The organism is Burkholderia sp. 9779_493, assembly GCF_015712215.1.
In the GTDB taxonomy this organism is placed as follows: Bacteria; Pseudomonadota; Gammaproteobacteria; order Burkholderiales; family Burkholderiaceae; genus Burkholderia; species Burkholderia cenocepacia.
Genome location: NZ_JACCQA010000021.1, coordinates 1 through 57285, shown reverse-complemented (window position 1 = coordinate 57285; position 57285 = coordinate 1). Strand labels below are relative to the sequence as shown.

The 57285-nt window shown below is 66.4% G+C and carries 50 protein-coding genes, 1 pseudogene and 1 riboswitch (1 of these 52 only partly in view); of the genes and pseudogenes, 19 read left to right on the top strand and 32 right to left on the bottom strand.

Going from position 1 to position 57285, the window contains the following annotated elements:
- A protein-coding gene (locus H0X95_RS21980) for an OsmC family protein (RefSeq protein WP_058902850.1) crosses the window boundary here: on the top strand, window positions 1-139 show its end. 263 nt of this gene lie to the left of the window's left edge; only the last 139 of its 402 coding nucleotides appear in the window; the start codon falls outside the window, past its left edge; it ends in the stop codon at window positions 137-139.
- A gap of 97 nt (window positions 140-236) precedes the next feature.
- Here the strand turns inward: H0X95_RS21980 and H0X95_RS21975 are convergent, their stop codons facing one another.
- A complete protein-coding gene (locus H0X95_RS21975) occupies window positions 237-1118 on the bottom strand; it encodes a Dyp-type peroxidase (RefSeq protein ID WP_012493176.1) in 882 nt (293 codons plus the stop codon).
- Window positions 1119-1600: 482 nt separating this feature from the next.
- Here H0X95_RS21975 and H0X95_RS21970 point away from each other — a divergent pair, with 482 nt between their 5' ends.
- The 3 genes from H0X95_RS21970 (at window position 1601) to H0X95_RS21960 (ending at window position 4969) form a co-directional block, all read left to right on the top strand.
- Window positions 1601-3463: an ABC transporter ATP-binding protein gene (locus tag H0X95_RS21970; protein WP_059722555.1), complete on the top strand. Its 1863-nt coding sequence runs from the start codon at window positions 1601-1603 to the stop codon at window positions 3461-3463.
- Window positions 3464-3558: 95 nt separating this feature from the next.
- Window positions 3559-4104 carry a GNAT family N-acetyltransferase gene (locus H0X95_RS21965; RefSeq protein ID WP_080403573.1) on the top strand — a complete coding sequence of 182 codons (546 nt, stop codon included), beginning with the start codon at window positions 3559-3561 and terminating at the stop codon, window positions 4102-4104.
- Window positions 4105-4255: 151 nt separating this feature from the next.
- Window positions 4256-4969 (top strand): riboflavin synthase, encoded by a 714-nt coding sequence (locus H0X95_RS21960; protein WP_006497322.1) that lies wholly within the window; start codon window positions 4256-4258, stop codon window positions 4967-4969.
- Window positions 4970-4987: 18 nt separating this feature from the next.
- Here H0X95_RS21960 and H0X95_RS21955 read toward each other — a convergent pair whose 3' ends face one another.
- The 12 genes from H0X95_RS21955 to H0X95_RS21900 form a co-directional block, all read right to left on the bottom strand.
- Window positions 4988-5572, bottom strand: coding sequence for a hypothetical protein (locus H0X95_RS21955; protein ID WP_006497323.1), 585 nt, complete (start codon window positions 5570-5572; stop codon window positions 4988-4990).
- An 88-nt stretch (window positions 5573-5660) separates the two neighbouring features.
- Entirely contained in the window at window positions 5661-6902 is a 1242-nt protein-coding gene (locus tag H0X95_RS21950) for a voltage-gated chloride channel family protein (protein ID WP_059722551.1), read from the bottom strand.
- 79 nt (window positions 6903-6981) lie between these two features.
- Window positions 6982-7085, bottom strand: a riboswitch (Fluoride riboswitch).
- Window positions 7086-7164: 79 nt separating this feature from the next.
- On the bottom strand, window positions 7165-8184 hold the full coding sequence (locus H0X95_RS21945) for a chemotaxis response regulator protein-glutamate methylesterase (protein ID WP_006497325.1): 1020 nt from the start codon (window positions 8182-8184) through the stop codon (window positions 7165-7167).
- A complete protein-coding gene (locus H0X95_RS21940) occupies window positions 8181-10490 on the bottom strand; it encodes a hybrid sensor histidine kinase/response regulator (RefSeq protein ID WP_006497326.1) in 2310 nt (769 codons plus the stop codon). The genes H0X95_RS21945 and H0X95_RS21940 overlap by 4 nt, the downstream gene beginning before the upstream one ends.
- Window positions 10487-11191, bottom strand: a complete 705-nt coding sequence (locus H0X95_RS21935; RefSeq protein WP_059722549.1) for a chemotaxis protein CheW — start codon at window positions 11189-11191, stop codon at window positions 10487-10489. Before H0X95_RS21935 ends, H0X95_RS21940 begins: the two co-directional genes overlap by 4 nt.
- Window positions 11192-11237: 46 nt before the next feature.
- A complete protein-coding gene (locus H0X95_RS21930) occupies window positions 11238-12659 on the bottom strand; it encodes a CheR family methyltransferase (RefSeq protein ID WP_012493174.1) in 1422 nt (473 codons plus the stop codon).
- Complete coding sequence (locus H0X95_RS21925) at window positions 12656-13177, bottom strand: chemotaxis protein CheW (protein WP_006490979.1); 522 nt, start codon at window positions 13175-13177, stop codon at window positions 12656-12658. The genes H0X95_RS21930 and H0X95_RS21925 overlap by 4 nt, the downstream gene beginning before the upstream one ends.
- Entirely contained in the window at window positions 13174-14850 is a 1677-nt protein-coding gene (locus H0X95_RS21920; RefSeq protein WP_012493173.1) for a methyl-accepting chemotaxis protein, read from the bottom strand. Before H0X95_RS21920 ends, H0X95_RS21925 begins: the two co-directional genes overlap by 4 nt.
- A gap of 124 nt (window positions 14851-14974) precedes the next feature.
- Entirely contained in the window at window positions 14975-16108 is a 1134-nt protein-coding gene (locus tag H0X95_RS21915; RefSeq protein ID WP_059722547.1) for a hybrid sensor histidine kinase/response regulator, read from the bottom strand.
- A gap of 475 nt (window positions 16109-16583) precedes the next feature.
- On the bottom strand, window positions 16584-18167 hold the full coding sequence (locus H0X95_RS21910) for a Na+/H+ antiporter (RefSeq protein WP_058902848.1): 1584 nt from the start codon (window positions 18165-18167) through the stop codon (window positions 16584-16586).
- Window positions 18168-18409: 242 nt separating this feature from the next.
- Window positions 18410-19843: an aldehyde dehydrogenase family protein gene (locus H0X95_RS21905; RefSeq protein WP_006490987.1), complete on the bottom strand. Its 1434-nt coding sequence runs from the start codon at window positions 19841-19843 to the stop codon at window positions 18410-18412.
- A 28-nt stretch (window positions 19844-19871) separates the two neighbouring features.
- Window positions 19872-21512 (bottom strand): acetolactate synthase large subunit, encoded by a 1641-nt coding sequence (locus tag H0X95_RS21900; protein WP_006490980.1) that lies wholly within the window; start codon window positions 21510-21512, stop codon window positions 19872-19874.
- A 388-nt stretch (window positions 21513-21900) separates the two neighbouring features.
- On the opposite strand from H0X95_RS21900, the gene H0X95_RS21895 reads away from it, so the two are divergent.
- Together H0X95_RS21895 and H0X95_RS21890 are read left to right on the top strand one after the other, a co-directional pair.
- Window positions 21901-22218: a type II toxin-antitoxin system RelE/ParE family toxin gene (locus tag H0X95_RS21895; protein ID WP_059722545.1), complete on the top strand. Its 318-nt coding sequence runs from the start codon at window positions 21901-21903 to the stop codon at window positions 22216-22218.
- Window positions 22219-22221: 3 nt separating this feature from the next.
- Window positions 22222-22521 (top strand): addiction module antidote protein, encoded by a 300-nt coding sequence (locus H0X95_RS21890; protein WP_006490972.1) that lies wholly within the window; start codon window positions 22222-22224, stop codon window positions 22519-22521.
- A gap of 48 nt (window positions 22522-22569) precedes the next feature.
- Here the strand turns inward: H0X95_RS21890 and H0X95_RS21885 are convergent, their stop codons facing one another.
- From H0X95_RS21885 to andAc, 5 genes are all read right to left on the bottom strand, one after another.
- Complete coding sequence (locus H0X95_RS21885; protein WP_006490986.1) at window positions 22570-23856, bottom strand: DUF445 domain-containing protein; 1287 nt, start codon at window positions 23854-23856, stop codon at window positions 22570-22572.
- A 96-nt stretch (window positions 23857-23952) separates the two neighbouring features.
- Complete coding sequence (gene andAa, locus H0X95_RS21880) at window positions 23953-25173, bottom strand: anthranilate 1,2-dioxygenase system ferredoxin--NAD(+) reductase (RefSeq protein ID WP_058902845.1); 1221 nt, start codon at window positions 25171-25173, stop codon at window positions 23953-23955.
- A complete protein-coding gene (andAb, locus tag H0X95_RS21875; protein ID WP_006496019.1) occupies window positions 25163-25489 on the bottom strand; it encodes an anthranilate 1,2-dioxygenase ferredoxin subunit AndAb in 327 nt (108 codons plus the stop codon). The genes andAa and andAb overlap by 11 nt, the downstream gene beginning before the upstream one ends.
- A gap of 35 nt (window positions 25490-25524) precedes the next feature.
- Window positions 25525-26001: an anthranilate 1,2-dioxygenase small subunit AndAd gene (gene andAd / locus H0X95_RS21870; RefSeq protein ID WP_006490977.1), complete on the bottom strand. Its 477-nt coding sequence runs from the start codon at window positions 25999-26001 to the stop codon at window positions 25525-25527.
- A gap of 15 nt (window positions 26002-26016) precedes the next feature.
- Entirely contained in the window at window positions 26017-27288 is a 1272-nt protein-coding gene (gene andAc, locus H0X95_RS21865) for an anthranilate 1,2-dioxygenase large subunit AndAc (RefSeq protein WP_058902844.1), read from the bottom strand.
- 212 nt (window positions 27289-27500) lie between these two features.
- Here andAc and andR point away from each other — a divergent pair, with 212 nt between their 5' ends.
- Entirely contained in the window at window positions 27501-28460 is a 960-nt protein-coding gene (andR, locus tag H0X95_RS21860; RefSeq protein ID WP_034202656.1) for an anthranilate 1,2-dioxygenase regulatory protein AndR, read from the top strand.
- A 156-nt stretch (window positions 28461-28616) separates the two neighbouring features.
- Here andR and H0X95_RS21855 read toward each other — a convergent pair whose 3' ends face one another.
- The 3 genes from H0X95_RS21855 to H0X95_RS21845 all read right to left on the bottom strand — a co-directional run bounded on the left by H0X95_RS21855 (window position 28617) and on the right by H0X95_RS21845 (window position 31705).
- Window positions 28617-28901 carry a hypothetical protein gene (locus H0X95_RS21855; RefSeq protein WP_006490982.1) on the bottom strand — a complete coding sequence of 95 codons (285 nt, stop codon included), beginning with the start codon at window positions 28899-28901 and terminating at the stop codon, window positions 28617-28619.
- A gap of 71 nt (window positions 28902-28972) precedes the next feature.
- Window positions 28973-30649: a methyl-accepting chemotaxis protein gene (locus H0X95_RS21850; RefSeq protein WP_059722725.1), complete on the bottom strand. Its 1677-nt coding sequence runs from the start codon at window positions 30647-30649 to the stop codon at window positions 28973-28975.
- A gap of 165 nt (window positions 30650-30814) precedes the next feature.
- Window positions 30815-31705, bottom strand: a complete 891-nt coding sequence (locus H0X95_RS21845) for a LysR family transcriptional regulator (protein WP_059722543.1) — start codon at window positions 31703-31705, stop codon at window positions 30815-30817.
- A gap of 91 nt (window positions 31706-31796) precedes the next feature.
- Here H0X95_RS21845 and H0X95_RS21840 point away from each other — a divergent pair, with 91 nt between their 5' ends.
- Genes H0X95_RS21840 through catC form a run of 3 tightly spaced genes read left to right on the top strand, consistent with a single transcriptional unit; the run spans window position 31797 to window position 34199 of the window.
- The gene (locus tag H0X95_RS21840; RefSeq protein ID WP_058902842.1) at window positions 31797-32930 is read left to right on the top strand and encodes a muconate/chloromuconate family cycloisomerase; all 1134 of its coding nucleotides are present in this window, start codon (window positions 31797-31799) and stop codon (window positions 32928-32930) included.
- A gap of 32 nt (window positions 32931-32962) precedes the next feature.
- Complete coding sequence (gene catA, locus H0X95_RS21835; protein WP_006496024.1) at window positions 32963-33865, top strand: catechol 1,2-dioxygenase; 903 nt, start codon at window positions 32963-32965, stop codon at window positions 33863-33865.
- A 43-nt stretch (window positions 33866-33908) separates the two neighbouring features.
- Window positions 33909-34199 carry a muconolactone Delta-isomerase gene (gene catC, locus H0X95_RS21830; RefSeq protein ID WP_006484359.1) on the top strand — a complete coding sequence of 97 codons (291 nt, stop codon included), beginning with the start codon at window positions 33909-33911 and terminating at the stop codon, window positions 34197-34199.
- A 182-nt stretch (window positions 34200-34381) separates the two neighbouring features.
- On the opposite strand, the gene H0X95_RS21825 is transcribed toward catC, so the two are convergent.
- On the bottom strand, window positions 34382-35161 hold the full coding sequence (locus H0X95_RS21825) for an NAD(P)H-dependent oxidoreductase (RefSeq protein ID WP_006484350.1): 780 nt from the start codon (window positions 35159-35161) through the stop codon (window positions 34382-34384).
- Window positions 35162-35247: 86 nt separating this feature from the next.
- Here H0X95_RS21825 and H0X95_RS21820 point away from each other — a divergent pair, with 86 nt between their 5' ends.
- On the top strand, window positions 35248-36141 hold the full coding sequence (locus H0X95_RS21820; protein ID WP_006484342.1) for a LysR family transcriptional regulator: 894 nt from the start codon (window positions 35248-35250) through the stop codon (window positions 36139-36141).
- 164 nt (window positions 36142-36305) lie between these two features.
- Window positions 36306-36710: a DUF2471 family protein gene (locus H0X95_RS21815; RefSeq protein WP_006484347.1), complete on the top strand. Its 405-nt coding sequence runs from the start codon at window positions 36306-36308 to the stop codon at window positions 36708-36710.
- 187 nt (window positions 36711-36897) lie between these two features.
- On the opposite strand, the gene H0X95_RS21810 is transcribed toward H0X95_RS21815, so the two are convergent.
- Entirely contained in the window at window positions 36898-38931 is a 2034-nt protein-coding gene (locus H0X95_RS21810) for an NADPH-dependent 2,4-dienoyl-CoA reductase (RefSeq protein ID WP_006484351.1), read from the bottom strand.
- A 75-nt stretch (window positions 38932-39006) separates the two neighbouring features.
- On the opposite strand from H0X95_RS21810, the gene H0X95_RS21805 reads away from it, so the two are divergent.
- Entirely contained in the window at window positions 39007-40089 is a 1083-nt protein-coding gene (locus tag H0X95_RS21805) for an AraC family transcriptional regulator (RefSeq protein WP_059722539.1), read from the top strand.
- Window positions 40090-40102: 13 nt separating this feature from the next.
- On the opposite strand, the gene H0X95_RS21800 is transcribed toward H0X95_RS21805, so the two are convergent.
- The 3 genes from H0X95_RS21800 to H0X95_RS21790 form a co-directional block, all read right to left on the bottom strand.
- Window positions 40103-40552 carry an aconitase X swivel domain-containing protein gene (locus H0X95_RS21800; RefSeq protein WP_059722537.1) on the bottom strand — a complete coding sequence of 150 codons (450 nt, stop codon included), beginning with the start codon at window positions 40550-40552 and terminating at the stop codon, window positions 40103-40105.
- Window positions 40545-41792, bottom strand: coding sequence for an aconitase X (locus H0X95_RS21795; RefSeq protein WP_059722535.1), 1248 nt, complete (start codon window positions 41790-41792; stop codon window positions 40545-40547). Before H0X95_RS21795 ends, H0X95_RS21800 begins: the two co-directional genes overlap by 8 nt.
- A 202-nt stretch (window positions 41793-41994) precedes the next feature.
- Window positions 41995-42423, bottom strand: a complete 429-nt coding sequence (locus H0X95_RS21790; RefSeq protein ID WP_059722534.1) for a MarR family winged helix-turn-helix transcriptional regulator — start codon at window positions 42421-42423, stop codon at window positions 41995-41997.
- Window positions 42424-42519: 96 nt separating this feature from the next.
- Here H0X95_RS21790 and H0X95_RS21785 point away from each other — a divergent pair, with 96 nt between their 5' ends.
- From H0X95_RS21785 to H0X95_RS21760, 6 genes and pseudogenes are all read left to right on the top strand, one after another.
- Entirely contained in the window at window positions 42520-43440 is a 921-nt protein-coding gene (locus H0X95_RS21785) for a LysR family transcriptional regulator (protein ID WP_059722532.1), read from the top strand.
- A gap of 109 nt (window positions 43441-43549) precedes the next feature.
- A complete protein-coding gene (locus H0X95_RS21780) occupies window positions 43550-43981 on the top strand; it encodes a MarR family winged helix-turn-helix transcriptional regulator (protein WP_006491751.1) in 432 nt (143 codons plus the stop codon).
- Between the two features lie 64 nt (window positions 43982-44045).
- Window positions 44046-45140 carry an HlyD family secretion protein gene (locus tag H0X95_RS21775; protein WP_059722530.1) on the top strand — a complete coding sequence of 365 codons (1095 nt, stop codon included), beginning with the start codon at window positions 44046-44048 and terminating at the stop codon, window positions 45138-45140.
- Between the two features lie 13 nt (window positions 45141-45153).
- Window positions 45154-46728, top strand: coding sequence for a DHA2 family efflux MFS transporter permease subunit (locus H0X95_RS21770; RefSeq protein ID WP_006484370.1), 1575 nt, complete (start codon window positions 45154-45156; stop codon window positions 46726-46728).
- Window positions 46729-46746: 18 nt separating this feature from the next.
- Window positions 46747-48189, top strand: a complete 1443-nt coding sequence (locus tag H0X95_RS21765) for an efflux transporter outer membrane subunit (protein WP_059722528.1) — start codon at window positions 46747-46749, stop codon at window positions 48187-48189.
- 75 nt (window positions 48190-48264) lie between these two features.
- Window positions 48265-48699, top strand: a pseudogene (locus tag H0X95_RS21760) (transposase); the annotation flags it as partial.
- Window positions 48700-49061: 362 nt separating this feature from the next.
- Here H0X95_RS21760 and H0X95_RS21755 read toward each other — a convergent pair.
- The 6 genes from H0X95_RS21755 to H0X95_RS21730 form a co-directional block, all read right to left on the bottom strand.
- Window positions 49062-49346 carry a PAAR domain-containing protein gene (locus H0X95_RS21755; protein ID WP_080403566.1) on the bottom strand — a complete coding sequence of 95 codons (285 nt, stop codon included), beginning with the start codon at window positions 49344-49346 and terminating at the stop codon, window positions 49062-49064.
- A complete protein-coding gene (locus H0X95_RS35990) occupies window positions 49343-50311 on the bottom strand; it encodes a DUF6708 domain-containing protein (RefSeq protein ID WP_011694664.1) in 969 nt (322 codons plus the stop codon). The genes H0X95_RS21755 and H0X95_RS35990 overlap by 4 nt, the downstream gene beginning before the upstream one ends.
- A 12-nt stretch (window positions 50312-50323) precedes the next feature.
- Window positions 50324-52900, bottom strand: coding sequence for a T6SS effector BTH_I2691 family protein (locus tag H0X95_RS21745; protein WP_196446221.1), 2577 nt, complete (start codon window positions 52898-52900; stop codon window positions 50324-50326).
- Between the two features lie 32 nt (window positions 52901-52932).
- Complete coding sequence (locus H0X95_RS21740; RefSeq protein WP_048988734.1) at window positions 52933-53736, bottom strand: DUF4123 domain-containing protein; 804 nt, start codon at window positions 53734-53736, stop codon at window positions 52933-52935.
- Window positions 53737-53746: 10 nt separating this feature from the next.
- A complete protein-coding gene (locus tag H0X95_RS21735) occupies window positions 53747-56299 on the bottom strand; it encodes a type VI secretion system Vgr family protein (protein WP_011548261.1) in 2553 nt (850 codons plus the stop codon).
- Between the two features lie 539 nt (window positions 56300-56838).
- Entirely contained in the window at window positions 56839-57249 is a 411-nt protein-coding gene (locus tag H0X95_RS21730) for a TIGR02594 family protein (protein WP_059722525.1), read from the bottom strand.
- Between the last annotated feature and the right edge of the window lie 36 nt (window positions 57250-57285).

Below are 57285 nucleotides of genomic sequence, written 5' to 3'. Positions count from 1 at the left end.
GCAATACGTGCGCCGCGTCGTCACGCTCGACGGCCCGCTCGACGATGCGCAACGCCAGCGTCTCGCGGAAATCTGCGAGAAAACCCCGGTGACGCAGTTCATCAAGCGCGGCACGCGGATCGAAACGACGCTGAACTGACGCACGCGGCGGGCCGTCCGGTCTGCCGCCTGACAAACGAAACGGGCGGGGCGCGCATCCGTGCGCGCCCCGCCCGTTCATCGATCCCGCCCGGCGCTTACAGTCCGAGCGCGGACAGGTCCAGCTTGCCGTCCTTCATCGGCGGGCACCAGAAATACGCGCCCGTCAGCGGCCGCGTGAAGCGGAACAGGCCGTCGACGATCCCGTCTTCCGCGCCGCTCATCCGGCGCATCTGCACGTCGAACGCGCGGAACGAGCAGCCGAACGCGACGAAGTAGAGGCCCGCGCGACGCGCGTCCGACCACGGCGACGAACGGCGCAGCATGAACGCCTCGGGCTCGAAGCTTTCCTGCGCGGTGCGCTTCACGTGCGCGAATTCGGGTGCGTCGTCGAGTTCCTCGTTGTCCGACCGGCGGCGCCCGATGATGTGGTCCATGTCGCCCGACGCAATGCGCTCCATCTGGTCGAAGTCGTGCAGCCACTGCTGCACCGCGACGAAGCTCGCGCCGTCGAGCCCCGCGCCCTGCCCCGTCACGATCGCCGCGGCCACCGCGTCGTCGCCTTCCGGGTTCTCGGTACCGTCCTCGTAGCCGGACAGGTCGCGATCGTTCGAATAGCGGAAGCCGTCGACGGCCTCCTGCAGCACGAACGCCGGCGCCAATGCGCGCTCGATCGCCCGCGCGCGCAGCACGATCTCGCCGCGATCGTCCGAGCGCAGCCAGACCCATACGTCGGCCGGCGTCATCGGCAGCGTGCGGTCGTTCACCGCGAACGCCGGGTAGTCGGTCAGGCCCGGCACCGGATGGCCGAGGTATGCAGCCAGCGCGTGCCCGAAACCGACGACCGTGTCGCGTCCGTCGACGATCTCGCGCAGCGCGGCCAGCGCCGCCGCGACATTGCCGTCGTTCGACATCGTGAAAGTGAGGTATCGCGCTGCCGTATCGATCGGAGCCAGGATGCCTTGCTGAACGTCGCTCATCGTTTCCTCGGGAATGGTTCGAAGTGAATCTGTACGGGCCGCCTCGTCGCGCGCCGCGGACGCGCAAGTGTAATCGATGCGCGCGCCGGCCCCGGTCTGCCAGCGCACAACGTCCGCGAAAAGGGGCCAAAACCCCGAATACTAACCGTATCGACGCTGCAACGCCGCATTCGTCAGACGTTGCAGCGTGCGCGGCTGTCCTGATAGAATCCTTGCACGTCTTTTCGGCGTCCTTTCAACCGTTCACTTCAGGGAGGTGCAGATGTTCCGAATGCCAGCCACCTTCCCGAACGTGGTCCCACGGCGCAGCTGATCCAGCCCGCCGTCCGCGCCGGCTCCCGAGTTTTCCGCTGACCCGTCAGCCGCGCTTTTCCCGACAGCCCGTTTCGTTCCGCCCGCGTGTTTCGCGCGGCCCGGCTGTTGCGTTTTCGACGTTCTCCGAACCGGAAAGCCCCGTCGCGCGATGCGCCGGGCAACGATACATGACCAGAAAAACCTCCCATCTGGGCGGCCATGCATTCCAGGCCGTCTTCGGCTTCACCATTCGTTATTGGCGCAAGCAGCCGGCGCGCATCGCCGCGGTCGCGGGCCTCGCGCTGCTCGCCGCGCTCGCCGACGTCCTGACGCCGTTGTTCGCCGGCCGCCTCGTCGACGCGCTGTCGACCGGCCTGACCGACCGCGCCGCCGCGTGGCATTCGGCCCTCGCCGCGTTCGGCACGCTCGCCGCGCTCGGCATCGGCGCGACCGTGCTGCGCCAGGGCGTCTACCTGAACATCATCACGCTCACGCTGAAGATGATGAGCGAGATCGCCGCCGCGTCGTTCCACCGCGTGCAGCGCTTCTCGACCGACTGGCACGCGAACAGCTTCGCGGGCTCGACCGTGCGCAAGATCACCCGCGGGATCTGGGCGCTCGACCTGCTCAACGACACCGTGCTGATCGCGCTGCTGCCGTCGGTCACGATGCTGGTCGGCGCGACCGTGCTGCTTGGCACGCACTGGCCCGTGATGGGGCTCGTCGTCGGCGCCGGTTCGCTGCTGTACATCGCGGTGACGGTCGCGGTGTCGCTCGGCATCGTCGCGCCGGCCGCGCGGCTCGGCAACCTGTGGGATACGCGGATGGGCGGCGCGCTCGCCGACGCGGTGAGCTGCAACGCGGTCGTCAAGGCGTTCGGCGCGGAAACGCGCGAGGAAGCGCGGCTCGCGCGCGTGATCGGCAAGTGGCGGCAGCGCACGCGCCGCACGTGGGTGCGCGGCACGTTCAACGGCGGGCTGCAGGGTGCGATGCTCGTCGCGATGCAGGCCGCGATGATCGGCGTCGCGCTGCGGCTGTGGGTGAACAACGAAGCGAGCGTCGGCGACATTGCATTCGCGCTGACGATGTTCTTCATGCTGCAGGGCTATTTGCGCGACGTCGGCATGCACATCCGCAACCTGCAGCGCTCGGTAAACGACATGGAAGAACTCGTCGCGCTCGAACGCCAGCCGCTCGGCATCGACGATCGCCCCGGCGCGCCGGCGATCCGGATCGGCCAAGGCGAGATCCGCTTCGAGCACGTGACGTTCCGCTACGGCAACCATCCGGTGCCGCTGTACGACGATTTCTCGATGCGGATCGCGCCCGGCGAACGCGTGGGCCTCGTCGGCCATTCGGGGTCGGGCAAGACGACGTTCATCAAGCTGATCCAGCGCCTGTACGACGTGTCGGGCGGCCGCATCACGATCGACGGCCAGGACATCGCGCAGGTGCGGCAGGATTCGCTGCGCAGCCAGATCGCGATCGTCCAGCAGGAGCCCGTGCTGTTTCACCGCACGCTCGCGGAGAACATCGCGTATGCACGCCCCGATGCGAGCCGCGCGGACATCGAGCGCGCCGCGCGCCTGGCCAGCGCGCACGACTTCATCGTCGCACTGCCGGACGGCTATGACACGCTGGTCGGCGAACGCGGGATCAAGCTGTCGGGCGGCGAACGCCAGCGCGTCGCGATCGCGCGTGCGTTCCTCGCCGATGCGCCGATCCTGATCCTCGATGAAGCGACGTCGAGCCTCGACAGCGAAAGCGAGCTGCTGATCCAGCAGGCGATGGAGCGGCTGATGGTCGGCCGCACGACGCTCGTCGTCGCGCACCGGCTGTCGACGGTGCGCTCGCTCGACCGGCTGCTGGTGCTCGATCGCGGCAAGGTGATCGAGGAAGGCAATCACGACGCGCTGATCCGCATCGACGGCGGCATCTACCGCCGGCTGTTCGAGCGGCAGGCGCTGGAGCTGGCGAAAGGGCTCGCCGATTCGCCGCGGCGCGTGGCCGATCGCGATGCCGGGCCGTTGGGAGAGCCGGCGGAGGTTTGATGCAGGCAGGTCGTCACATGACCCGGCGACATGGCTTCAATCGCCGGGCCATGCCGGCGATCCGATTGGCGTGATCGACGCACGACGAGGAAATGATGTTTCAACCGGACGAAACCCGTATCGAATCGAATCGCCTTTCGCTCGCACCGTTTTCGGCGAACGACGCGGATGCGACGCTTGCATGCATTACGCCGTCGCTGACTCGCTATATGGGCTGGGACCCTCCGGCGAACAGGGAAAGTTTCGATCGCGTCTGGCAGACGTGGCTGCATGCACAAACCGACGGCACAGACTACGTGTTCGTGATTCGACAACGCGACGGTGGAACCTTCCTCGGCCTGGTGGGGATTCATCACGTCAAGCAGGCCATCCCGGAACTGGGCGTCTGGATCCGCGAAGATCGGCATCGCGAAGGGATCGGACGAGAGGCGGTCAGGCTCGTCGTGGAATGGGCGTGCGTGACGCTCAACGTCCGGCGCTTCAACTATCCCGTTGCCGAGGAGAACCATCCGAGCCGACGTATCGCCGAGTCCCTCGGCGGCACTGTAACGGGCCGTGGCGAGACCCCGAAATTCGTGTCGGTCGTTTATCAGATACCGGCACCGGTGACCTGCGAAAGCCCGGGCAGGCATAGGCGGTAAACTCGCGACGATCGACCTTGTTCGTAGTGATCCGGCCCATGGCGGGGACTTCCATGAAAGCGGCCTGCCGCCGTCAGACCGCCGCGGACACGCGCCCCTCCCGTGGATCACTTATCATGTCGGCCAGGCAATTCGCGACGAAAGGCAGACCATGTTTACAGGCATTGTTCAGGGTGTTGGCACCATCAACGCCATCAAGGATCACGGCGAGCTGAGGACGTTCAGCATCGCATTCCCCGAGCGGTTCACCGACGATATCGAGATCGGTGCGAGCGTGTCGGTCGACGGCGTGTGCCTGACGGTGACGACCATCCATTCGCCGGTGCTGATCGACTTCGACGTGATGCTGCCGAGCCTGCGGATCACCACGCTGGCCGACCTCACGACCGGCGCGCGCGTCAACGTCGAGCGGGCCGCGAAGGACGGCGCGGAGATCGGCGGGCATCCGCTGTCCGGTCACGTCGATTTCACGGGGACCATCGTGCACATCGCATCGTCCGAACACAACCGGATGATCCGCATCGGCGTGCCGGCCGAGTTCAAGCGCTATGTGTTCGCGAAGGGCTACATCGCGATCAACGGCTGCAGCCTCACCGTGTCGGACGTCAATCGCGACGAAGGCTGGTTCGAGGTCTGGCTGATTCCCGAAACGCGCCGCGCGACCACGTTCGATGCGAAGGGCGTCAACGACAAGGTCAACATCGAGATCGAACGCAGCACCCAGGTCGTCGTGGATACGATCCGGGAATCGGTCAAGGAGACGCTCGGCGAATTGAACGGCGTCGTCACCGCGCTGCTGGCGGAAAAAGGCATCGATATCGAGGAATTGCTGGCGCGCAACGTCGCGCGGCTGCCGAAGCAGTAACGGCGAATTTCCACCGTGCTAGGTGATCCGCTGGATCACCGAGAACCGGGTGCCGTCGGAAAACACCTCGATCCACGGCTCCGACTCCTCGAATGTCCAGAGGACGAGGTCGAGGTCCGTCAGTTCATGCCAGTCGTCGTCGGGCCACGGCATGTTCCATCCGCCCGTGACGGCCACCACCCCGCCCGTGTAGAGCGGGCATTGCGCCATCCATTCGCGCGCGTAGTCGTGCGCGGCCGCGCCCTTGAAGTTGTCGTTGAATCCCCAGTCGCGCTGCCAGCCGTGTGCGTCGAGGTACGCGCCGATCGCGGCCGAGCCGAAGCGGAACACCGCATCGACGGGCGGAAGCGACGTTGCACCGGATCGGCACAGCGGGTGATCCGAGCGGACAGGTTGCGTGGAAGTCTCCACGCGGCCGCCCGTACCGCTTTCGTCGAGATACACGTTCAGCCAGGCGCCGTCGCGCTCCACAGAGATGCACGACGCGCCGGCGTCGATCCCATGCCAGTAGCCGGTGACGGGTTCGCCGCCGGCCGCGAAGCGGTACGCGTGGCACGGCCTGGCGAGGCGCTTCGCTTCGGTCAGAAAGTCTTCCAGTGTCATTGAGCGTCCGTCAGTCGATTCTTGTACTCCGGATATCGCACGGGGCCGCCGCGCTCGAACGACTTCGCACCACGGCTGCCACCCTGCGTCACTCCGCCTCCACCTGCGCGCCCTTCCCTACCGCCACACGCTGTGCGCGATAAATCCCCGCGTGTCCCGAAAACAGATACGCGACGACACAGGCGACGATCGCATACACGCCGATATCCGCGCCGAACAGTTCGATCGCCATGATCGTCGACGCGATCGGCGTGTTCGCCGCGCCCGCGAACACCGCGACGAAGCCGAGCCCCGCGAGCACGGGCGCCGGCAGCGCCAACACCTGGCCGAGCGCATTGCCGAGCGTCGCGCCGATGTAGAACAGCGGCGTCACCTCGCCGCCCTTGAACCCCGACGCGAGCGTGACGACGGTGAACGCGAACTTGCCCGCGAAATCGTAAAGCGGCAGCGGGCCGTGGAACGCGGCCTCGATCGTCGGGATGCCGAGACCGAGATACTGCGGCACGTTCAACACGGTCGCGGCCACGGCGACCATCAGGCCGCCGAGCACGGGCTGCAGCGGCGCATAGCGGATCACGCGGCGAAACCACGCGGTCAGCGCATGCGTCGCAAACGCGAACAGCCGCCCGACCACGCCGAACGCGATGCCCGCGACGACCGTCACGGCCAGCCCGGTCGCCGATACGGCCGGCACGAACGGAATCGCATAGGCCGTGTGATGGACGCCCCACGCGCGGCACACGACGTCCGCGACGATCGCCGACGCGACGCAGGTCAGCAGCGCGTCGTACCGCACGCGCCCGATCGCGAGCACCTCGAGCCCGAATACCGCGCCCGCGAGCGGCGTGCCGAACACCGACGCGAAGCCGGCCGCGATGCCGCCCATCAGCAGCACGCGGCGATGTTCGCGATCGAGACGGAACACGTGCGTGACGCGATCGGCGAGCGCGCCGCCCATCTGCACGGCCGTGCCCTCGCGGCCGGCCGAGCCGCCGAACAGGTGCGTGACGACGGTCGCGACCAGCACGAGCGGCGCCATCCGCTTCGGCACGAGCGCCTTCGGGTCGTGAATCTCGTCGATCAGCAGGTTGTTGCCGCGCGCGACCGACTGGCCGAATCGATGGTAGATCCAGCCGGTGGCGAAACCGGCGGCCGGCAGCCCCCACAGCAGCCACGGATGCGCGACACGCGTACCGGTCGCCCAGTCGAGCGCGATCAGGAACAGCGCGGAAGCCGTGCCGGCCAGCGCGCCGAGCAGGGCTGAAAGCGCGAGCCAGCGGCACACGTAGCGCGCGGTCGCGAACAGATCGGCAGAAGTCGTGAAAAACATAATTTCCAGATTCGACGGAACATCAAAACCTGGGCGGCAGAATACCGCGTGGACGGCCTGCGACCTCCTGACGACCCAGGAACACGCAGGCATCATCAGCCGGGCAAACCGGCGGTTGAGGGCCGCACCGCACGCTACGCGCCGGCAACGACCGCAGGGAGGCATGCCATCTCCGCAGGCCGCCATTGTACGCGACGCCGCGCCACGCACGCAATGCAGGCGCCGCGCCGCCACGCAGCGACAGCGCGTGCCCGGCGCGCGGTCAGTCGCGCGGCGCGAGCGCGATCCGCGCGATCAACTGGGGCGCGATCTGTTCGAGCGGCAGGATCGCCGACGCCGCGCCGATCGCCGCCGCCGCCTTCGGCATCCCGTACACGGCGCTGGTCGCTTCGTCCTGCGCGATCGTGTAGCAGCCCTTCGCCCGCATCGCCTTCAGGCCGAGCGCGCCGTCGCGCCCCATGCCGGTCAGCAGCACGCCGAGCGCCTCGCTCTGCCAGCCGTCCGCGACGCTGTTGAAGAACACGTCGATCGACGGCCGGTACGGCGTTTCGGCCGGATGCCGCGTATAGCCGAGCACGCCGCGCGGCGATAGCGTCAGATGGTCGTTGGTCGCCGCGAGCAGCACCGCGCCGGCCTCGGGCACGCTGCCCTGCCGCGCGACGCGCACCGGCAGCCGCGTATAGCCGTCGAGCCATTCGGCCATGCCGTACGCGAATGCCTGATCGACGTGCTGGACGATCACGATCGCGGCCGGGAAATCGGCCGGCAACGCGCGCAGCAGCGCGGTGAGCGCGGTCGGCCCGCCCGCCGACGCACCGATCGCGACGAGCGTCGGCTGTCCGCGCGTGGGCGCCGGCCCCGGCGGCACGAGCGCCACGGAGCGGCTTTCGAGCAGCCGGCCGATCTGGTCGATCTTCGCGAGCAGCGCCTGCGGCGATGCGTCGGTCGACAGCCCGAGCGCGAGCGTCGGCGTGTCGACCGCATCGAGCGCGCCGGCGCCCATCGCCTCGTACACCGACGACGTGTTCGCGCTGACGCTCGCCGTCACGATCAGGATCGCGCACGGCGCGCGCGCCATGATCCGGCGCGTCGCGGCGACGCCGTCGACTTTCGGCATCACGAGATCCATCAGCACGACGTCGGGCGGATGCGCGACGCAGAAATCCACCGCCTCGTCGCCATCGGTCGCGACCCACAGCACGCGATGGTCCGCACGCAGCGCGATCACGCGGCGCAGCGCCTCCACGGCCAGCGGCAGGTCGTTGACGATGCCGATGTTCATCCGCGCGCATCTCCGATCAGGTCGTGCACGGCATCGAGCAGCGCCTCGTCGTGGAAGCTGCTCTTCGCGAGGTAGTAATCGGCGCCGGCATCGAGCCCGCGCCGGCGATCCTCGTCGCGATCCTTGTACGACACGATCATCACCGGCACGCGCTTGAGCATCGGGTCGCTCTTGATCAGCGTGACGAGTTCGATGCCGTCCATGCGCGGCATGTCGACGTCGGTCACGACGAGATCGAACGCATCGCTGCGCACCGCGTTCCACCCTTCCATCCCGTCGACCGCGACCGTCACGTCGTAGCCGCGCTTTTCCAGCAGCTTGCGTTCGAGCTCGCGCACCGTCAGCGAATCGTCGACGACGAGCACGCGACGGCGCCGGTCGGCGAGCGCGAGTTGCGGATCGCGCGTGAGCCGCGCGAGCTGGCCGCCGCGCACGAGCTTGTCGACCGAGCGGATCAGGTCCTCGACGTCGACGATCAGCACCGGGTCGCCGTTCTCGAGCAGCGCGCCGGCCGCGATGTTCTGGATCTTGTGCAGGCGGCTGTCGAGCGGCTGCACGACGAGCATCCGCTCGCCGAGGAAGCGGTCGACCGCGACGCCGTACAGCTCGGGTTCGCCGCCGACGACCACGACCGCCGTGCTGGCGCGCGCCACGTCGGGCTCGCCCGCGTCGAGCAGCTGGTGCGCGGCGACGAGGCCCGCGCGCCGGCCGTCGAACGGAAAATGCGGCTGCCCTTCGAGCACGTCGATGTCGTCGTGCGCGAGTTCGAGCGTGCGGCGCACGTGCGCGAGCGGAAACGCATACGGCTCGCCGCCGACCTCGACGAGCAGGCTGCGGATCACCGACAGCGTGAGCGGCAACTGCAGCACGAAGCGCATGCCGGCGCCCGGCTCGTTGAAGATCCGCACCGCGCCGCGCACGCCGCGCACCATCTCCTGCACCGCGTCGAGGCCGACGCCGCGCCCCGACACGTCGGTCACCGCGTCGCGCATCGAGAATCCGGGCAGCAGCAGGAATTCGAGCAGTTCGGGATCGGACAGCCGCGCGGCGGTCTCGTCGTCGGTCAGGCGCTGGCGCACGACAGCCGCGCGCAGCGCGTCCATGTCGACGCCCGGCCCGTCGTCGATCACGCTGACGAGCAGCGAGCCGGCGCTGTGACGCGCCTCGAGCGTGACGCTCGCCTCGGCCGGCTTGCCGCGCGCGTGGCGCGCGTCGGGCGAATCGACGCCGTGGTCGATCGCGTTGCGCAGCAGATGGCCGAGCGGCGCGTCGAGCAGGTCGAGGATGTCGCGATCGACCTGCGTGCCTTCGCCGACGATCGAGAAACGCACCTGCTTGCCGAGCGAGCGCGCGAGATCGCGCACGATGCGCGGATACGCGCGGGTCGCGTCGCCGAACGGGCGCATCCGGCACTGCAGCGCCTCGTCGTACAGCTGCTCGGCGATATGCGTGCTGCGCCGCTCGAAGCGGTCGAATTCGTCCATGCGCTCGGCGAGCGAGCGCTGCAGGTCGTTGAGCATGTGCCGCACTTCGTTCATCGACGCGAGCATGCCGGCGTCGAGATCGTCGGCGAATTGCTCGTACATCAGGTCGAGCGAACGGGCCGCGTCGCGCTGCGCACGCTTCACGCGCAGCATCGATTCGGCGAACGGCTTCAGCCAGCGCGATTCGACCAGCGATTCGCCGGACAGGCTCAGCAGCCGGTTCAGCGTATCGGCGCGCACGCGGCGCATCGCGCCGGCACCCGCCACGCGGCCGGCCTGGGCCGGATCGGGCACCGTGCCCGACACGGCGAGCGGCGGCACCGCGGCACTCGCGCCGACCGGCTCGTTGGCGGCGCCGTCGTGATCGCGATACGGCACGACCGACGGCGGTATCGGCGGCGGCACGGCGGCCGGCGCCTGCATCGTCTGCGCGCCGTCGGCGCCCGTCAGTGCCGCCGCGAACACGTCGATCTCGGTCTGCGATACGGGCGGCCCTTGCGGATCGCCGACGCGCACCAGCAAGTCGACGCCGGCCAGCAGCACGTCGACGTGCGTGGCCGTCAGCGCGATCGTGCCGGCCTGCGCGGCGACGAAGCATTCTTCCATCCGCCCGGCGATGTCGACGCCGAGCGGCACGCCGACGATCCGCGCGGCACCCTTCAGCGAATGCGCGGCGCGCATGCATGCCTCGAGCGCGACGGAATCGGGCTCGCCCGATTCGAGCGCGAGCAGCCGCTCCGACAGCGCCTGGGTCTGCGTGCGCGTCTCCTCGCGATACAGTTCGAGCAGCGACAGGTGGCTCAGGTCGTCATCGCCGCTCATCGCATGCTCCGTGTCACGGCGTCGAACAGACGATCGTCGTCGAGCAGCCCCACCGACTTGCCGCGCCACGCCAGCACGCCGCGCGACAGGCCGGCGCTCGCGCGCCCGACCGTCGCGGGCACCGGCACCCAGTCGGACGCGCCGAAGCGCAGCACGCCCTCGACTTCGTCGACCGGAAACACGACCGGTTCGCCCTGGTGCGCGGCCACCAGCAGCCGCGTGAACCGGCCGTCGTCGCTGCCGCTGCCCGCCTTGCCGGCATCGAGGCCGAGCAGCGCGCCGATCGAGATCGCGATGCGCAGCGTGCCGCGGATGTTGACCACCCCGCGCACGGCCGAATTGCGGCGATGCGGCAAGGAATGGATCGGGCGCGTGCCGGCGATCTCGCGCAGCACGCCGATCGGCAGCGCGAGCCATTCGTCGGCCACCCGGAACGCGAGCGCCGCATGGCGCGTATCGCCGTCGTCGCCCGCTTGCGCGGTGCCGAACGCGCTCATCCGGCGCGTGACGTCGGTCATCTCGGCCACGTCGAGCGGACGCTCGAGCAGCTTCGCCGCGTGCGACGCGTAGACCGGGCAGTTCAGGCAGCGCAGGCAGTCGTTCAGCCGCTCGCACGAGCGGTCGCCGCGCGTGCCGATCCGGTTCCAGCAATCGTCGACGTCGAGCGTCGCGTCGTCAGTGGCAGCGGCGTCGCGGTTCATGAATTCCTCTGGTCATCGCGGTGTCGATCCCGTTTCCGTCATCGTGTCAGCCGGCCGAACGCCGGGCGCGTTCGAGCAGCCATTGCGCGCCCGCACGATCGCCGCCGACGTCGAGCAGCGTCGCGAGATGCGTCAGCGCCTCGTGATGCGTGGGGCGCAGGTACAGCGCCTTGCGATAGAAGTCGCCGGCTTCCGCGGCGCGCCCGCGCGCATCCGCGATCAGTCCGTTCAGATAAAACGCATCGGCATGCGGGCCGACGCGCGCCGAGAACTGCGCGAGCACACGCTCGGCCTCGTCGAACGCGCCCGCGTTCGCCAGCGCCTGCGCATCCTCCAGCGTCGGAGCATCGTCGAGCGCCGCCGCGATGCCGTCGTTGGCCGGGGCGGCCGTCCCGGCGGTTGCCAGCGCGAGGTCGGCCCGGGCGTCGATCGCGGCCGCCGGCACGACCGGCGGCGGCACCGCCGCGAACGGCTGACGCACGTCGCCGAGCCAGGCGGGCGGCGCGACGGCCACCACCGGGCGCGGCGCGGCGAGCGGTGCGATCGTGAAGCGCTCCGCGCCCCGATACGGCGCCGCCGCGGACAGCGGCGCGACCGGTCGCGCCGCGCCAGCCTCGGCCGCCGCGCCGGCCGGCTCGCGATGAAACGCGAACGCGAGCGGCACCCGCGCCGAGCGCATTCCGTGCCGCATCGCGACACCCGTCTCCGCCGGCCCGACGAACAGCACGCCGTCGTCGGCAAGACGCTCGTCGAGCGAGCGGATCACGCGATCCTGCGCGTCGCGGTCGAAATAGATCAGCACGTTGCGACAGAACACGAAGTCGTAGCGAATGCCGGTATCGGCCAGCGGTTCGACGAGGTTCGCGTGACTGAACTGCACGCACGCGCGCACGCGCTCGTCGAGCAGCCAGCCGTCGCGGGTCGGCGTGAAGTAGCGCGTACGAAACTCCGTCGCCGTCCCGCGGAACGCATTGCGCCCGTAACAGCCGAGCCGCGCCTGCTCGATCGCGCGCGGGCTGAGGTCGATCGCGTCGATCGCGAAGCTGGCCGGTTCGAGCCCCGCATCCAGCAGCGCCATCGCCGCCGAATACGGCTCCTCGCCCGTCGAGCACGGCGCGCTCAGCACGCGGATCACGCGGCCAGGCATCGCGGCGAGCCGTTCGGCGGCCAGCCGCGCAAGCGTCGCGAACGCCTCGCGGTCGCGGAAGAACCACGTTTCCGGGACGACGAACAGCTCGATCAGCGCGCGCCGTTCGTCGGCCGACGCGTTGAGCTGCTGCCAGTACGCGTCGAGCGCTTCCGGCGTCACGGGCGGCCGCGCGGCCGACGGCACGCGCTCGCCGTCCGCCTGCCACGCATGGATGCGATCGGTCAGCGCACGCATCAGGAAATCGTTGCCGAGCGAATCGGGGTCGATGCCCGTCTCGCGCAGCAACCAGCCGCGAAATCGCGATTCGGACACGTTCATGCGGACTCCTCCCCGTGGCCCGGCAGGCCGTCGAACAGAGACAGGCGTGCGACGTCGTCGATCAGGTCGGACACCGACACCTGCTGCACGACGCCGTCGGGCGTGTTCGCGACCCGCCCGAGCCAGCGCGTGCGCGCGGTCGCGATGCCGCTCACGCGGAACGCCGCGCGGTCAATCCGCATCGTCTGCGTCGCGCGCTCGACGATCAGGCCGATCGTGCGTTCGCCGTCGGCGTGGCCGGCGTGACTCGCGCGACAGCGGACCATCACGAGCCGCGTCGAGCGCAGCGCCTGCGCGCGCCGCCCGAGCGCCAGCATCGGCAGGTCGATCACCGGCACCGGCTGCCCGCCGCGCATCAGCAGCCCGGCGATCCAGTCCGGCGCGCCGGGCACCGCCTTCATGACGGCGAGCGGCAGCACCTCGTCGATGCCGGCCGCGTCGAGCGCATAGCGCTCGCCGTCGAGCTCGAACATCAGGAACAGCGCGTGGGCGCCGTTCTGCGGATCGGCGCGCGTCACGCGTCGACCTTGAAGCGCGACACGCTGGTGCGCAGCTGGTTCGCGACGAGCGTCAGGTCGTCGATCGCCTGCGACGACTGGCGCAGCGATTCGGCGGTCTGCTGCGCGGCCTCCGACAGTTGCGACAGCGCCTGCGTGATCTGCTCGGCGCCGTTCGCCTGCGTCTGCATCCCTTCGTTGACCATCTGGAAGCGCGGCGCGAGCGTCTGCACCTCGGCGATGATCTGCGACAGCTGCCCGCCGACCTGCTGCACGTCGAGCATCCCGCGGCGCACTTCCTCGGAGAACTTGTCCATCCCCATCACGCCCGCCGACACGGCCGACTGGATTTCCTTGACCGTCTGCTCGATGTCGTAGGTCGCGACGGCCGTCTGGTCGGCCAGGCGGCGGATCTCGGTCGCGACGACCGCGAAGCCGCGGCCGTACTCGCCGGCCTTCTCGGCCTCGATCGCCGCGTTCAGCGACAGCAGGTTGGTCTGGTCGGCCACCTTGGTGATGGTCGCGACCACCTGGTTGATGTTCAGCGCCTTCTCGTTGAGGATCGCGAGCTTCGCGTTCACCGAGCCGGCCGCATCCATCACGCTGCGCATCGTCTCGCCCATCCGCGTGAGTCCGCTCTGGCTCACGCCCGCGAGCGTCGCCGACTGCTCGGCCACGCCGGCCACCTCGTTCATCGTGCGCAGCAGGTCGCGCGACGTCGCGAAGATCTCGCGCGAGGTCGCGCCGATCTCGGTCGTCGTCGCCGCGGTCTCGTTCGCGGTCGCCTGCTGCTCGCGCGACGTCGCGGCGATCTCGGCCACCGACGTCGTCACCTGCAGCGACGACTGCTGCGCGCGCGAGACCAGCTCGGTCAGCTCGTCGGCCATCCGGTTGAAGCCCGTCTCGAGCGTGCCGAATTCGTCGCGACGGCGCAGATCGAGGCGACGCGTCAGGTTGCCGGTACGCATCACGTCGTGCACCTCGACGAGCCGCGCCATCGGCACGGTGACCGAACGGTACAGCACGTACCCGAGCCCGAGCGCGGACAGCAGCACGAACGCCAGCGCGGTCGCGAGCACGATCTCGGTGTCCTGCACCGATTCGCGGATCAGCTTCGCGGATTGCTCGGCGAACTTGCGGTTCTCCTGCACCAGCACGTTCGCGTTGCGCACGACCTCGGTCCACGCGGGCAGCACTTTCGCGTACGCGGCGACCGCTTCCTCGTGCGACACGCGGCCCTTCTGCACCGCTTCGTTCAGCAGCGGCGCGTAATGATCGTAGGCGCCGCGGAACGCCACGAAGCGCTGCCGGTCGTCGTCGCGGAACGTCGTGTTCTGGTAGTCCACCGACAGCGACTCGATGTCCTTCAGCACGTCGGGGATCTTCGCGAGATCGCGCTGCACGGTTTCGGGTTCGGTATCGACGAAGGTCGCCTGCTGCAGCAGCGTGAACGATTCGTTGACCGAGCCGCGCAGCGTCGACGCGAGGTAGACGCCGGGCAGCGAGTCGCGCTCGATGCTGATGGCTTCGGCGTTGATCGCGCGCAGTCGCTCGTACGACACGCCGGCGGTCACCAGCATCAGCACGAACAGCACGCCGAAGCTGAGCAGGATGCGATTGCCGAGCGTCAGCCGGCCAGCGCCGATGGTCGGATGCAGGCTTTCATTGGTCGCGCGGGGCGTCACGGTGGCCATGTTCGTTATGGGCTTTCTAAATTCAGCGTTGAAAAAATCCGCGTCCGCATGCGCGCCGGGTGGCGCGCCACGAGCGCATCGGGGTCTCGCGAGCGGCGCGGCGCCGGCAGGCCGCGCCGCGAAATCACCGCTCCGCTTGCGCCGGCAGCCGAAGCGCGACCATGAAGCCGCGCGCCGTATTGCGCATCAGGATCTGGCCGCGATGCCGCGCCGCCGTCGCGCGGACGAACGCGAGCCCGAGGCCGAAGCCGCCGCGCGCCGCGCCGTGCGCGGATTCGAGCTGCACGAACGACTCGGTCGCGGCCGTGCGCTGTTCCGGCGCGATGCCCGCGCCGGCGTCCTCGACGCCGATCAGCCAGGCGCCGTCCTCGCCGCCCAGCGTGCAATGTACGTCCATCCCGGCCGGCCCGTATTTCAGCCCGTTGTCGACCAGGTTCGCGACCGCGCGCGTCAGCATCATGCGGTCGCCCATCGTCACGCACTCGGTATCGGGCACGTGCGCGATCACCCGGCAGCCGAGCCCGGCCGCCTTCTCCCACAGCTGGTCGACGGCGTCGAGCACGATTTCGTTGAGACTCACGACCTCGTGCGCGCGGCGCTCCGACTGCGCGCGGGTCAGATGGATGAAACCGTCGGCGAGCGCGAGCGCGCGCCGCGCATGGCCGGCGATGCGCTCCATGATCGCCGGCATGTCGCCGTGTTCGGTCCGGTAGACGTCGAGCAGCGCGAGGATCGACGTCTGCGGCGAACGCATGTCGTGCGACAGGAAATCGAGCGCCTCGTCGCGCTGCCGCGACATCAGGTAAGAATTCGAGTGATAGCGGATGCGCGCGGTCAGCTCCATCGCGTCGGGGAGCTTCACCAGATAGTCGTTCGCGCCGGCGATGAACGCCTCGCGCTTGACGATCGGCTCCTCCTTCGCGGACAGCACGATGATCGGCACGCGGGCGGTGCCGGCGTCCGCGCGCCACGCGCGCACGAGATCGAGGCCGTCGATCTCCGGCATCACGAGATCCTGCAGGATGACCGTCGGCTTCACGTCGCGCGCGACCGCCATCGCCCGGTGTGCGTCGGTGCACACGTGCAGGTCGATGTCGTGCTCGCTGCGCAACGCGCGGCGGATCACCTCGCCGACGAACGGCTGGTCGTCGACCAGGAGGACCGATAACCCCGATTCGAGGTAATCCGAGGCATTATCACTGCTCGATTCTTTCATAAATACAGTTTCAAACGCCAAATCTCCAATCGATTCTTTCATAGGAGTTGTTTATCCGACTTGGACGCTATCTTATATTGGCAGTTGAAAAACCCGCCTGATTCCGCCGATTTGGCCTGGCGGCACTGCCTTGCGGGGCTTTGGACGCCGCTTGTTCCCCCGTCGACGACCGCATTACCTCCGCATTCTTTCTCTCAATAAACATAACCGGCTGATTCTAAATGAAATTAGAACACAGCATCTATCTCCTTCCGGTTTAGTTTTGCCAAATATGCAGAAAGAGACGGAAACAGTTAAATCAGATCATTTCCGGATTCGAGAGACGATAACGTTTGCGAGACCGGCGCCATGAGGTTTGCATGCGCTGCAAGGCTCGGGATCGGTCATATTGAGGGCCGGATTCAGATACTCCGAATCGGCAGGCGGGAGGGGAAAATCGCGCGACGGGGGTGGCTCGCCCCGCGCGCGGGTCAGGGCCGGCACGGCGCCGGCCCGTGCGATTCGCGAGCTGGGCGCCCTAGCCGCGCGCGTGCTGCGCGGATACTTCCTGCAGGTCCAGGTCGCGTTCGAGCGCGTGCAGCATCTCGTCGTGGATGCGCCCCGACCGGTGCAGGCGCAACAGTTCGGCACGCCCGGCCCGGATCGCGGCCAGCACCACGTCGTAGTGCGCCATGCGCACTTCCGCCGGATACGCGGGCTCGTTCTTCGAGCGTTCGGTCAGCTCGGCGCGATACGTGTATTGCTCGAGCAGGCGCGGATGGATCACGACGCCGTTCTCGTCGCGCACGAGCGGCTGGATCGCCGCGAGCTGCGCGGCCTCGACGTACGCCCATGTCTGCGGCTCGGTCAGATGGTGCGCGGCCCGCTCGTCGCGCTGCGGCAGGCGCAGCAGCCGGATAAGCGGCCCGATCGTCGTGCCCTGCAGCAGCACGGTGACGAGGATCACCGCGAACGACGCGACCAGGATCACGTCGCGGCCAGGCAGCGCCTCGGGCAGCGACAGCGCGATCGCCAGCGTCACCACGCCGCGCATGCCGGCCCAGCTCATGATCGTCGCGGCCTTCCAGTCGGGTGCCTCGCCGCGCCGTACGACGCCGCGCACCGGCCACTTCAGCGCCTCGACCGCGTAGATCCACACGAAGCGCGACACGATCACCGCCGCCAGCACCGCGAGCACCGGCGGCACCATCGTGCCCAGCACCTGTTCGAAACCGCCGAGCCGATGGATCGCACCGCGCAGCGACAGGCCGATCAACACGAACACCATCGCCTCGAGCAGGAACACGATGACCTGCCAGAATGCCGTGCCACGCGTGCGCACCGCCGCCGAGAATACCTCGTGCTGATGCCAGCCGACGATCATGCCGGTCGTGACGGTCGCGATCACGCCCGACACCTCGACCATTTCGCCCGCGATGTAAGAAATCCAGCCGGCGATCACCGCGACGGTGATCACGAGATAGTCGTCGTCGAGCAGCTTCAGGAACCACACGACGAGCTTGCCGACCACGAAGCCGACCACCACGCCGCCGAGCCCGAGCTCCGCAAAGCGCACGACCGCGTGCTCGAGGCTGAACGCGCCGGTGAGCGCGGCCGCGACCGCGAAGCGGAACAGCACGAGGCCGGCCGCGTCGTTCAGCAGGCTCTCGCCTTCGAGCAGCACCATCAGCCGGCGCGGCAGCGCAACGCGTTCGAGCACGGCTTTCGCCGCGACCGCATCGGGCGGCGACACGATCGCGCCGAGCGCGAAACACGCGGCCCACGGCAGCTCCGGCACCACCCAGTGCACGGCGAAGCCGACCGCGAACGTCGTGAACACGACCGCGCCGATCGCCAGCATCAGAATGCCGCCGACGTTGCGCTTGAACTCTTCCCACACGGAGAAGTACGCGCCGTCCATCAGCAGCGGCGGCAGGAACACCAGCAGCACCAGCTCGGGATCGAGGTTGATCGGCGGCAGGCCGGGAATGAACGCGATGCCGATGCCGCCGATCAGCAGCGCGGCCGCGGGCGGCAGCCGCAGCCGCTTGGCGATGCATTCGAGCGCGACGATCGCGAGGAATGACAACAGAACCAGCTTGAATGCCGAGACGGGGGACATGAATCGACCTCGTGAAGAATGAATTCGCGCGTTCCGGCGTCGTACCCCGGTCGGCAGTTTCGCGCGATTACATCACGAGGCGAGGCCCGCAGTCGAGCCTGTTTCAGGCGGCCCGCGGCGCGGCACATGCAGGGCACATGCGCGGCGCCGTGCCGCTCCACGCGCCGCCATGCGAAACGGCACGCAGGCCGGCCCGATCGCCCGCCCGCGTGCCGTCGCGGCGCCGCGCTGCCTGCCGCGCGTTACCGGCGCCGCACCACCATCAGCCGCGGCTCGGTCATGTCCTCGATCGCGTAGCGGATCCCTTCCCGGCCGAGGCCCGAATCCTTCACGCCACCGTACGGCATGTTGTCGACGCGGAACGACGGCACGTCGTTGATCACGACGCCGCCGACCTCCAGTTCGTCCCATGCGCGGTGCGCATGCGCGAGCGAATCGGTGAACACACCGGCCTGCAGCCCGAAGTCGCTGTCGTTCACGCGCGCGAGCGCGTCGTCGAAGCGGTCGAACTTCTCGAGGATCGCGACCGGGCCGAACGCCTCCTTGCGGTACAGGTCCTGCTCGCGCCCGACGTTCTCCAGCAGCGTCGCTTCGAACATCGCGCCGTCGACCTTGCCGCCCGCGACGATCTTCGCGCCTGCCGCGACGGCCGCATCCATCCAGCCCGACAGCCGGCGCGACTCGGATTCCGAGATCATCGGGCCGACGAACGTCGACGGATCCTTCGGATCGCCCATCTTCAGCGAACGCGTCTTCGCGATCAGCTTCTCGCGCAGCGCGTCGTAAAGATCGGCATGCACGAGGATCCGCTGCACGCCGATGCAGCTCTGGCCCGACTGGTAGTACGCGCCGAACGCGAGCCGCTCGACCACGTAGTCGAGCCGGTCGCGCTGGTCGGCATCGACGATCGCGGCCGCGTTGCCGCCGAGCTCCAGCACGACTTTCTTCTTGCCGGCCTTCTCCTTCAGCGCCCAGCCGACGGCCGGCGAGCCGGTAAACGACAGCAGCTTGAAGCGCTCGTCGGTCGTGAACAGGTCGGCGCCGTCGCGATGCGCGGGCAGCACCGAGAACGCGCCCTTCGGCAGGTCGGTCTCCGCGAGCACCTCGCCGATGATCAGCGCGCCGATCGGCGTGCGGCTCGCCGGCTTCAGCACGAACGGACAGCCGGCCGCGAGCGCGGGCGCGACCTTGTGCGCGGCGAGGTTCAGCGGGAAGTTGAACGGCGAGATGAACGAGCACGGGCCGACCGGCACGCGCTTCGTGTAGCCCGTATAGCCCTGCGCACGCGCGGAGATCTCGAGGTTGACGATCTCGCCGTCGATGCGCACCGATTCCTCGGACGCGACGCGGAACGTGTCGATCAGCCGCGTAACTTCGCCCTTCGAATCGTTGATCGGCTTGCCGGCCTCGATGCACAACGCCTCGGCCAGCTCGTCGAACCGTTCGCGAAAGCGCGCGACGCAATGATCGAGCACGGCCTGCCGCCGGTAGGCCGGCATCTCGCGCATCGGCTTCGTGGCGTCGACGGCGGCGGCGATCGCCGCATCGATCGCCTTCGCGTCGGCCAGCGCGACGCGCGTGGCGACCTTGCCGCTGAACTTGTCGGTCACCTCCAGATCGGTGTTCGCGTAGACGGCTTCGTTGGCGAGGTAGTACGGATAGGTTTCCTTCAACATGGAACGACTCCTTCCTGTGAACGGGTATTCAGAGTTGCGCCGACAGGCGCTTGATCTCGCGGTTCAGCACGCGCTCGTTGTCCGAGTAGTCGATCGGCACGTCGATCACGTGCACGCCCGGCGACGAGAAGCACTCGCGCAGCAGCGGCTCGAGATCGTCGGCCGACTCGACGCGATGCCCGTGCGCGCCGTAGCTTTGCGCGTACGACACGAAATCGGGGTTCTGCAGCGTCATCGCGAAATCGGGGAAATTCATGTTCTCCTGCTTCCAGCGGATCATCCCGAACGCGTCGTCGCGCAGGATCATCACGACGATGTCGAGCTTCAGCCGCACCGCCGTTTCGAGCTCCTGAGAATTCATCATGAAGCCGCCGTCGCCGCACACGGCGATCACCTTGCGCTGCGGATGCACGATCTTGGTCGCGATCGCCGACGGCAGGCCCGCGCCCATCGACGCGAGCGCGTTGTCGAGCAGCAGCGAGTTCGGCTCGTGCGCACGCCAGTAGCGTGCGAACCATATCTTGTACATCCCGTTGTCGAGACAGACGATGCCGTCCACCGGCAACGCGTTGTACAGGTCGTTGACGATCCGCACCGGGTACATCGGGAACCGCGGATCGTGCTGGCCCTTTTCCAGGTGCGCGTCGAAATGCGCCTTGATCATCTTGAAGCGCTCGAAATCCCAGTGCGATTGCGGCGTCAACGCCTCCTTCATCTGCCACACCGCGTTCGCGATGTCGCCGACCACCTCGATCTGCGGGAAATAGACGGGGTCGACCTGCGCGCCGAGGAAGTTCACGTGGATCACGGTCTTGTCGTCGGTGCGCATGAAGAACGGCGGCTTCTCGATCACGTCGTGGCCGACGTTGATGATGCAATCCGCGTGCTCGATCGCGCGATGCACGAAATCGCCGTCGGACAGCGTCGCGTTGCCGAGCCACAGCGGGTGCGTCTCGTCGATCACGCCCTTGCCCATCTGCGTCGTGAAGAACGGAATGCCCGTCTTGTCGACGAATTCGAGCAGCATCTTGCAGGTGGTCTTGCGGTTGCCGCCCGCGCCGATCATCAAGAGCGGATGGCGCGCGGCCTGGATCGCGTCGACCGCATGCGCGACCGCCTTCTCCTCGGCCACCGGCCGCCGGCTGTAGCTGCGCGGGATCGGCTTGCCGTCGCCCTCCTCGTGCGCGATGTCTTCGGGCAGTTCGAGGTGCGCGGCGCCCGGGCGCTCCTCCTCCGCACGGCGGAACGCCTCGCGCACGGCCGACGGGATGTTGCCGATCGACACGATCTGCCGCGTGAACTTCGTGAGCGGCTGCATCATGTCGACCACGTCGACGATCTGGAAGTGGCCCTGCTTGCTGGACTTGATCGGCTTCTGCCCGGTGATCATCAGCATCGGCATCCCGCCGAGCTGCGCATACGCGGCGGCCGTCACGAAGTTCGTCGCGCCCGGCCCGAGCGTCGCGAGACACACGCCGGTGCGGCCCGTGAGACGGCCGTAGGTGGCGGCCATGAACCCGGCCGCCTGCTCGTGCCGGGTCAGCACGAGCTTGATCTTCGATCGCCGCAGCGATTCGAGCAGATCGAGGTTTTCTTCTCCTGGAATGCCGAACACGTACTCGACGCCTTCGGCTTCCAGCGCCTTCACGAACAGATCCGATGCTTTCATGGGGACTCTCGGTTATGCCGCCTGCCCGGCCTACGGACACGCGGCGTTCATGACGCGCGCCGGCCTACGGCACGCGGACGCCTTACCTACTGGACACTGACCACGGCACTGCCCGCCGCGCACGACGCGATGCGTGATGCGCGGCGACGCCCCCGAACACCGGAGGACGGACGGACCCGCCCGCACGCGGCAAGCACGCGCAGGCGGCAAAGACGTTTTTGATTGTAGACGGATTCGCGCAACTCCGGCTTCGACCGGATGGCCGGCTCCGGCAGCGGAAAGATCGGCCTGACGGCCAGTCAGCGCCCGGTGACGCGACCGGCGGGCTGGCATGGCAACGATGTTCCATTCAACAGACATGTGAACCATGGTTGACACATTGCAATGCATGCCCTACAGTCCTCCTGCATTCAGCATCCGGACCACCGACGTCTTCGACGCCTGGTTTGCCGGCCTGCCCGATCGCCTCGCCAAACGCCGCATCCAGGCGCGCATCGACCGCCTGTCGATGGGCAATCCGGGCGACTGGAAATCCGCCGGCTCCCCCGTCGTCGAAATGCGTATCGACCACGGCCCGGGCTATCGCGTCTATGACGTGAGGCGCGGAACGATATGGGTCATCCTGCTCTGCGGCGGCGATCAATCGGCGCAACAGGCCGACATCCGCGCCGCGCACGCAATGCTCGCGCACCTCGACATGGAGTGATCGATGGACAAGATCAAGACGCGGCCGTGGGATTCGGCCGAACACCTGAAAACCGAAGACGACATGGCCGACTACTTCGACGCATGCCTGCAGGAGGCCGGCGACGATCCGGCCTTCATCGCGCATGCGCTCGGCGTGATCGCCCGCGCACGCGGCATGTCGCAGGTCGCACGCGATGCGGGCCTGTCGCGCGAAGGGCTGTACAAGGCGCTGTCGCACGACGGCAATCCGAGCTTCGGCACGATCCTGAAAGTCATCAAAGCGCTCGGCCTGCAATTGCACGGCGCCAAGGCTGCCGCGTGATCCGGCGGCGCACGGCGTCGCGCCACGTGCGCAACGTCCGTGCCCGTGTCAGTGCAGCCACCCGGCCGCCCAGCGCGGCACCAGCGACACGAGATACAAGCCGAGCCCGATCAGGCCGCCGACCAGCGTGCCGTTGATGCGGATGTACTGCAGATCCTTGCCGATGTTCAGCTCGATCTGTCGCGACATCTCGCGCGCGTCCCAGTTGCGCACCGTGTCGCGAATGTGACGCATCAGGAAATCGGCGAAATCGGGCGCCATCTCGTGCACGGCCCGCTCCACATGTTCGTTGAGCGACGCGCGCAGCGCCGGGCTCTCGGCGAGCCGCGCGCCGAGCCAGCCGCCGAGCGTCGCGGCCTGCCGGTGCAGCGCCGAATCGGGGCGCGCGAGATCGGCCTTCAGCCACGCACGCAACTGGTCCCACAAGTCGCGCACGTACTCGTTGAACGCGTCGCCGTCGCGAATATAGCGCTTGATCTCGTCGCCCTTCGCGAGGAACGCGGGGTCGTGCTTCAGCCGCTCGGTCAGCCGCACGACCGTCCGGTCGAAGCGTTGCCGCAACTCGTGCTCGGGGTCGGCCGCGACGCCTTCGAGCACGCGGCTCACCGCGCTGGCGAGCATCCGCGCGCCGTTCTCGCCGAACCATTGCGTCGGCATGATCTTCTCGACCTTCGGGTATTGCGTCTTCAGCCATTCGACGATGAAGCCCGCGATCACCTCGCGGTTCTCTTCCTTGTCGAGCACGTCGACCACCTGTTCGATCGCGTCGTCGAGCAGCGCCTGGTGGCGGCCGTCCTTCGTCAGCGTATCGAGGATCGCGCCGGCCGATTGCGACAGGTCGACCCGGTCGATCACCGCGCGGAACGCATCGTGGACGAACGACTGGATCCGCGCGTCGTCGGTCATGTCGAGCGCGAAGCTCATCAGCTTCGTCACGTAGCCGCCGAGCGCGTCGGTGTTCGCCGGCTCGCCGAGCCATGCGCCGAGCTTCTGCGCGGGATCGTGCTGGCGGATCTGCGCGGCGAGCGCGTCGGGGCCGAGGAACTTCTCGCGCACGAACACCGCGAGGTTGTCGGCGATCTTGTCCTTGTTCTTCGGGATGATCTCGGTGTGGCGCGACACGAACGGAATCGGCACGCGGCGGAACAGCGCGACGACCGCGAACCAGTCGGCGAGCGCGCCGACCATCGCGGCTTCCGCGACGGCCTTGAAACCGTCGACCCACGGGCCGCGCGGCAGCACGATGGTGGTGACGAACACCGCGACGGCCGCGAGCAGCAGCCACAGCGCACGGCGCTTGCTTCGTTTCAGTTCGAGGGCTTTGTCTGGCGTCATGGAAGACGAGCGGATCGGCGATGCCGCTAATATCCCCGATTTCGCCGCAGCCGACAAACCCGCGGCCCGCGCGGGCACGCACCGCGCGCGCCGCTGCTACATGAACGTCTTCAGGTTGACGGCCGGATCGGCCAGCTTCACCGGATCGGGCACCGCCCCTGCCGCGATCAGCCGGCGCGACGCGCCGATGTCGCGTCCGAGGTTCGCCGCGGCCACCGCGACGATCCTGCCGTCGTCGCCGAGCGCGAACACCGTGAACGGCCCGCTCGCCGGCTCGCCGCGCACGACGATCGTGCGCTCGCTGCCGAACAGCCCGAGCATCTGCAGGTTGCAGTCGTACTGATCCGACCACAGCCACGGCAGCTCGGCATAGGTCTCGTCGGCACCGAGCAGGTTCGCGGCCGCGACGGCCGGCTGGTTTTCGGCCACCTGCCACGATTCGATCCGCACATGCCGCCCGAGCAGCGGGTTGAAGTGCATCGTCACCTCGCCCGCCGCGAAGATCGCGGCATCGGCCGTGCGGCAGCCCGCGTCGACGCGTATCCCGTTGTCGACGTCGAGCCCGGCCGCCTGCGCCAGCTCGACATTCGGCACCACGCCGATGCCGACCACGACGACGTCGGCCGGCACGTCGCCCTGATCGGTCTCGACGACCGCGCCGCCGCCCGGCGCGCGCCGGATCGCGCGCGGCAGCGTCGCCATCCGGAACAGCACGCCGCGCGCATCGTGCAATTGCCGCGCATATGCGCCGACGACTTCCGGCAGCGCGCGCTGCAGCAACCGCGGCGCCGGATCGATCACCGTCACGTCGCAGCCGAGCTGGCGCGCGGCCGCCGCGACCTCGAGGCCGATGAAGCCGCCGCCGAGCACCGCCACGCGGCGCCCGGGCGCCAGTTGCGCACGCAACGCACGCGCATCGTCGACCGTGCGCACGTAATGCACCGCGACACCTTCGTCGATCGCCCCGCCGAACGTGCGCACACGCGAACCCGTCGCGAGCACGAGCTTGCCGTACGGCAACGTCGCCCCGTCGTCGAGCCGCACGCGCTGCACATCGCGCTCGATCGCGTCGACGCGGGTGCCGAGCCGCAACGCGATGCGCTGCGTGTCATACCACGCGGCATCACGGATGAACGCGCGCTGTTCGCCGCCGTCCGTCAGCAGCGCATCCTTCGACAGCGCCGGCCGGTCATACGGCAGCTCGCGCTCCGCGCCGATCATCACGATGCGCGCCGCCGCATCGCGTGCGCGCAGCGCTTCGGCCGTACGCCGCGCCGCGTGGCCGGCGCCGACGATCACGAACGGATCAGCCGACATTGACTTCCACCTGCCCGTCGACGATCCGGATCGGATAGGTCTGCACCGGCTCGGTGATCGGCGCGCATTTCGGCGCGCCGGTGCGAATGTCGATCAGCCCCTGATGCAGCGGGCACTCGACGCAGCCATCCTCCACATAGCCTTCGGACAGCCGCGCATGGCCGTGCGTGCAGAGGTCATGCATCGCGAACAGTTCGTCGCCGATCCGGAACACCGCGATCGGCTTCTGGCCGGCGACGCGCGCCGCCGGTTCGTCTTCGGAGAATTCGTCGAAAGCGCCCAGCGGATGCCATTGGGCGAGCGTTGCTTCAGTCATGTCGATTCCTTGCTTCGTCAGATCGATCAGAGCGGTCAGATCGGCGTCGCGAGCAGCGTCTGCACGCGCGACGTGTCGTAGATCACGCGCTTGGTCTTGTAGCGCAGGCCGTCGGGCGTGCGCACGACCGTGTCGTAGTACTTGCCGGCCTGATACACGTTCGATTCGCCGTTGCTGCGCGTCTGCACGACCACGTAGTTGCTCTCGGTATCGATTTCGCCGTCGCGCTCGGCGACGATCGTCAGGCCCGACGTCATGTGCCGGTACGTGTGCTCCTCGTAGATGTTCGCGTGCCGCAGCGACACCACGCGGTCGCGCAGCATCCGCTGGTTCGTGCAGTGGACGATCCCGACCGGCAGCCCGAGATCGGCGTTCTCCTTCGGCACGATTTCGTACGTGCAGTCCTCGGTGAACATCTCCGGCCAGTGTTCGAGCCGATCGTTGTCGAGGTGCCCGATGTAGCGGTTCTGGAGCATGTAAATCTCGAACCACGTCTTCATGTCTTCCGTCATTTTCCTGCTCCCGCCTCAATAGCCCATCAGCTTCTGGTAGCCGACCCAGAACTTGCGGATCAGGCTCTCGGTGATCACCGTGTCCTGCTGGTCCGGATTGCCGCGCGACATCTCGATCACCGACGTCGCATCGGCGTCGCGCACCGTGCCGCGCTGCACGAGCTCGGTCGCTTCGGTATCTTCCATCGAGATGTAGCCGGCCGGCCCGACGAGGTTCGCCTGCTTGATGCGCAGCGCGCGCAGCTCGGGCGTGTCGTCCGCATAGCCGAAGAAGTGGAAGATCAGCTCGAAGTTGTCGGGCCCTTTCGGCAGGATCTGCCGCGCGACCAGCGTGTTGTGGATCTGCTGGATCACGAGCTGCGGGAAGATCGGCTGGATATGGTTGGTGCAATCCTCGTCGTATTCCGATACGAGATCGAGGATCGATTCGTCCTCCAGATGGAAGCCCTCGTCGAACGAACGGATGTTCTGCTGCTTGTATGCGGCCGACGTGTCGTCATTCGTCTTCGTCACCGTGATGATGCTGTGCAGCCCGTGATTCGCGTCCGGAATCGAGCGCGCCTTCATGCCGACGCGGAAGATGTTGAAGGTCGTATGGAACAGGTGCAGCATGCTCGCGTGATACGGGTCCTTCACGTTCTCCATGTACAGCTTCCAGTTCGACTTCGAATACTGGCGCGTGCAGCCGAGATACTCGATCGGCTTGTGGAAGATCCGGTCGATCCACGGACGCATCTGCTCGCCCAGATACTCGGGCAGCGGCGCGACCTCGTCGCTGAAGGTCGCGAACACGAGCCCGCGATAGCTGTCGACGCGCAGCTTGCGCAGCCCGTGCTGCTTCGGATCGAAATCGGCCGGCATCCCGGTCATCCCCTTCTGGCCGCGCCGGAACGGCACGCCGAGCAGGTTCCCCTGGTTGTCGAAGCTCCACTGGTGATAGACGCACGTGTGCGAACTCGCGTTGCCGCGCGACTTGCGGCACACCTGCGCGCCGCGGTGCGCGCAGCGGTTCACCCACGCGGACAGCGTGCCGTCCTCGGCGCGCGTGACGACCACCGGCGTGTCGCCGACGAACGTGCTCTTGAAATCGCCGGCGTTCGGGATCTCCGCTTCGAGCGCGACGAAGTTCCACGTCGGCCCGCGGAAGATGCGTTCCTGCTCGCGATCGTAGACCGCCCGCGAGCTGAACACCTTGTACGGCACGCGCGAGCCGTCGTCGTGCGGAAAGGTCACGTCGGATGCGTCGCCGCGCTCCGCGAAAACGACGGGCGATTCTGTCTGCTCCATGTCGGACTCCTTGTCGATCCGTTGCGTTGAATGCATGGAGCCGATTTTTGAAAAGCTAATATTCAGCGTCTATCCGGAAAGTGCGATTGCGGCGGTGCAATATCCACTTTCGGCGGATTTCTGCGCTAGCATGACGGCACACGCGACCCGTCGCACGATCGCGACCCATTCGTCGGATCGAAGCGCGCGTCGCCCTACCAAGGCTGAGGCCCATGTCCCCAACGTCGTTCGAGCCGCTCGCGCTACGCGCGCACCGGCTGTTCGAATCCCGCGATCTCGACGAGACGCGCGAGCGGATCTCGCGCGTGATGCAGCCGCACGCGCTGCTGCCGAGCGGCCGCGTGCAGGGCGCGTCGCACATGGATTTCGTCAAGCTGGGCGGGCTCGGGATCGGCACGATCGCGTTCGGCGACGCGATGCGCGTGCAGGTCGATGCCGTCGACGGCTACTACCTGCTGATGTTCTGCCTGTCCGGCCAGGCCGAAGTGCGCGCGATGGGGCGGCAGCTCGGCGTCGACGGCCAGACCGGCGTGCTGTGCGCGCCCGGCGAGCGCTTCGACGCGGTGCTGTCGGCCGATTGCGAGCAGTTCGTGCTGCGCATCGACGCGGCGACCGTCGGCTCGCTGACCGGCGACCCGCGCGCGACGCTCGACCCCGTGCTGCACGTCAGCGACGCCGCGCTCGCCGCGTGGCGTCAGCAACTGATGCTCGTCGCGCGGTCGCCCGAGCTGCTCGAACGCGCGAACGCGAACCCGCGGGTCGCGTCGCAGCTCGAGCATCTGCTGATCGACCTGCTGATCGAAGGCCATCCGCCGTCCGTGCCGCAGGCGTCGCATCGCGACCCGGCGCCGGGCTTCGTGCGGCGCGCGCAGGAGTTCGTCGATGCGCACTACGCGCAGCCGCTGCAGCTCGCCGATATCGTCCAGGCCGCCAACGTGCCCGAACGGACGCTGCGCGACGCGTTCCTGCAATTCCGCGGGATGAGCCCGATGCAATATCTGCGCGCGACGCGGCTCGACCATGCGAGGGAGTTGCTGCGTGGGTCGACATCCGAGCGACGGATCGCCGATATCGCGCTCGATTGCGGGTTTACCCACCTGGGCCGGTTCGCGATCGCGTATCGGGAGAAGTTCGGCGAATCGCCGTCGGAAACGCTCGACGCCAGGCGCTGAAGCAGCCGTCCGCACACGCACTGCCGCACGGCCGTAGGCTGCATTTCGCGCGCCGTCCTGCCGATCGCCGTTCCCACCCTTCGCGCGTTCCGCGCGTGAGCGAGGTTGCCCCAATCGACGGCCGGTCGCACTCGCGCGACGACCTCGCGTCGCAATCTACGCCGGCGGCCCGCGCCGCGGCACGGCGTTGCTCGCCGCATCCGCGGACGGCCGGCGCGCAGGGTCGAGCCGTGCCGCCGCGCACGCCAGCGCCCCTTCGATCCGTTCGAGCATCGCGCGCGTGGCCTCGCTGCGCGGGCTCGCGCGCAGCAACAGCCCCAGCCACTTCAGCCGCCGCGCGAGCATCGGCACGACCAGCGTCCGGACGATCAGCCGCTGATCCCGGTCCAACGGATCGAAACGCACGCATGCGTCGACGAGCGCATCGAGCGTGAGTACCACGTGAGCAGAACGCGTCGCGCCATTCAAGGGTCGATACTCCCGTCGCAGCAGGCTGCGAACCGTTATCCCGATCAAAACGCCTTCCAGTCGACGGCGCCGCCCGCGACAGGGGCGCTCAGCCCCGCCGCCAGCGGTTTCGTCGGCGCGACGGCAAGCGCGGATGCAGGCGCCGACGACGCCATGACCGGCGCATCGTCGGCATTCGGCGCGAGCTTGAACGCCGCCATCGCCGCCTGCAGGCGGCCGGCCTGCTCCTCGAGCGAATGCGCCGCCGCGGCCGCCTGCTCGACGAGCGCCGCGTTCTGCTGCGTCACCTGGTCCATCTGCTCGATCGCCAGATTGACCTGCCCGATCCCCTGGCTCTGCTCCCGCGACGCGGCCGCGATTTCGGCGATGATATCGGACACCTGCTTGATCGCGAGCTTCACCTGCTCCATCGTCGCGCCGACGCCCGTGGCCTGCCGCGCGCTGTCGCGGATCATCGACACCGACGCGCCGATCAGTTCCTTGATCTCCTTCGCAGCGGCCGCCGAGCGCTGCGCGAGGCTGCGCACCTCGCTCGCGACCACCGCGAAGCCGCGCCCCTGCTCGCCGGCGCGCGCGGCCTCCACCGCGGCGTTGAGCGCGAGGATGTTGGTCTGGAACGCGATGCTCTCGATGACGCCCGTGATGTCGGCAACCTGGCTGGAACTGCTGCTGATCTGCCCGATCGTCGCGACCATGCTCTGCACGGCATCGTTGCCGGCATCGGCCATGCCGGTCGCGCGCGTCGCCAGCGTATTGGCCTGCTGCGCGTTGTCGGCGTTCTGCTTCACGGTCTCGGTCAGTTGCGTCATGCTCGATGCGGTTTCCTCGAGCGACGCGGCCTGCTCTTCCGTGCGGGCCGACAGATCGGCATTGCCGCTCGCGATCTGGCGCGACGCAACCCCCACCGCTTCCGCGCTGCGCTTGATGCCGCGCACCGTCGCACCGAGTTGCCGATCCATCGTCGCCAACGCACCGAGCAACCGGCCGAATTCGTCGTGCGAGTCGACGTCGATCCGGTTGTCCAGCGACCCGCCGGCGATCTCGTCGGCCACGCGCACGGCCTTGCCGAGCGGCGTCGAGATGTGCCGCATCAGGTGCGCGGATACCCACGCCGCGACCAGCACGCCGATACCGATCAGGCCGATCGCGATCCACAGGATCATGACGAAGGTCGACGCGCTGTCGTCGACGAACGACTTCGCCTGATCGATGTTCAGTGCGATGTCGTCGTCGAGCGCCTGCTTGAGCGCGCCGGCGGCGGGCGCCAGCCGGTCGATCGCCGCGGCGGCCGCGTCGCGGTCCCCGCCGCCCACCGCCGCGAGTGCCGCGTCCACGCCGGCCCGGAACCGCGGCAGCACGTCGCGAATCCGGGCCGCGATGCGGCGCTCCTTGTCGCTCGTGATCGATTGGCCGTAATAGCGGTTCCATATCGTGTCGAGACGGCGTTGCCCGGCACGCGTCTCGTCGATCCCGCTGCGGACCCGCGCGGGATCGCGCTCGGACAACACCCCGCGCATCCGAAGCTGCGTCTCGAAGGTCGCGGCGCGAATTTCCGACAATTCGCTGATCGGCAAGGTGTTGTCCGTATAAGCATCATGGACGTTCGAATTCAGTCTCGACAGACCGAACAGGCCGAACACGCCGATGGCGACCATGAGCGCGACACACGCGGCAAGCGCGAAAAAGATCCTGAACTTGATGCTTTTCCCCAATCGGCTCACGCTGCTCTCCTCCACTGTTCCAGGGCGATGCGGAACGGGAAACCCCGCGTCCAACCCTGTTTACGGAGAGCGACATGGCCGATTTATCGGCTGCCGGCAGGATAGAAAAAACCATGTGCGGCAATAATCGGCATGCGGCGATCGTTTTGTGTCGGCCGTCAGCCATCACGCCGACGGCACGATCATCTCCCGCGCAATCGCGCAGAACGCCGCCGTCGCGGCGCTTTCGCCGTGCAGCCGGCGGCTCATGATGATCGGCGACGTCGCGCCCGGCTCCGGCAGCCGCCGGTAGACCACGCCCTTCACGCGTACGCCCTCCACGCTCTCGGGCACCAGCGACACGCCGACCTGCGCGGCGACGAGCCCGAGCGCGGTCTGCAGCTCGCGCACCTCGTGCACGGCCGCCGGCACGACCGCGCCGTCGCGCAGCGCGGACAATTGCTGATCGGCGAAGCTCGGCCGCGGCGTGCTCGGGTAGACGATCATCGTCTCGTCGGCGAGATCCGCGAGCGTCAGCGGCCGGCCCGGATCGGCGAGCCGATGCCCGACCGGCAGCGCCGCGATCAGCTTTTCCTCGATCAGCGCCTCGCGCACCAGTTGATCGTCGTCGAAGCGCAGGCGGCCGAACCCCACGTCGATCCGCCCGCCCTTCAGCGCGCCGAGCTGTTCGAGCGTGAACATTTCGATCAGCGACAGCTCGACGTCCGGCTGCGCCTCGCGAAACGCGCGGATCACGTCCGGCAGCGCGCCGTACAGCGTCGACGGCACGAAGCCGATCACGATTCGCTCCGACAGTTGCGCGAGCCGCCGCGTCAGCGGCCCCAGTTCGTCGGCCTGGTCGACCAGACGCTTCGCCTGCGCATAGAACACGCGCCCGGCATCGGTCAGTTTCAGCGGCCGCGCGCCGCGCTCGAACAGCGGCAACCCGATCTCCGCCTCGATCGCCTGAAGCTGGCGGCTCAGCGGCGGCTGCGTCATGTGCAGCCGCTCCGCGGCCCGCGTGATGTTCATTTCCTCGGCGACGGCGATGAAGTAACGGAGCTGACGCAATTCCATTTCATGCCTCAAAGGTATGGAAGTAGTCGGAAAGAGTGTTGGACGACGCGGGGCGGGAATTCCTACCATGTGCACCAACAGGAGGAATCGCATGATAGCAACTGCCGCCACCATCGAACGCATCGACACGCTGCTGGTCGACGTGCCGACGATCCGGCCCCACAAATTGTCGGTCGCGACGATGAATTGCCAGACCCTCGTGCTGGTCCGCGTTCGATGCACGGACGGTATCGAAGGCGTCGGCGAGGCGACGACCATCGGCGGTCTCGCGTATGGCGAGGAGAGCCCCGAAAGCATCAAGGTCAACATCGACACCTACTTCGCGCCGCTGCTGCAAGGCATGGACGCGACGCGCCCGGGCGCCGCGATCGCGCGGGCGCGCAAGCTGTTCCAGGGCAACCGTTTCGCGAAATGCGCGATCGAGACCGCGCTGTTCGACGCGCAGGCGCGGCGCCTGGGCGTACCGCTGTCCGAGCTGTTCGGCGGCCGGCGGACCGATGCGGTCGATGTCGCGTGGACGCTCGCGAGCGGTGATACCCAACGCGACATCGCGGAAGCCGAAGCGATGCTCGACGCCCGCCGCCATCGCGCGTTCAAGCTGAAGATCGGCTCGAACGCGGTCGCCGACGACGTGGCCCACGTGGTCGCGATCAAGCGCGCGCTCGGCGAGCGCGGCGACGTGCGGGTCGACGTGAACCAGGCCTGGAGCGAAACCGATGCGATCTGGGCCGGCGCGCGGCTGGCCGACGCCGGCGTGAGCCTCGTCGAGCAGCCGATCGCCGCGACCAACCGCGCGGGGCTCAAACGCCTCACGCAGCTCGCGCAGGTGCCGATCATGGCCGACGAGGCGCTGCACGGCCCCGTCGATGCGTTCGCGCTCGCGCAGGATCGCGCGGCCGACGTGTTCGCGGTGAAGATCGCGCAGTCGGGCGGCCTGCAGGGCGCGGCGAGCGTCGCGTCGATCGCCGCGGCGGCCGGCATCGAACTGTACGGCGGCACGATGCTCGAAGGCGCGGCCGGCACGATGGCGTCCGCGCAACTGTTCAGCACGTTCGACTCGCTGAAATGGGGCACCGAACTGTTCGGCCCGCTGCTGCTCACCGAGGAGATCCTCGTCGAGCCGCTGCGCTACCAGGATTTCAAGCTGCATCTGCCGGCGACGCCCGGCCTCGGCATCACCTTCGACTGGGCCCGCATCGAACGGATGCGACGCGACGCCCGCTGATCCCCACACGACAACCGACACCGGAGACACAGATGAACAAGCAAGCCATCGACGCCCTGCTGAAGACCTTCGACGACGCCGCGGAAAAGCCCGGCAACCCGCGCGTGCGCGCGATCGTCAACCGGATCGTGAAGGACATCTGCTACACGATCGAGGACTTCGACGTGCAGCCGAGCGAATTCTGGACGGCCCTGAACTACCTGAACGAAGCCGGCCGCGAATTCGGGCTGATCGCCGCGGGCCTCGGCCTCGAACGCTTCCTCGACGTGCGGATGGACGAAGCCGAGGCCAAGGCCGGCATCCAGGGCGGCACGCCGCGCACGATCGAAGGGCCGCTGTACGTCGCCGGCGCGCCCGAATCGGTCGGCCACGCGCGTCTCGACGACGGCACCGATCCGGGCCAGACGCTGATCATGCGCGGCCGCGTGCTCGGCCAGGACGGCGCGCCGCTCGCGAACGCGCTGGTCGAGGTGTGGCACGCGAACCATCTGGGCAATTACTCGTACTTCGACGCGTCGCAGCCCGCGTTCAACCTGCGCCGCTCGATCCGCACCGATGCCGAAGGCCGCTACAGCTTCCGCAGCGTGCTGCCGGTCGGCTACAGCGTGCCGCCGGGCAGCAAGACCGAGCAACTGCTCGATCAGCTCGGCCGCCACGGCCATCGTCCGGCGCACATTCACTTCTTCGTTTCGGCGGACGGTTATCGTAAGCTGACGACGCAGATCAACATCGACGGCGATCCGCACCTGTGGGACGACTTCGCGTTCGCGACGCGCGACGGGCTGATCCCGCCGGTCAAGCAGGCGGAGGGCGCGGAAGGCAAGCCGTATGGCGTCGACGGGCAGTTCGCGCTGATCGACTTCGACTTCACGCTGCTCAAGGACAAGCAGGACGTGCCGGGCAGCGAAGTCGAGCGGGCCCGCGCGCAGGCGTGAGCGCCCTTCCCGTTCGACGAATCGACAACGCAAGGAGTGCAGGATGCTGTTTCATGTGGAAATGACCGTTCGCCTGCCGGCGGACATGGATCCGGTCAAGGCGGCCACGCTGAAGGCCGAAGAAAAGGCGATGTGCCAGCGGCTGATGAACGAAGGCACGTGGCGCCATCTGTGGCGGATCGCCGGGCAGTATGCGAACGTCAGTATTTTCGACGTCGAAAGCGTGCAGCAGTTGCATGACGTGCTGAGCCAGCTGCCGCTGTTTCCGTATATGGAGATGGAGGTGCGGGCGCTGTGCCGGCATCCGTCTTCGGTGCGGGACGACGATCGGTAAGCAACGGGGTGAATCGCGGCCGTGCCCCACGGCCGCGAAATGGCACGAGATGCCACGAGAAGCACGACCCGGGCGGCCGGCGATGTCACGCAGGCCGCCCGGGTCGTTTGCATTCTGCGTCCGGCATCTTGCGTATGGCGGCGGTTGTCCGTGCCGCCCTGCGTCGGGGTGTGCAGCAGCCGTCAGGCGGTCACGTGTGCGGCGAACCCCACCTTCCCCGGCGCGATGTCCTCCTTCAACGTCAGCGCCGGAATCTCGTAATCGCCCGCGTTCTGCCGGCGAAACGGAATCGGCGGCGTGGTCCACAGAGCGTCGAGACGCTGGCCGAGCGCCGTACAGGTTTTGTCGAAGCGCGCGGCGTTCATCTTGCCCGTCTGATAGATCACGAACGGCGGCAGCACGTCGAACCCCGGGTAATACAGCACGCCGTGCTGGATCGGAAACAGCAAGTCGTCGATCGGCCCGTTGATGCCGCGCGGGCTGTAGTGCGACTCCCACCCGCCCGTCGTGACGACGATCATCGCGCGTTTGCCGGCCAGCGAACCTTCGCCGTAGCGATCGCCCCAGTGCGTATCGGAATGCTCGCCGACGCCGTACGCAAAACCGTACGCGTACACGCGCTCGAACCAGCCCTTCATGATCGCCGGCATCGAGAACCACCACAGCGGAAACTGCAGGATCGCCGCGTCGGCCCACTTCAGCTTGTCCTGCTCGCGCGCGATGTCGTCGCTTTGCGTACCCGCCGCGAACGCGCGCCGCGAATCGAGCGACGGATCGAACCGCGCGTCGGGCGCGCGATCGGTCACGTCGTTCGCGTCCAGCACCGCCTTCCAGTTCATCGCATACAGGTCGCTCACCTGCACCGCGTGGCCGGCCGCTTCGAGATGCGCGACGGCGAAATCGCGCAGCGCGCCGTTCAGCGAACGCGGTTCGGGATGGGCATACACGATCAGCACATTCATCTTCGTCACTCCGTGGATTGAATGACTGCAGGATGCGGCCTCCGACGGTATATTTGAAATGAATTCATGATATTCCAGGTATAGTCATGAATAATCTCAGAAGGCTCGATCTGAACCTGCTCGTCACGCTGGACGTGCTGCTCGCCGAGCACAACGTCACGCGCGCGGCCGAGAAGCTGAACATGTCGCAGCCGTCCGTCAGCGTGCAGCTGCAGAAACTGCGCGACGTGTTCGGCGATCCGCTGCTGCTGCCCGGGCCGCGCGGAATGCGGCCGACCGCACGCGCGGAAGCGCTGCGCGAGCCGTTGCGCGATGCGCTCGAAGCGGTCGAGCGCGCGGTGATTCCGGCCACGCCGTTCGATCCCGCGACCGCAACGAACACGTGGCGCGTGGCCGCGACCGACTACGGCGAATCGACGATCGTGCTGCCCGCGCTGCACACGCTGCGTTCGGCCGCGCCCGGCACGCGGCTGGCCGTCGTCGAACTGGTGCCGCCACGCATCGAACAGGATGCCGAACGAAACGGCATCGACCTGGCCTTTCATACGACCGAAGGGTCGCCACCGGACATGCGGCGCCTGCCGCTGTTCGTCGAGCGCTACGTGCTGATCGGCCGCGCCGGCCACCCGAAGCTGAAGCGGCGCCCCACGCTCGCGCAGTTCGGCACGCTCGAGCACGTGATCGTGTCGCCCGACGGCGGCGGCTTCTTCGGCGTGACGGACGAAGCGCTCGCGAAGGTCGGGGCCACGCGGCGCGTCGTGCTGTCGGTGCCGCACTTCCTGTTCGTGATGTCGGCCGTCGCGAGCACCGATCTCGTCGCGATGCTGCCCGAGCGGCTGGTGCGCGACGTGCCGGCGCTGCGCGTGGTGGACGCACCGGTCGAGGTGCCCGGCTATGAAATGTCGATGCTGTGGCACGAGCGCGTGCATCGCGATCCCGCGCATCGGTGGCTGCGGGAGACGATCGCGGCGGCGGTGTAGATCGTCCGCCCGATCGACGCGATCGCCCGCATCGATCGCCGATGCGCGAAATCCTGCATTCGGGGCTTGAAACCGCGCCGAACACTGTATATATTTACAGTGCTTTTGCACCATTTGACCCGAATTCCGTCATCCACAGACGAACGGACTTTTGTGAGGCGACCATGTTCCAGGCTTCCGCATTCGATCCCGAGCAACCCGGCTTCAATCCCGTCCACTTCGAGCGCGCCGCGCAGCGGGCGGTCGTCGATCTGCAGCGTGTCGTCGGCGGCCCCGCGCAGCGGGCGCTGGGCCTGCGCCGCCGCACCCATCCGGCGGCCGTGCGCACGATGAGCTGGCAGGCGCTGCTGAACGTCGAGGAGCTGGCGTTCTCGAATGCCGGGTTCCTGAACCGCAACGATCCGACCGTCGTCGACGCGTTCATCCGGCTGCGCGACAGCCGGCTGGTCGCCGCGGACGTCGAGGAACCGGTCGACTGGCACCGCGACGACGACGATCTGCCGGCCGTCTACCTGATCGTCAAGGCGATGCTCGAAGCGGAAGCGGAAGAGCGGGCCGAAGCGGCCTGAGTCGCGCCGGTCGATCGCGGGCACGGTCTGCGGGTGCGCGCCGCCACGTTGCGTGGTGGCGCCATCGGCGCCGCGGTTCGTCATGGTTGCCGCGCCCGCGAATGGGCGCATCAGTCCGCCAACCGTCGCGCACACTGATCATCGCCACGCGACGATCATCCGAATCGACCGCCGCAACGGCCGCCCGTTACAACCGCGCCGCCAGCCGCGCACCCTGATCGATCGCACGCTTCGCATCGAGTTCGGCGGCCAGCTCCGCGCCGCCGATCAGGTGCACCGAGCGCCCGGCCGCCTGCAGCGGCGCCAGCAACGCGCGCTGCGGCTCCTGCCCCGTGCAGAGCACGATCGTATCGGCTTCGATCAATTCGTGATCGGTGCGCTGCTCGCCGTACGACACATGCAGCCCGCGCGCGTCGATCCGTTCGTAGTTCACGCCGCCGATCATCTTCACCTGTTTCATCTTCAGCGTCGCGCGGTGAATCCAGCCGGTCGTCTTGCCGAGCCCCTTGCCGAGCGGCGCGGCCTTGCGCTGCAGCAACGTCACTTCCCGCGCGGGCGCCGACACCTGCGCCCGCGTCACGCCGCCACGCGTCGCGGCCGGGTCGGTCACGCCCCACTCGGCCTTCCATTCGTCCAGATCGAGCGCCGGCGACTCGCCGTCCTGCACCAGATATTCGGCGACATCGAAGCCGATCCCGCCCGCGCCCACCACCGCGACCCGCCGGCCGACCGGCTGCTTGCCCGCGAGCACGTCGATATAGCTGAGCACGTTCGGCCCGTCCTGCCCCGGAATCTTCGGGTCGCGCGGCGCGACGCCGGTCGCGAGCACGATCTCGTCGTAGCCGCCCGCGATCAGGTCGCTCGCGTCGACGCGGCGGTTCAGGTGCAGCTTCACGCCGGTCAGCTCGACTTGCCGACCGAAGTAATTCAGCGCTTCGTGAAACTCTTCCTTGCCCGGAATCCGCTTCGCCATGTTGAACTGGCCGCCGATCTCGGCCGCGCCGTCGAACAGGTCGACCTGATGGCCGCGCTGCGCGAGCACCGTCGAGCACGCGAGCCCGGCCGGCCCCGCGCCGACCACCGCGATACGCTTCGGCTGCGACGCAGGCGTGTATTTCAGCTCGGTCTCGTGGCATGCACGCGGATTCAGCAGGCACGACGCAATCTTGTTCTTGAACGCATGATCGAGGCACGCCTGGTTGCAGCCGATGCAGGTATTGATCTCGTCGGCCCGGCCCTGCGCGGCCTTGACGACGAACTCGGCATCCGCGAGCAGCGGCCGCGCCATCGACACCATGTCCGCGCAGCCGTCCGCGAGAATCTGCTCGGCCACTTCGGGCCGGTTGATCCGGTTGGTCGTCACGAGCGGGATGCCCACTTCGCCCTTCATCTTCTTCGTCACCCACGCGAACGCGCCGCGCGGGACCGACGTCGCGATCGTCGGCACGCGCGCCTCGTGCCAGCCGATCCCGGTGTTGATGATCGTCGCGCCCGCGCGCTCGACCGCCTTCGCGAGCTGCACGGTTTCGCGCCAGTCGCTGCCGTCCGGAATCAGGTCGAGCATCGACAGCCGGTAGATCAGGATGAAATCGCGGCCGACCGCTTCGCGCGTGCGCTCGACGATCTCGATCGGCAGGCGGATGCGGTTCTCGTACGCACCGCCCCACTGGTCGCTGCGCTTGTTCGTATGCATCGAGATGAACTGGTTGATCAGGTAGCCCTCGGAGCCCATGATCTCGACGCCGTCGTAACCGGCTTCGCGGGCCAGCTTCGCGCAGCGCACGAACGCGCGAATCTGCCGCTCGACCCCGCGCGCGCTCAGTTCGTGCGGCGCGAACGGCGAGATCGGCGACTTGATCTTCGACGGCGCGACCGCGAACGGGTGATAACCGTAGCGGCCCGTATGCAGGATCTGCAGCGCGATCTTGCCGTCCTCCGCGTGCACGGCGCCGGTGATCTCGCGATGCCGGCGCGCGGCGGCCGACGTCATCAGCGTGCCGCCGAACGGCTTGGTCCAGCCGGCCACGTTCGGCGCGAAGCCGCCCGTCACGATCAGGCCGACCCCGCCGCGCGCGCGTTCGGCGAAATATTCGGCGAGGCGCGGCAGCGTCTTGCGGCTGTCCTCGAGGCCGGTATGCATCGAGCCCATCAGCACGCGATTCTTCAGCGTCGTGAAGCCGAGATCGAGCGGGGCGAGCAAGTGGGGAAAGGGTGTCGTCATGATGAGTCGGCCAATAAGCGATGGCTGCCATCGTAGGCGCGCGCTGCCTTGAACGTGAGGGGGCAAACAGCCATAATGCTTGTCATTTCCGGCCAAATCGACATGACTTCCCCGTCTCGCAAGGATCGCCTCGGGCTACGCCGGCCGACGATTCCGGTCGCCTATACGCGCCTGCTGCTGCAGGCGCTGGCCGCGCGCGGCGTCGACCTGGCGGCCGTGCGCGCCGGCACGGGCCTGCGCGACGCGGTGCTGGCCGAACCGGACGCGCGCGTCGCGCCGTCGCAATGGGGGCGGCTCGTGCTCAACGCGATCGAAATCGGTGGCGATCCGGGCATCGGGCTCGCGTTCGGGCTGCTGCTGAAGCCGACCGTGCACGGCTTTCTCGGTTATGCGACGTTGACCGCGCGGGACATCCGTGAAGCGCTGTCGGTCACGCAGCGTTACTTCCGGATGCGCAATCGCCAGTACCGGCTGACCTATGCGGAAGACGAACGCGGCGCGACGCTCGAGTTGCACGGCGTGCAGGCGAATCCCGTCCTCCAGCATCACGTGATGTTCGAATTCGTGCTGACCGGGCTCGCACAGAACATCTCGCAATGGTCGGGCCGCGCGTCGCCGCCGATCACGCTGCAATTCGCATGGCCGGAACCCGCGTATTTCGCGCGCTATCGCGACCAGTTGCCGCCGGTGGCATTCGGCTGCGCGGCCAACGCGCTGTGGATCGCGCGCGATGCGCTCGACTGGCCGCTACCGCTCGCCGACGAGGTCGCGCACCGGCAGGCGCTCGTGCAGGTCGAGCGCGAATATGCGCAGGTGCGGCAGGAGGAAGGCGATCTGGTCGAGCGCGTGCGCGCGGAGCTGGCGCGCGCCGCCGGCGATTATCCGGGGCCGGACACGCTCGCCGATGCGCTGCTCGTGTCGACGCGCACGCTGCGGCGCCGGCTGGAGGAAGCCGGATCGAGCTATCGGCAATTGCTCGACGAAGCGCGGTTTCGCGACGCGAAGCAGTTGCTCGCCGCGTCGGATCTCGATCTGAAAACGATCGCCGAGCGGCTGCAATTCACCGACCCGGCGAACTTCACGCGTGCGTTCCGGCGCTGGGCCGGGCAGACGCCGAGCGCGTTCCGGGAAGCGGCTGCGGGAGCGGCACGCGCATGACGCGCGCCGCGCGTCAGCGGCCGATATGAATCCGCGCGCCGCCGTCGCCCTCGCCCGCTTGGATCCGCACGTCGCCCGTTGCGGCGACGATCGCGTCATACACATCGTCGCCCACGCACACCACCGGCACCGCGATCGCATACAGCTCGGCGGCCACGATCGCGCCGATCGAGATAATCAAATCGCGCTCCTTCAACACGATCCCGACCGGCCCCGTGCCATTGCGCACCGCTTCCGCGAGCACGCTGCTGCTCGAGCTCGAACCCTTCGCGTGCGGCATCACCATCACCTTGCCGGCGAGGCTCGCGCCGGCCTGCGGATGCCCGCGGTCGACGATCCGGCCCGCGCCCGAGTCGTAGCCGCCCCAGAAGCTCAGCGGCTTGTCGAGGATGAACGGGCGCGCGCACGCGCTGCCCGGCACGAGCGTGTCGCCCGTCAAGAATGTGCCCGTCGTTTCAGTCATCGAATCGCACCTTGCCTTCGTACGCGGAGCGCACGCATTCGCGCATGCTGCCGTACGCGACCGTCACGCCGATGTTCGCGGGCGCATACGACGCCCATTTCCCCGAGTTGGTCATCACCAGCCCCGACAGTTGCTTCATCACCGGCGTGATGTACGTGCAGGTATCGACGACGATCTGGATGCCGCGCGCGGCGAATTTCTCCACGAGGCCGGCTTGCTCCAGTTCCCACAGAATGAAGCGGCTCGTGTTCACGTAGAAGTCGCACGCCGGCTTGCCGTCGAACGCGTCGAGCAACGTGTCGAGCGTGCGGAATTCGGCCAGCGAAAAATGCGGCGTGCCGAGCGCGACCGCGACGAGCGCGTCGCCGGCCGCACCGTGATTCAGCGTGCGGCGAATCTCGTCGAGATCGGCCATCGCGATATCGACCGTGCGCTGCGCGGCGCGGCCGTGCAACGCGGCGTCGAGCGTCGGCGCCTCGGGCGTCACGCCGACCGCATGGAACAGCGCGACGGCCCCGCTCGACGCGGCGGCCGCGCCGAGCGCCTTGAGTTCGTCCTCGGTGGTGTCCGCCGGCAACCCGACGATCGCCGGCACGACCGCGCTCGCGACCTTGCCAACCGCCAAACCGAGCGCGGCGAAATAGATGTCGCGCGACGGCAGGCGGCTGAAATCGGGCGCATTGAACACGATCCGCGCGGCGCGGTTCGCGTCGACATGCAGCCCCGCGTACGGCGCGCGCCCGGTGATCGCGGCGGCCAGATCGAGAAAATCGCCGTAACGGCTCGTGCGCGCGCCGAGCACCGAGTTCGCGAACACGATCGCATTCGATTCGGCCCACGCGATCTGCTCGCCCTTCGCCGGACGATTCTTCAGCTGATACGGCGCGCACGTGAAGCTCGATTCGCAGCCGAGTTGGAGATGCGCGTCCATCAGGCGCTGCGCATCGCGCTGGATCGTGCGGTCGCCGTGGTACAGCTCGGGATGGATCAGGTCGAGCGACCCGACGTTCAAGGTGGTCGGCACCGCGACCTTCGCGCCCGTGTCGACGAAATAGTCGACGAAGTCGAGGCTCGTCTGGCCGTGATACAGACAGCCGTCGATATGGGCGGACGTAATGTCGATCAGGTGCGGCGCGGACATCACCTGCGCGGTGCGCGCGACGATCCGCATCGCGCGGGCGACGCCGTCGCCGAAATCCCCGCGCAACATGGCGTCGTCGCGGTCACTCAACTGCAGCATCGGTTGCTCCTCGTGACGCGTACCGGCGGCGGCGCCGGTTCGTGAAATCAGTCAGAGGACTCTACAACTGGAAATAAAAACTGTCCAGATCACCATCAAACCGGACATCATTAAAACCAATTCCAGCAATCGACTACTTCCAAGCCGACCAATGGCCTGAATTTCGCGCCAGTTGATCGCCACGCCACCACGCCAGCCCCGCCTACCGTTCCGCCGTCAGGCTGAACAATTCATTGCGCAACGCCTTCGCGCGCTCGCGGCCGAACTGCGTGTCGAATTCGTCCTGCGCGGCCTGCCACGCGACTTTTGCCTGCGCGAACGTACGCTCGCCGAGCTTCGTGAGGTGCAGCGCATGCGCACGCGCATCGCGCTCGGACGCCGCCGTCGAGACGAAACCGTCGCGCTGCAACGGCTTCAGCGCACGCAGCAAGGTCGTGCGGTCCATCACGAGCATGTCGGCAAGTTCGCTCATCAGGAGGCCGGGGTGGCGCGTGAGGTTCGCCATGATCGAGAACTGGGCGGGCGTGACGCCGACCGGGGCCAGATGGCGCTCGTACAGTTGCGTGACGAAGCGCGCCGCCTGACGCAGCGCGAGACAGTTGCACGCCTGGGCAATCGAGGTGTCGTTCATGTTCGGCAATTTATATGTGCATATGCATAAAGTCAATGTACACTCCGCCGTAACAGCGAGCGGCCGGCGGCCGGCCATCGCGTCAAGGAGACCGACATGGACTACATCGACAAGCTGCGCATCTTCCGGTCGGTGGTGGAGATGCGCAGCTTCACGCGCGCCGCCGACATGCACGGCCTCGCACGGCCGGTCGTATCGCGTGCGGTCGCGGATCTGGAGGCGCGTTTCGGCAGCCGGCTGCTGCACCGGACGACCCGCCAGGTGTCGCTGACCGAAACGGCCGAGCGCATCTACGAGCGTTGCGCGGCCGTGCTCGACGAACTTGGCGCGCTGGAAGTGGAAGCGCAGACGCACACGCGCGAGCCCGAAGGCCTGCTGCGCCTCGTCGCGCATACGACGGCCGCGCTGAACCGGCTCGTGCCGCTGATCGCCGGCTTCAAGCGCGCGCATCCGAACGTGCGCCTCGACGTCACGCTGACCGAGCGCCCGGTCGATCTGGTCGGCGAAGGCTACGACATCGGCATCGTCGTGCCGTACATGCTGACGAGCGAATCGACCGTCGTGCGGCTGGTCGAGCGCATTCCGGTCGTGATCGTCGCGACGCCTGCGTATCTGCAGACGCATGCGCGCCCCGAGACGCCGGCCGACCTCGCCGATCACGCGTTCGTGCCGATCTCGCCGTCGCTGCGCCGCCCGGCGCTGTCGTTCCGGGTCGACGGCGACATGCTCACCGTGCCGTTCCGTTTCGACATCTCGTCGAACAGCCCCGTGTTCAACCGCGAAATGGTGATGCACGACTTCGGCATCGGCGTCGTCCCGAAAACGCTCGTCCAGGCCGAACTCGCATCGGGCGCGCTCGTGCAGTTGCTGGAAGAAGCCGATCTCGTCGACGCGTTCGTCGAAATCAAGCTCGCGTACGCGAACCGCGCGCTGCTGCCCGCGAAGGTGAAGGCGTTCATCGACTACACGGCCGCGTACTGCGACCGCGAAGGCTGGATCGTTCCGGCAGCGGCGTGACGCCGGGCGCGCGAATGCGCGTTTCCGACGCCGATTGATACAGCCACGACACCAATCTGATCCCGCCGCGCCCCTCGCTTCGCGCCGCGTCGCCACCTAACATGTGCACATGCACAAGACCACGCTCACCGATGACGATTGCTTCGCGGTCCGGCAAGCCGCCCGGCGGATCTCGCAGTTCTACGAGCGCTACCTGTCGCGGGCGGGCGTCACGCCGTCGCAATACAGCATCCTCGCGCTGCTGCGCGAACGGCCCGGCCTGACGATGGCGACGCTGTCGAACGTGCTGGTGATCGAACGCACCGCGCTGTTGCGCGCGCTCAAGCCGCTCGTCGGCGCGGCGCTGGTGACGGGGCGGATCGAGCCACCGTGCCGCGGTCAGACCTTCGCGCTGACCGCGCACGGCGAAACGAAGGTGGCCGATGCGCACGTGCACTGGCTCGCCGCGCAGGAAGCGTTCGAGCGGTGCTTCGGGTCGGTGCAGGCGGCCCGACTGAGAGACGAATTGTTCCGCATCACGCACAACCTGCCGGAACGCTAACCCTTTCCCCGATCGACGTCGTGCCGTCGATCGCTTTAATAAGTGCATATACATAGGTGAATCGATGGATACGACCCAAGACGCTGCCTCGTCACGCGAAGCAGCCACAACCGAGCGGCCCGCCAAGCAGCAACGCCGCGTACCGTGGATGCGCATCGCGGTGGGCGCCGTCGTCGTCGTGGTCGTGGCCGCCGCGCTCGACTGGCTGTTCGTGCTGCGCTTCCAGGAAAGCACCGACGACGCGTACGTCGGCGGCGACGTGACCGTGCTCGCACCGAAGGTCAACGGCTTCGTCGACAAGATCCTCGTGACCGACAACCAGCGCGTGAAGGCCGGCGACGTGCTCGTGCAGCTCGATGCGCGCGACTACGACGCGAAGCTCGCGCAGGCCAGCGCCGAAGTCGACAGCGCGCGCTCCGCCGTGACCGAACTCGAAGCGAAGCAGCAACTGCAATACGCGGTGATCGGCCAGCACGCGGCCGACAAGAACGCGTCGTCGGCCGAGCTGACGCGCGCTGCGTCGGACCGCGTGCGCTACCGCGAATTGGTGAAGTCGGACGCCGTATCCAACCAGATCGTCGAGCGCGCGGACGCCGACTACTCGAAGGCCGGCGCGGCCGTCGAACGCAGCGACGCCGCGCTGCTCGCATCGAAGCGGCAGCTCGACGTGCTCGGCGCGCAGCTCGCCGATGCGCGGGCCCGCGTGAACACCGCGCTCGCCGCGCAGCGCGTCGCGGCGCTCAACGTCGAATACACGACGATCCGCTCGCCGGTCGACGGCTACGTCGGCAACCGCACGGGGCGCGTCGGGATGCTCGCGAACGTCGGCGTGCCGCTGCTGACGGTCGTGCCGGCCTCCGGCCTGTGGATCGACGCGAACTTCAAGGAAGACCAGCTGCGCAAGATGCGCGCGGGAGACCGCGTCGACGTCGCGCTCGATGCGTCGAGCACGCGGCTGCACGGCCGCGTCGACAGCCTGGCGCCCGCGACCGGCGCGACCTTCAGCGTACTGCCGCCCGAGAACGCGACCGGCAACTTCACGAAGATCGTCCAGCGCGTGCCGGTGCGCGTGCATCTCGATCCGCAGCCCGGTATCGAGCAGGTGCTGCGCCCCGGCCTGTCCGCGGTCGTGACCGTGCATACCGACCACCAGCACTGAGCGGGAGCCGACGATGACCACCGCGTTTTCCGGCGACCCCGCGTCGCAACCGACCAGGCAGCGCGTGTTCGCGTTCGCGCTGATGTGCGTCGGCTTCTTCATGGCGACGCTCGACATCCAGATCGTCGCGTCGTCGCTGCGCGACATCGGTGGCGGGCTGTCCGCGAGCCAGGACGAACTGTCGTGGGTGCAGACCGCGTACCTGATCGCCGAGATCATCGTGATCCCGATGTCGGGCTGGCTGTCGAAGGTGATGTCGACGCGCTGGCTGTTCGCCGCGTCGGCCGTCGGCTTCACGATCACCAGCATGCTGTGCGGGCTCGCGTGGGACATCAACTCGATGATCCTGTTTCGCGGGCTGCAGGGCGCGCTCGGCGCCGCGATGATCCCGACCGTGTTCACGACCGCGTTCGTGCTGTTCCCCGGCAGGCAGCGGCTGATCGCGTCGACGACCATCGGCGCGCTCGCATCGCTCGCGCCGGCGATCGGCCCCGTGATCGGCGGCTGGATCACCGATCAATGGTCGTGGCACTGGCTGTTCTACCTGAACCTCGTGCCGGGCATCGCAGTAGCCGCGCTGGTGCCGCGCTACGTGCATATCGACGCGCCCGATCTCAGCCTCATCAAGCGCGGCGACTATCTCGGCATCGTGCTGATGTCGGGCTTCCTCGGCTGCCTCGAATACGTGCTCGAGGAAGGCCCGCGCAAGAACTGGTTCGGCGACGACGCGATCGTGATCTGCGCGTGGCTCTCCGGCATCTGCGGCTTCCTGTTCATCGTGCATGCGCTGACCGCGAAAGACCCGATCGTCGACCTGCGCGCGCTCGCCGTGCGCAACTTCGGGATCGGCAGCCTGCTGTCGTTCGTGACCGGCATCGGGATTTTCGTGACCGTGTTCCTGACGCCGCTGTTTCTCGCGCAGGTGCGTGCGTTCAGCTCGCTGCAGATCGGTATCGCGCTGCTGTCGGTCGGCGCGTTCCAGTTGATCGCGCTGTGCGCGTATGCGTTTGCCGCGCGCTACGTCAGCATGCGTGCGCTGCTCGTGTTCGGGCTCATCTGCTTCGGCCTCGGCTGCTACCTGTACACGCCGATCACACACGACTGGGGCTGGCAGGAATTACTGCTGCCGCAGGCGCTGCGCGGCATCGGCCAGCAGTTCAGCGTGCCGCCGATCGTGACGATGGCGCTCGGCTCGCTGCCGCAGTCGCGCCTGAAATCGGCGAGCGGGTTGTTCAACCTGATGCGCAACCTCGGCGGCGCGATCGGTATCGCGGTGAGCGCGACGATGCTCAACGACCGGCTGAATTTTCATTACTTGCGCCTGAACGAACACGTGAGCGCCGGCGAGCCGCAGGTCGCGTCGCTGCTCGATCGCCAGGCCGCGTACTGGGGATCGGTGGCCGGCAATACGCTGAACACCGCTCAGGCCGGGCTCGCGAACCTGCATCGGCTGATCTATCGCGAAGCGCTGACGCTCACCTATGCGGATGCGTACTACGCGCTGTCGCTGTGCTTCGTCGTCGCGCTGCTTGCCGTCGTGTTTTCCAAACCCATTACGTTGAACGCGCCGCCGCCGGACGCGCACTGAGGCCCAGGGATCATCATCATGAAGAAGCTACTCGTCGCGCTGGCCGTCAGCGCATTCGCCGCCGGCTGTGCGGTGCAGCCCGCGCAGCATCCGGCGCTGAACGACTCCGTTCAGACGCTTGCGCCCAGCGCGTGGGATACCGACGTGCCGCGCGCGGACATTGACGCGGCCGCCTGGTGGGCGCAGTTCCACGACCCCGTGCTCGACCGGCTGATCGCGACCGTGCTCGACGGCAATCTCGATCTGCAGGCCGCCGCCGAGCGCGTGAAGCAGGCGCAGGCGCTGACCGTGCAGAAACGCGCGGTGCTGCTGCCCGAACTCGACGCGACCGCGCATGCGGCCGACGCGCGGCAGAACACGCCGCCGCCGCTCGGTTATGTGCGGCAGGCTGGGGCCGGGCTCGCGCTGAGCTGGTCGCCCGATGTGTTCGGCGGTGAACGGCTCGATTTGCTGGCCGCTCAAGCGGAGTTGGTCGGGCAAAAGCACGCGGAAGATGCGATGCGCCTCGCTCTCGCGGCCGACGCGGCATCCGCGTATGTCGATCTGCGCTGGGCGCAGCAGGAACTGAAGATCCTGCAGGACAACGCGAAGATCCGCCAGCATGCGCTCGAACTCACACGCAAGCGGCAGGCGTTCGGGCTGTCGACGGAGCTCGACGTGACACGTGCGCAGAACCAGCTCGACGCGCTCGAGGCGCGGATTCCGCCGACGCAGGCGCAGATTTCGCATCAGCTCAATCTGATCGCCGTGTATTCGGGGCGGACGCCGGAATCGGTCGATCGGCTCGTGTTGGCGCAGGCCGGGGAGATTCCCGCGCCGCCGATTGGCGCGCCGGGGACGTTGCCTTCGCAGGCGTTGTTGCGGCGGCCGGATGTGCTGACTGCCTATGCACAGGTCGAGCGGCGTGCAGCGCAGGTGGGCGTGGCGAAGGCCGAGCGGTATCCGAAGTTTTCGTTGAACCTGACAGACGGGATTCTGGCGGCTTCCTATCTCGGGCTGCCGACGTTGACCGATAACCTGTTCAGCGCGGCACTGAGTGCGACGAGCCCGATCTTCAACGCGGGGCGGATTACCGCCGATATCTCGCAGAGCGAAAGCCGGATGCGCGAGTCGGAACTCGGGTTACGGCAGACGATGCTGCAAGCGCTGCGGGAAGTCGAGGATGCGCGTGCGAATCTCGTCAGTTCCGATGAGGCGACGCGAAGGCTGGGTAGCGCATTGGCGGCTTCCGATAAAGCGCTCGGGCTGGCGAATCAGCTCTATAAGGGCGGCGCGACGGATTTTCTGGATGTGCTGTCGGCGCAGGAGGTTTATTTGCGGGATTCGGACTCGCTCAATCAGGTCAAGCGCGAACATGCGCTCGCGGCGGTGGCGTTGTATCGGTCGCTTGGGGGTGGGTGGAGCAGGAATGAGGCGGCGGGTGGACCGCGGGCGGAAACCGAAGCTGTGGCAAAGAACTAGGTGGGATCACGATGCGGGAGCCTGTCAGACTTTTAGTGTGCCGAGGTCATGAAACGATAACGGAACTAACGTCCTATGACCGATGCAACAGTGATCAAGAAAAGCAAGAATCCGAAGGCGCCGAAGGTGTTTCCCGACGAACTGACGATCAGTTGCTTGCCCAGGTTCAGGGCAAGAACGCCGAGTCGATCCTGGGGCGAATCGGGGCTTGGCCGGCCAGCTCGGGAAGCGGTTGGCCGAGCGCATGCTCGCGGCCGAGATGAGCCACCATCCGGAAGCCGGGACCGAGCAAGGCAAGGCCGGCAACCGCAATGGCACCCGCACCAAGACGTTCCTCACGCCCCAACGGCGAACTGAAGCTGGATATTCCGCATGACCGGCAGGCAACGTTCGAACGGCAATTGGCCGGCAAGTATCAATGCCGGCTGCCCGGCTTCGATGATCACGTCATCAGCATGTATGCGCGCGGCATGAGCGTACGCTTGATTCAGGGCCATCTGCGGCCACTGAGCTTTGCGGACACCGATTTCCTGAACCCGAATCTATCGAAGAGGCCGCGGGACAAACTCGCCCGCACGTTCACCGCGGAGCAGGCTCAGGCGATTCACTCCTTTGTCGAAGCCCTACCGATAGAAATCGTACCGATGGTCATCCACTGCGAAGGTGGCCATTCACGGTCATGCGCCGTCGCCTTGGCACGCCATCGGCTATATGGCTATCAAGCGGATCAAACATCTTGCGCACGCCACCCCTGCAATCGTCCGCATCATGATAGGAAATGACCGTACAACTCATCGCGAGCGGCAACGAGCCCGTGGCTGATACGTTTCAACAACCGCGCCCGTTGCCCTGCAACAGGCAGCGACGCGCCGTCATGTCTTTATTGAACCGAGAGCCTGGGACGAAATCAGCTTTGGCAGTGGCTCACATTTACATTGGCACAAATCGTTCTCTAATGCGACCTGCTTACCCATCATCGTCATCGCACGTGGCGAGCCGTCGCTTATGATGACACCCGTCGTGCCACAGGCGGGACATTGAACCGGGGCGCCCAGATAAGCGAAAGGTTGGCCTTGCAACGAGGTGCCGGCGATACCGTCAACCACAACACCGTTGCGGTCGGTCTTATCGCCCTGACGAATGAACCGTCGGCTCATGCTGTAAGGCCGTTGGATGGCGTCGCAGCATTGCACGCCCGCTCGATATCGTCCGGCCATACCGGTTCGCGGCAAGTCAGTTGGGCGAGCCAATGCAATAGGGATTGAGAGAATGCGGGAAGTGCCCCGACCGCCACCACCAGCCACACTATCGGATTGCCCGACTTAAGTAGGCCCGAGGTTCCGTCGAAATTCAACCTCAGCGAATTGCGCAGGGAGGCTCCCTTCGGCAGGAACTCGGTCACCGGGGGCAGCGAAGCGGGGCCTTCTTCCATAAATCGCCGGTAGAACTCAAAGTCCTGGTAGAGGACTTTCATGACCTCCTGTCCCCCGACGCTTCCCTCATCGGACGACAGGACAACTCGCGTTCCCATCGAGAATGTATCCTTGACCATCCCCTTGTCGTCAAGAACCAGGCAACGAACCACGCGCGGCGCCGTGCGCGTGGGGCCGCTTCTGGGTTTGCGTTCGACGTACAGGAAGGCGCTATCCCAGGGTACCGATACAACCCCGCCAGGGCCATTGTGCTTGAACGCGTAAATCATCCGGTCACGCCGGTTAAACCGGACGGGCTTGCAGGTGTAATTGAAACAGTCGCGTGTCAATGCCCAAATGCCAATTCCCGAGAAACCGAGCGCGACAAACAAGAAAAACGAAAGCACTCCATAAATGAGCCCCAGTTGTCCCCGCTGCTCGTAGATAGGAGGTACATGAGTCATCATCCAAAGAAGGGCCGCCGTGAATGCCAACGAACCGAGCCCCGGTAACATAAACGCAAAGACCCCCCAGCCCTTCTCCGAATAGTTTCCGTCTCGGACCTCTAGGCAAGTATCGCTCATCGAGAATACTGAACGCTCATCCTTAGCCGTGTCAGACGCAGGCTGTCCGATTGCGAGGCGGGCAGCCTGCTCCTCCTCGCTGACCGGCCGGTTCAGGCGGTACCACGAGAGTCCGTCAAATGCCATCTTTTTTCTCCATCACGAAAGCATTGCCGTAAATGCCTTTTGGTCTTCGGCCAGAGTGGGGAACCGCTCTTTGGCCTCTTTCAGACCAAAAAAACATCGCTCAAGCCACTCATCCACTTCCTTACCCTTGAAGTAGTTGATGAGGATACCAATAAGGGCAGCGATAAGCAGAAGCGGCAGGGCCACGACCGCTGCAGCGGATGCCGAAAGGAATATGACAGAGTAAGCGAGGGCAAGACCGACAACCGCTGATGCGGCATCCAGTATAAACATCGTCACATTACCTTCCTTGAAATCCTGCACGGCATGATAGATGTCAATCGCAGCAGACACGAGCCCAACCACCGCGCCGCCGTACCTCCCCGCGACGTTGAGGAAACGTTCTAGTCGAAGCCAGCCTGTACCCAACTGAGCCCCAGCCTTTCCGACGGTGTCAATTGCAGCCGAACCATATTGCGCAACACTCGCCACGAGTCCACCAATGGCGTTGTTGAACTTGATGCCGGCCTCCGATTGATTGAACCGATTCGCCTTCTTCAATTCTTCCCGAGCAAAGCGAAGATTGATAGCACTGAATATCGCCCCGATGCCCGCAAACCCAGGCTCCCCCTTCGTCATGAGCCTAAATTTCGGCATGAAAATCGTCTCGACCACGTCGGGTGTCAACGTCGCACTGGCCAATTTCTCGAAGCCGGGTTTGGCTTTGACGCCAGCCAGGGCAGCGGCCTCTGTCGCCGGGCTTTCGACTGGCACGAACTGCTTCGCCTTGATCTCCGCGTCTACGCCTCCGCCTACGGAGGCCTTGTCCTGAAGCTGCTTTTTCAGGTCCTGGACACTGATTTTCTGCCGGCCCGGCATCACTTCCTGCATCTGACGGGCGATGTAGTTCACCCATTGGTTTACCGAACCGTATACGACCTTAAACTCGAACAGCTGTTTCGTTCGCATGCACAGAGTCGCATACAGCACTTTGGTTGCAGCCGTATCTACACTCGCGCTGATAGCTTCGGCCACGGGCCCACCTGTCTCATGGAGAAGCCATGCTAACGCCTTCGCAACAGCAACTTTGACGCCCTTATCCTTCGACTCTTCCACGCCCTCTATCTTGCTGTACGACTCTATGAGCTTCGCGACGAACTCCCTCAGTTCCATGTACGGATAGCCGGACGCCTCCTTGACCTTCTCAGCCAGCACCGGGCTGTTTAGGACGAACGCCCGCAACAGCGGATTACGGGTATCGGATACGTTGCCTTTAGCCCATTTGACGAGCACATCGACGGCATTCTTGCGGTCAGCCGAGCCTTCGATGCATCGCGTAAATGTGTTGGTATAGTTCAGCCCACATCTCCAGCTTCCCGGCTCGTAATCCGACTCGAAAACGTTCAGCAATGCTGAACTGGACAGCCACGCCTGATGGTCTTGCGACAGCGGTATAAGCGTGCTCGCCTGCTCCGACTTCATCGCGTTCGCCATCTGTTGCCGAAAGTCGACGATAGCCTGCTGCCGATAGTGGGTCGTGTAGGGCTTCCATGCCTCCGGTCCAGCTGTTGCAAGTTCAGACTCCTTCTGCGCCTCAATGCTCTTGAGCCGCTTCTCGAGCGCCTTGCCACCATCGAACAGAGCCCCGAGGCCCATGCCCTCATAAGTATTGGCTTCCAGCATGCCGGCGGCACGTTCCACGTCCTCTTTCGCCGAAACCGCGACCGCCTTTTGCAGCGCGTCGATTGCGCTGGAGGTCCATATTCCGTGTTCATACGGCGCCAGCGCTGCGCCGAAAGCAACGCGCTGCTCAAAATTGAGTTCCTGCGTGATGCCAACCGGGTCCCACAACGCGAAGAACAGCCCCTTGTCCGGCAGTATGGAATCCATCGCCTTTTTCAAGGCCGGCTGCTGCCCGGCACGGTCATGGTACGGAAAGCAACCGGTAACGAGCGCATCGGGACGACCGCCCTTGTATTCGCTCAGTAGCCCCTCGAGATGGTCCAGGCTATCCGCGTGCGGCTGGTTCATGCTGCCGTTATACCAGGCGGTTGCATCGAACTTCTGCATCCGCTTGTCACGACAACCCATGAAGTTCTTCGCGTAGGTGTCTCGGACTTTCTGTGTCCAAAGCTCATCGCTGAACGCCAGATACACGGTTCCGGCATGTTCTGCGTCTTCAACGGTGATGCATTGAGCCAGTTGCGCATGCCCAGGTTGGTGGCAGCTGAACGGTTTCTCGAAACTACGGTCGAGCTTGATGCCGACCGGATAGTCGTACAAATATCCTTCCGCCGTAACCGCGTATATCTGCCATCGCTGTGTCTTTGGATAGAAGATATACACATAGCCGTAGCGCAGGGTGCGCAGCGTGTACTTTGCCTTTTTGAGCGCGATACCGACGACGCCGTCGCCAAACTTTCCGCCCATGAGCGACATCGCGCCAGCAGAGCTGTGAGCCTTGGAGTTGGCCACGACCCCGTAGCGGACAGGCAGAATCGGCAATCCCTTCTTCTTGCACATGTTGCATGAATTCGGCGCACGCGAACTGGTCTGCATCGCGGACTGCGTGAGCTGCGAAATACTCGCAAAATTCGTGTCGAGTGCCATTCTTTATCTCTCTCTCGTGCCGCCACCCGGGCTCATTGATATTGGAGGCTCTCGCGAGCAATCGCTTCCCAGTCTGCCGCGCTCCAGTTCGCTACCGCTTCAGCATACGGGCCTTTCCGCGGCGCCTGCAGAATGGCCCGAACACGCGGGTGACGGTCAAAGCAGGGGGAAACGAGTGTGCCGTGAAGTGCAAAAGCAAGCAGGTCCCCACCGGCGAGCCCGTGAGCCTCTCCTTTTGCAAGTTGCGCGTCGAGCAGCGCCGACATATCGGGACGAGGCGCCGTACCATTGCAACGGAGTAGGTCAAGCCCGCGTTGAACCAACTCGATGCGCGCAATTCGTGCGTGCTGGTCCGCAGTAACCGCGAAGGCGGCTTCCGGTTCGGCCGCGCCGTTGACCACCGTCCAGCCGCTCACGGGGTCGAGGTACGTCCACGTTGCAACCGGCCCCAGAAGCGCATCCATCTGCTCGGCCTTCAAGATGCGACCCAAGTGCGGAAACACGCGCGGGTCGTAGTAGCGGAAGACCGCATCACCCGAAGTCGGCGCCTGTAGTAACAACCGGTTCGACAGATGTTGCTGCAGCCGGCCCGTCGCCTTGCCGCATTCGACAATGGCGCAAACGACCGGCGGCAAGCCATTCTCCAGGTCCGATTCGGCGCGCTCTCTCAACGCTGGCAATTGCAGCTCGGGATGCTCGGCACAGTAAAGCACGGGAGCCACACCCTCGAGTTCGGGACGCGCCGCGGGAACCAACTCACCGACTTCATAGACCGGCGGCACACCAGGCAACTCGGGCTTCCCGTTCACGACTTCGACGATAACGTAGTGAACCATACCGACCGCCCTACACGAGTGCCGAGCCGGCCTGGGCCGCGGCTGCGAACTGCTGGGCGCACGACTTTGAAGGCGCAAGCTGCGCCGACGCGCTATCGCCCGCCGGGCCATCGAAGATGAGCGGACTGCCCTTGACCTCGACCAGCCCCGGCGCATGGATGAAGATCTTACCTTCGGCGATGCGAATCGATGCGCCGCCGGCGGTAAGGGTGATTTCCTTCTGGGCTGTAACGTTCACCGAATCGGAAGTGGACACGACCTTTACAGTCTTGTCTGCCGTAAGTTCGATGTTGTCCGACTGCGCCTGCACTTCGACCTTGCCTTTGCCGGCAAACAGCTTGATACCGGCATTCTGCACGAAGAAGCTTAATTTCTCGCCAATACTGGCAATCCACGACCTCGCCACCGAAACGTAGGTGCTCTCTCCGCTAACCAAATTGACGTGCTGGGTAGCTGCTGCGTGGAGCGACTTCTGTGTCGACAGGCCCATGTCAGCCGGGCTCGCAAGCAACATGACGGGTTGCGAAAACGCATTGGCGCTTCCGGTGCCGCCACCCGCTGTCCTGCCGCCCGCCATAGAACCCTGTGCATCGCTCTGCGTCGTCGCAGCGAAGTCCTTGATGGCGTCCTGTGCATCGTCCAGGGTCTCGGCCTGGCCGTCAGCAGCAGCGAGTGAGCGATGCTGAATCACGCCGCTCGAATCGATAAGGTGTTGCGTAGCTTCCTTCACATCCAGCGGCTGACTCGACGTGCCGCCGCGGGCGTAGGTCGATACGTAGAGCCCGCGTCCGGCCCGCAGGGCGCCTGACGCCTCGGTCTTCAGTTCGAAGCCAGTGCCAAGGTAGTTGCCGCGCGTATTGCCGCTGTGGTCGATGAGATAGCCGATGTGAAGATATGAATTCGCCGTCGAGCTGAAAAGCTGCGCCCGGTTCTGCGACGTGGAGTCGTCGAAGACGAGTTGATTGAAACCCTGACCGCTGTACTCCTGCGACTTGAAACCGGACAGCAGGCCGTTCGAATGCCAATGTGGCGTGTTGACAGAGTGAAAGAGCACCCCACTGACGACCGGCCGGTCGCAATCCCCGTCGAGGTAATTGACGGCCACTTCCTGCCCGATTCGAGGGACGAACACACCGCCGAATCCCTTGCCGGCGTGCGGCAGTATTACCCGCATCCAGCACGATGACGTCTCGTTATTGCTCCCCAGACGGTCCCAGTGCATCTGAGCCTTCACCCGGTTCAACTCGTCCGTGTACACCTCCTCACCCGCCGGTCCCACGATAGTGGCGGTCTGCATATGCATGACCGGCTTTCTGTGCTCGAACGGGCTGCGGAATGGCACCGAGCGGCGCTGGACCTCGATTTCGGCCAGCACGAAACTTTCATTGCCTAACGGGTCCTTCGATACGAATGCGGCCTGCCGGTCCTTGTATTCGGCACGCAGACGCGACAGGCGTCGCTGCAGGCTACCCGGAAAGGGGCGGCTGTTGCCCAACGGCAGATTGTTCTGGATAGCCCAACGCACGCCAAGAATCGCGAACTCGCGGTCCTCAGGCTTGTCTGCGTCGTGCTCGGGATGGTCTTCGAGCGTGAACCATCGACCGGCGTCCATGCACGGAACACTGCCCACCCCGAAAAACCGTTTGCTGCGCGAGGCCATCTCTTCCAGCCGAATTCGCATAGCGCGCTCGCCACGGTCGTAGGACTCGCCGGTGACTGGAAAGCTATAGTGGCCCGCGTATTCGTAGACTTCCAACTCCTGCGGGATATCGCCTTGGTCAACCGTGGACCGGTCCGCCCGCTGCAACGTGCGTGCCGGACGTTTGTAATCCGCTGTGCTGAACGCATATCCGACGCTTTGCGTCGTACGCTCGCCGCTCCATTCGACGAGTGTGCCAGCCTGGCCGTCTCGGTCGCCGCGATAGAACGGTACTCGCTGGGTAGCGAGCGCTTTGCAATTGAAGAGGTCGTCGGTCACGACAATCGTATGCGACTTACCGTCCTCTGCATGCTCGACATACGTGAACCATCCCTCCGACTCCATCAACCGATGGACGAAATTGTGGTCGGTTTCGTACTGAGTACAGTACGAGCGAACCGCGCCCGGGTCTTTCACATCGAGCCGGAAATGACCGCGCGCCGGCGAATGGCCGCTGAACACTTTAGTCAGGATGTCGGCGGTCGTTAGGTCCTGGAAAATGCGCGCGTCCTTGCGGTACTGCAGAAAGCGCATCCACGACGAAAACGAAAGCTGATAGTAAGTGAGTCCCCCGTCCGCTCCGAGGCGTCGCGTTGCATGGACGTAGCCATGCCAAGGCAGGTACGACTCGTCGGCTTGACGCACCCATAATGTGACAGGTTGCGCCATCAGCTTCTTCAAATGAAGCGCGCGCTCCCGGGACACGACGTCCACTGTGAGCTCGAAATCCCGGCCCACGCGCGATTCGCCCATGGCGCGTTGCGGCAACAGCACCTTCGCCCCGAGGGGCGTTTCCAGGACGAGCGCTCGGTTCGTCTGCTCGATACCCGCGTCAAGCATCAACGAATTGGGCAACCTACCCATTTCGAATATCTCCTCTGGAGGAAAAAATGAACGCGCATCGGAGGCGGCGCGAAAGGTCGAAAGAGATTTTGCCACAACGACCTATCCGCTTTGATAACAAACGTAAAAACAGTCTCCCGGCAACCGACATCATTTTATGTTTCAATGCTTTCTAATCTTTCGCATCGACAACAAGGGCATTTCTTACAGCAATTAACGCCGAAACAAGCAGCGGACCGACCCCTTCACTATCCAGGATTGAAACGCCCGATCGCTTCGCCTCCTTCAGGAGCATGTGCAATTCTACAAAATGCACGCTAAATCGGTCTCCGAGCAACCGTGTTGAGTTACTCGATTTTGTAGATAAACGTTTCCACTGAGAGGAAAGACCTGTTAGAAATAACAGGCCAGCCAAATTTTATGGAGCATTGCAACCTCGAGCGCGACGAAGACCGACATCGCATAATGGCTCTTGTATTGCGCATCCGCGTAGAGGCGGAGATTGCCGGTTTGCACTGCGGGCTCCTTGTTCTGGATTGTTGTGTGTTACCGCTGCACGGTCATTCGATGGCCGGCCAACGATAGCCGATCACCTCATGCAACGGATACGCAAGTTCCCGAACCTCTTCCAGCTGGTTGCCGCCGAACAGGTGAACGTGTTCGGCGTCGTGCCGCAGGTAGAAACCCACGTGCCCTTTCCAGCTCGTCGGATCATCCCGCGTCAGGATCGCGATGCAGCCGTAGACCGGGCGCTCCAGCGGTTTGCCCCATTCGAGCCACGAGCGCGCGAGCGCGGAGCCGGTGCCGCGGAATCCGGCGTGCGCCATGCACCAGTTCACGAAGGACGAACACCAAGAAATCTTGTCGTCGTAGCCGACCAGGTTCGTCTGGTTGTTGTATTCGACGATGCGCGGGTTGATGCTGCCCGGCGGGTGGCGGCGGATGCCGAGTTCGGCCAGCGCGACGGGCATCCAGGGTGGGTGGGCGGCTTTCACTTTGCTCTCAGG

Bases quoted from the DNA above. Each gene is read 5' to 3' on its own strand.
- H0X95_RS21965 (WP_080403573.1), top strand. From the start codon at position 3,559: ATGTTTCAACCGGACGAAACCCGTATCGAATCGAATCGCCTTTCGCTC.
- H0X95_RS21895 (WP_059722545.1), top strand. From the start codon at position 21,901: ATGCCCTACAGTCCTCCTGCATTCAGCATCCGGACCACCGACGTCTTC.
- andAa (WP_058902845.1), bottom strand. From the start codon at position 25,173: ATGTCGGCTGATCCGTTCGTGATCGTCGGCGCCGGCCACGCGGCGCGG.
- H0X95_RS21765 (WP_059722528.1), top strand. From the start codon at position 46,747: ATGAAGAAGCTACTCGTCGCGCTGGCCGTCAGCGCATTCGCCGCCGGC.
- H0X95_RS21915 (WP_059722547.1), bottom strand. From the start codon at position 16,108: ATGAAAGAATCGATTGGAGATTTGGCGTTTGAAACTGTATTTATGAAA.
- H0X95_RS21845 (WP_059722543.1), bottom strand. From the start codon at position 31,705: ATGGAATTGCGTCAGCTCCGTTACTTCATCGCCGTCGCCGAGGAAATG.
- catA (WP_006496024.1), top strand. From the start codon at position 32,963: ATGAACAAGCAAGCCATCGACGCCCTGCTGAAGACCTTCGACGACGCC.
- H0X95_RS21975 (WP_012493176.1), bottom strand. From the start codon at position 1,118: ATGAGCGACGTTCAGCAAGGCATCCTGGCTCCGATCGATACGGCAGCG.
- H0X95_RS21770 (WP_006484370.1), top strand. From the start codon at position 45,154: ATGACCACCGCGTTTTCCGGCGACCCCGCGTCGCAACCGACCAGGCAG.
- H0X95_RS21840 (WP_058902842.1), top strand. From the start codon at position 31,797: ATGATAGCAACTGCCGCCACCATCGAACGCATCGACACGCTGCTGGTC.
- H0X95_RS21790 (WP_059722534.1), bottom strand. From the start codon at position 42,423: ATGAACGACACCTCGATTGCCCAGGCGTGCAACTGTCTCGCGCTGCGT.
- H0X95_RS21745 (WP_196446221.1), bottom strand. From the start codon at position 52,900: ATGGCACTCGACACGAATTTTGCGAGTATTTCGCAGCTCACGCAGTCC.
- H0X95_RS21955 (WP_006497323.1), bottom strand. From the start codon at position 5,572: ATGACACTGGAAGACTTTCTGACCGAAGCGAAGCGCCTCGCCAGGCCG.
- H0X95_RS21785 (WP_059722532.1), top strand. From the start codon at position 42,520: ATGGACTACATCGACAAGCTGCGCATCTTCCGGTCGGTGGTGGAGATG.
- H0X95_RS21970 (WP_059722555.1), top strand. From the start codon at position 1,601: ATGACCAGAAAAACCTCCCATCTGGGCGGCCATGCATTCCAGGCCGTC.
- H0X95_RS21890 (WP_006490972.1), top strand. From the start codon at position 22,222: ATGGACAAGATCAAGACGCGGCCGTGGGATTCGGCCGAACACCTGAAA.
- H0X95_RS21730 (WP_059722525.1), bottom strand. From the start codon at position 57,249: ATGCCCGTCGCGCTGGCCGAACTCGGCATCCGCCGCCACCCGCCGGGC.
- H0X95_RS21740 (WP_048988734.1), bottom strand. From the start codon at position 53,736: ATGGTTCACTACGTTATCGTCGAAGTCGTGAACGGGAAGCCCGAGTTG.
- H0X95_RS21940 (WP_006497326.1), bottom strand. From the start codon at position 10,490: ATGAGCGGCGATGACGACCTGAGCCACCTGTCGCTGCTCGAACTGTAT.
- H0X95_RS21810 (WP_006484351.1), bottom strand. From the start codon at position 38,931: ATGACGACACCCTTTCCCCACTTGCTCGCCCCGCTCGATCTCGGCTTC.
- H0X95_RS21755 (WP_080403566.1), bottom strand. From the start codon at position 49,346: ATGAGCCGACGGTTCATTCGTCAGGGCGATAAGACCGACCGCAACGGT.
- H0X95_RS21920 (WP_012493173.1), bottom strand. From the start codon at position 14,850: ATGGCCACCGTGACGCCCCGCGCGACCAATGAAAGCCTGCATCCGACC.
- H0X95_RS21885 (WP_006490986.1), bottom strand. From the start codon at position 23,856: ATGACGCCAGACAAAGCCCTCGAACTGAAACGAAGCAAGCGCCGTGCG.
- H0X95_RS21935 (WP_059722549.1), bottom strand. From the start codon at position 11,191: ATGAACCGCGACGCCGCTGCCACTGACGACGCGACGCTCGACGTCGAC.
- andR (WP_034202656.1), top strand. From the start codon at position 27,501: ATGTCCCCAACGTCGTTCGAGCCGCTCGCGCTACGCGCGCACCGGCTG.
- H0X95_RS21950 (WP_059722551.1), bottom strand. From the start codon at position 6,902: ATGTTTTTCACGACTTCTGCCGATCTGTTCGCGACCGCGCGCTACGTG.
- H0X95_RS21900 (WP_006490980.1), bottom strand. From the start codon at position 21,512: ATGAAAGCATCGGATCTGTTCGTGAAGGCGCTGGAAGCCGAAGGCGTC.
- H0X95_RS21735 (WP_011548261.1), bottom strand. From the start codon at position 56,299: ATGGGTAGGTTGCCCAATTCGTTGATGCTTGACGCGGGTATCGAGCAG.
- H0X95_RS21945 (WP_006497325.1), bottom strand. From the start codon at position 8,184: ATGAACATCGGCATCGTCAACGACCTGCCGCTGGCCGTGGAGGCGCTG.
- H0X95_RS21805 (WP_059722539.1), top strand. From the start codon at position 39,007: ATGCTTGTCATTTCCGGCCAAATCGACATGACTTCCCCGTCTCGCAAG.
- H0X95_RS21910 (WP_058902848.1), bottom strand. From the start codon at position 18,167: ATGTCCCCCGTCTCGGCATTCAAGCTGGTTCTGTTGTCATTCCTCGCG.
- H0X95_RS21905 (WP_006490987.1), bottom strand. From the start codon at position 19,843: ATGTTGAAGGAAACCTATCCGTACTACCTCGCCAACGAAGCCGTCTAC.
- H0X95_RS21780 (WP_006491751.1), top strand. From the start codon at position 43,550: ATGCACAAGACCACGCTCACCGATGACGATTGCTTCGCGGTCCGGCAA.
- H0X95_RS21775 (WP_059722530.1), top strand. From the start codon at position 44,046: ATGGATACGACCCAAGACGCTGCCTCGTCACGCGAAGCAGCCACAACC.
- H0X95_RS21820 (WP_006484342.1), top strand. From the start codon at position 35,248: ATGAATAATCTCAGAAGGCTCGATCTGAACCTGCTCGTCACGCTGGAC.
- H0X95_RS21795 (WP_059722535.1), bottom strand. From the start codon at position 41,792: ATGCTGCAGTTGAGTGACCGCGACGACGCCATGTTGCGCGGGGATTTC.
- H0X95_RS21825 (WP_006484350.1), bottom strand. From the start codon at position 35,161: ATGAATGTGCTGATCGTGTATGCCCATCCCGAACCGCGTTCGCTGAAC.
- catC (WP_006484359.1), top strand. From the start codon at position 33,909: ATGCTGTTTCATGTGGAAATGACCGTTCGCCTGCCGGCGGACATGGAT.
- H0X95_RS21800 (WP_059722537.1), bottom strand. From the start codon at position 40,552: ATGACTGAAACGACGGGCACATTCTTGACGGGCGACACGCTCGTGCCG.
- andAd (WP_006490977.1), bottom strand. From the start codon at position 26,001: ATGACGGAAGACATGAAGACGTGGTTCGAGATTTACATGCTCCAGAAC.
- andAc (WP_058902844.1), bottom strand. From the start codon at position 27,288: ATGGAGCAGACAGAATCGCCCGTCGTTTTCGCGGAGCGCGGCGACGCA.
- H0X95_RS21960 (WP_006497322.1), top strand. From the start codon at position 4,256: ATGTTTACAGGCATTGTTCAGGGTGTTGGCACCATCAACGCCATCAAG.
- H0X95_RS21930 (WP_012493174.1), bottom strand. From the start codon at position 12,659: ATGAACGTGTCCGAATCGCGATTTCGCGGCTGGTTGCTGCGCGAGACG.
- H0X95_RS35990 (WP_011694664.1), bottom strand. From the start codon at position 50,311: ATGGCATTTGACGGACTCTCGTGGTACCGCCTGAACCGGCCGGTCAGC.
- H0X95_RS21815 (WP_006484347.1), top strand. From the start codon at position 36,306: ATGTTCCAGGCTTCCGCATTCGATCCCGAGCAACCCGGCTTCAATCCC.
- andAb (WP_006496019.1), bottom strand. From the start codon at position 25,489: ATGACTGAAGCAACGCTCGCCCAATGGCATCCGCTGGGCGCTTTCGAC.